The 57,671-nt window shown below is 30.5% G+C and carries 34 protein-coding genes, 1 tRNA gene and 1 pseudogene (2 of these 36 running past the window's edge); 8 read left to right on the top strand and 28 right to left on the bottom strand.

What is annotated here, in order from left to right; genetic code table 11:
• The 3 genes from Q0684_RS00515 to Q0684_RS00505 form a co-directional block, all read left to right on the top strand.
• A protein-coding gene (locus Q0684_RS00515; RefSeq protein WP_299012087.1) for a UDP-glucose--hexose-1-phosphate uridylyltransferase crosses the window boundary here: on the top strand, window positions 1-979 show its 3' portion. It extends 44 nt beyond the left edge of the window; only the last 979 of its 1,023 coding nucleotides appear in the window; its start codon lies beyond the left edge, outside the window; the stop codon is at window positions 977-979.
• Window positions 980-1,437: 458 nt separating this feature from the next.
• Window positions 1,438-4,533, top strand: coding sequence for a T9SS type A sorting domain-containing protein (locus tag Q0684_RS00510; protein WP_299012086.1), 3,096 nt, complete (start codon window positions 1,438-1,440; stop codon window positions 4,531-4,533).
• Between the two features lie 2 nt (window positions 4,534-4,535).
• The gene (locus Q0684_RS00505) at window positions 4,536-5,240 is read left to right on the top strand and encodes a hypothetical protein (RefSeq protein WP_299012085.1); all 705 of its coding nucleotides are present in this window, start codon (window positions 4,536-4,538) and stop codon (window positions 5,238-5,240) included.
• A gap of 86 nt (window positions 5,241-5,326) precedes the next feature.
• On the opposite strand, the gene Q0684_RS00500 is transcribed toward Q0684_RS00505, so the two are convergent.
• The 18 genes from Q0684_RS00500 to Q0684_RS00415 form a co-directional block, all read right to left on the bottom strand.
• Window positions 5,327-6,733 carry a sulfatase-like hydrolase/transferase gene (locus Q0684_RS00500; RefSeq protein ID WP_299012084.1) on the bottom strand — a complete coding sequence of 469 codons (1,407 nt, stop codon included), beginning with the start codon at window positions 6,731-6,733 and terminating at the stop codon, window positions 5,327-5,329.
• Window positions 6,734-6,749: 16 nt separating this feature from the next.
• Window positions 6,750-9,956 carry a glycoside hydrolase family 2 TIM barrel-domain containing protein gene (locus tag Q0684_RS00495; protein WP_299012083.1) on the bottom strand — a complete coding sequence of 1,069 codons (3,207 nt, stop codon included), beginning with the start codon at window positions 9,954-9,956 and terminating at the stop codon, window positions 6,750-6,752.
• A gap of 120 nt (window positions 9,957-10,076) precedes the next feature.
• Window positions 10,077-10,916: a T9SS type A sorting domain-containing protein gene (locus Q0684_RS00490; RefSeq protein ID WP_299012082.1), complete on the bottom strand. Its 840-nt coding sequence runs from the start codon at window positions 10,914-10,916 to the stop codon at window positions 10,077-10,079.
• Between the two features lie 102 nt (window positions 10,917-11,018).
• Entirely contained in the window at window positions 11,019-11,900 is an 882-nt protein-coding gene (locus tag Q0684_RS00485) for a glycoside hydrolase family 16 protein (protein WP_299012081.1), read from the bottom strand.
• A 31-nt stretch (window positions 11,901-11,931) separates the two neighbouring features.
• A complete protein-coding gene (locus tag Q0684_RS00480; RefSeq protein WP_299012080.1) occupies window positions 11,932-14,724 on the bottom strand; it encodes a sugar-binding domain-containing protein in 2,793 nt (930 codons plus the stop codon).
• A 15-nt stretch (window positions 14,725-14,739) separates the two neighbouring features.
• Window positions 14,740-16,632, bottom strand: coding sequence for a sulfatase (locus Q0684_RS00475; protein WP_299012079.1), 1,893 nt, complete (start codon window positions 16,630-16,632; stop codon window positions 14,740-14,742).
• 22 nt (window positions 16,633-16,654) lie between these two features.
• Window positions 16,655-18,121, bottom strand: coding sequence for a sulfatase-like hydrolase/transferase (locus Q0684_RS00470; RefSeq protein WP_299012078.1), 1,467 nt, complete (start codon window positions 18,119-18,121; stop codon window positions 16,655-16,657).
• Window positions 18,122-18,179: 58 nt separating this feature from the next.
• On the bottom strand, window positions 18,180-21,479 hold the full coding sequence (locus Q0684_RS00465) for a DUF5107 domain-containing protein (protein ID WP_299012077.1): 3,300 nt from the start codon (window positions 21,477-21,479) through the stop codon (window positions 18,180-18,182).
• Between the two features lie 37 nt (window positions 21,480-21,516).
• A complete protein-coding gene (locus Q0684_RS00460) occupies window positions 21,517-24,360 on the bottom strand; it encodes a sugar-binding domain-containing protein (protein ID WP_299012076.1) in 2,844 nt (947 codons plus the stop codon).
• A 24-nt stretch (window positions 24,361-24,384) separates the two neighbouring features.
• Window positions 24,385-25,128 (bottom strand): SGNH/GDSL hydrolase family protein, encoded by a 744-nt coding sequence (locus Q0684_RS00455; RefSeq protein ID WP_299012075.1) that lies wholly within the window; start codon window positions 25,126-25,128, stop codon window positions 24,385-24,387.
• A gap of 12 nt (window positions 25,129-25,140) precedes the next feature.
• Window positions 25,141-26,541 (bottom strand): sugar porter family MFS transporter, encoded by a 1,401-nt coding sequence (locus tag Q0684_RS00450; RefSeq protein ID WP_299012074.1) that lies wholly within the window; start codon window positions 26,539-26,541, stop codon window positions 25,141-25,143.
• A gap of 40 nt (window positions 26,542-26,581) precedes the next feature.
• A complete protein-coding gene (locus Q0684_RS00445; RefSeq protein ID WP_299012073.1) occupies window positions 26,582-28,177 on the bottom strand; it encodes a sulfatase in 1,596 nt (531 codons plus the stop codon).
• 13 nt (window positions 28,178-28,190) lie between these two features.
• On the bottom strand, window positions 28,191-29,684 hold the full coding sequence (locus Q0684_RS00440; RefSeq protein ID WP_299012072.1) for a glycoside hydrolase: 1,494 nt from the start codon (window positions 29,682-29,684) through the stop codon (window positions 28,191-28,193).
• A gap of 170 nt (window positions 29,685-29,854) precedes the next feature.
• Window positions 29,855-31,303 carry a hypothetical protein gene (locus Q0684_RS00435; RefSeq protein ID WP_299012071.1) on the bottom strand — a complete coding sequence of 483 codons (1,449 nt, stop codon included), beginning with the start codon at window positions 31,301-31,303 and terminating at the stop codon, window positions 29,855-29,857.
• A 43-nt stretch (window positions 31,304-31,346) separates the two neighbouring features.
• Window positions 31,347-32,924, bottom strand: coding sequence for a glycoside hydrolase (locus Q0684_RS00430; RefSeq protein WP_299012070.1), 1,578 nt, complete (start codon window positions 32,922-32,924; stop codon window positions 31,347-31,349).
• 75 nt (window positions 32,925-32,999) lie between these two features.
• On the bottom strand, window positions 33,000-34,583 hold the full coding sequence (locus tag Q0684_RS00425) for a RagB/SusD family nutrient uptake outer membrane protein (RefSeq protein WP_299012069.1): 1,584 nt from the start codon (window positions 34,581-34,583) through the stop codon (window positions 33,000-33,002).
• A gap of 4 nt (window positions 34,584-34,587) precedes the next feature.
• Entirely contained in the window at window positions 34,588-37,614 is a 3,027-nt protein-coding gene (locus tag Q0684_RS00420; protein WP_299012068.1) for a TonB-dependent receptor, read from the bottom strand.
• Window positions 37,615-37,662: 48 nt separating this feature from the next.
• Window positions 37,663-39,075 carry a hypothetical protein gene (locus Q0684_RS00415; RefSeq protein ID WP_299012067.1) on the bottom strand — a complete coding sequence of 471 codons (1,413 nt, stop codon included), beginning with the start codon at window positions 39,073-39,075 and terminating at the stop codon, window positions 37,663-37,665.
• A gap of 457 nt (window positions 39,076-39,532) precedes the next feature.
• Between Q0684_RS00415 and Q0684_RS00410 the strand changes: the two genes are divergently transcribed.
• From Q0684_RS00410 to Q0684_RS13490, 4 genes and pseudogenes are all read left to right on the top strand, one after another.
• Window positions 39,533-40,420 carry an AraC family transcriptional regulator gene (locus Q0684_RS00410; protein WP_299012066.1) on the top strand — a complete coding sequence of 296 codons (888 nt, stop codon included), beginning with the start codon at window positions 39,533-39,535 and terminating at the stop codon, window positions 40,418-40,420.
• Window positions 40,421-40,698: 278 nt separating this feature from the next.
• The gene (locus tag Q0684_RS00405; RefSeq protein WP_299012065.1) at window positions 40,699-42,807 is read left to right on the top strand and encodes a T9SS type A sorting domain-containing protein; all 2,109 of its coding nucleotides are present in this window, start codon (window positions 40,699-40,701) and stop codon (window positions 42,805-42,807) included.
• A 21-nt stretch (window positions 42,808-42,828) separates the two neighbouring features.
• Window positions 42,829-42,996, top strand: coding sequence for a hypothetical protein (locus Q0684_RS00400; RefSeq protein WP_299012064.1), 168 nt, complete (start codon window positions 42,829-42,831; stop codon window positions 42,994-42,996).
• A gap of 350 nt (window positions 42,997-43,346) precedes the next feature.
• A pseudogene (locus tag Q0684_RS13490) lies at window positions 43,347-43,592 on the top strand (DDE-type integrase/transposase/recombinase); the annotation flags it as partial.
• 689 nt (window positions 43,593-44,281) lie between these two features.
• On the opposite strand, the gene Q0684_RS00395 reads toward Q0684_RS13490, so the two are convergent.
• The 3 genes from Q0684_RS00395 to Q0684_RS00385 form a co-directional block, all read right to left on the bottom strand.
• Window positions 44,282-45,394: a toxin-antitoxin system YwqK family antitoxin gene (locus tag Q0684_RS00395; RefSeq protein ID WP_299012063.1), complete on the bottom strand. Its 1,113-nt coding sequence runs from the start codon at window positions 45,392-45,394 to the stop codon at window positions 44,282-44,284.
• Between the two features lie 166 nt (window positions 45,395-45,560).
• Window positions 45,561-46,217, bottom strand: coding sequence for a hypothetical protein (locus Q0684_RS00390; RefSeq protein ID WP_299012062.1), 657 nt, complete (start codon window positions 46,215-46,217; stop codon window positions 45,561-45,563).
• Window positions 46,218-46,226: 9 nt separating this feature from the next.
• Window positions 46,227-46,895 carry a hypothetical protein gene (locus Q0684_RS00385; RefSeq protein WP_299012061.1) on the bottom strand — a complete coding sequence of 223 codons (669 nt, stop codon included), beginning with the start codon at window positions 46,893-46,895 and terminating at the stop codon, window positions 46,227-46,229.
• A gap of 138 nt (window positions 46,896-47,033) precedes the next feature.
• Between Q0684_RS00385 and Q0684_RS00380 the strand changes: the two genes are divergently transcribed.
• Complete coding sequence (locus tag Q0684_RS00380) at window positions 47,034-47,933, top strand: WYL domain-containing protein (protein ID WP_299012060.1); 900 nt, start codon at window positions 47,034-47,036, stop codon at window positions 47,931-47,933.
• A 1,047-nt stretch (window positions 47,934-48,980) separates the two neighbouring features.
• Here Q0684_RS00380 and Q0684_RS00375 read toward each other — a convergent pair.
• The 7 genes from Q0684_RS00375 to Q0684_RS00345 all read right to left on the bottom strand — a co-directional run.
• Window positions 48,981-49,054, bottom strand: a tRNA-Asp gene (locus Q0684_RS00375).
• A gap of 63 nt (window positions 49,055-49,117) precedes the next feature.
• On the bottom strand, window positions 49,118-50,038 hold the full coding sequence (locus tag Q0684_RS00370) for a DUF58 domain-containing protein (protein WP_299012059.1): 921 nt from the start codon (window positions 50,036-50,038) through the stop codon (window positions 49,118-49,120).
• 1 nt (window position 50,039) lies between these two features.
• Complete coding sequence (locus Q0684_RS00365) at window positions 50,040-52,607, bottom strand: M1 family aminopeptidase (protein WP_299012058.1); 2,568 nt, start codon at window positions 52,605-52,607, stop codon at window positions 50,040-50,042.
• Window positions 52,608-52,934: 327 nt separating this feature from the next.
• Window positions 52,935-53,252 (bottom strand): thioredoxin, encoded by a 318-nt coding sequence (gene trxA, locus Q0684_RS00360; protein ID WP_299012057.1) that lies wholly within the window; start codon window positions 53,250-53,252, stop codon window positions 52,935-52,937.
• A 340-nt stretch (window positions 53,253-53,592) separates the two neighbouring features.
• The gene (gene metF, locus Q0684_RS00355) at window positions 53,593-54,546 is read right to left on the bottom strand and encodes a methylenetetrahydrofolate reductase [NAD(P)H] (RefSeq protein ID WP_299012056.1); all 954 of its coding nucleotides are present in this window, start codon (window positions 54,544-54,546) and stop codon (window positions 53,593-53,595) included.
• A 223-nt stretch (window positions 54,547-54,769) separates the two neighbouring features.
• On the bottom strand, window positions 54,770-57,508 hold the full coding sequence (metH, locus tag Q0684_RS00350; RefSeq protein WP_299012055.1) for a methionine synthase: 2,739 nt from the start codon (window positions 57,506-57,508) through the stop codon (window positions 54,770-54,772).
• 2 nt (window positions 57,509-57,510) lie between these two features.
• Window positions 57,511-57,671 carry the 3' end of a four helix bundle protein gene (locus tag Q0684_RS00345; RefSeq protein WP_299012054.1) on the bottom strand. The gene runs 193 nt beyond the window's last position, so the window shows 161 of its 354 coding nt (coding positions 194-354); its start codon lies beyond the right edge, outside the window; the stop codon is at window positions 57,511-57,513.

The raw sequence follows: 57,671 nt of genomic DNA, 5'->3' as shown, positions 1-57,671 counted from the left end.
TATTTTAACTGGTGAATGGGTTTTGGTTTCTCCTCATAGAGCAAAACGTCCTTGGCAAGGACAAAATGAAGAAATTTCTAAAGAAATAAGACCTGCTTACGATGAAAAATGCTATTTGTGCGCTACCAATACAAGAATTAATGGTGAAGTAAACCCAGATTATAAAGATGTTTTTGTTTTTACAAACGATTTTGCAGCACTACAAAATAATTCGCCAAAATTTAATGTAAATGATGGTTTGTTAAAAGCAGAAAGCGAAACAGGAATTTGTAAAGTAATCTGTTTTAGTCCAGATCATTCTAAAAGTTTGGCAGATATGGCTGTAAACGATATTGATAAAGTTGTAAAAACTTGGCAAAAAGAGTACACTATATTAGGCAGTAAAGAAAACATAAACAATGTACAAATTTTTGAAAATAAAGGTGCTGTAATGGGTTGTAGTAATCCACATCCTCATGGACAAATTTGGAGTCAGTCTACCTTACCAAATGAAGTTGCAAAAAAAGATACTCAACAGCGCAATTATTATGCAGAAAATAAATCGAGTCTTTTAGGCGATTATCTAAAACAAGAATTGTCATCAAAAGAAAGAATTATTTTTGAAAATGATGATTTTGTAGTTTTAATTCCATTTTGGGCAGTTTGGCCTTTTGAAGCTATGATTGCTCCAAAAAAACAATACAAAGATATTACTCAACTTTCAGATTCAGAAAGTTTAGCTTATGCAGAAGCTATTTCTGTGCTTACAAAAACATACGATGCTTTATTTGAATGTTCTTTTCCTTATTCTTCAGGTATTCATCAAGCACCAACAAATGGGCAAGAAAACAAACATTGGCATTTTCATATGAGTTTTTATCCACCTTTATTAAGAAGTGCAACTGTAAAGAAATTTATGGTAGGGTATGAAATGTTTGGTACACCTCAAAGAGATATTACAGCAGAACAAGCTGCTAAAAGATTGAGAGATTTGGTTTAATATTAAAAAATTATTTTTATTTATTTTACTTTGGTCTTGGCTTTATATTTTATTTATAAAGCCATTCTTTTCAAATGCTTTAAACTCTTTTGTGAATTTTAATAAAATATAATCTAGGATAGCTTTTTTATAATTTTTATAATTTTTATAATTTTTAAATATCCTACTACTTCTAGCTGCAATATTCTTTTAGTTATACTTCTTATATTTTTCAGCAAACTCATGTTGCTGTAAAATCAATTTTAATTAATTAAAATTAAAATTCATTTCAAATTCTGGCATTTTCATAACAATACCAAATTCATTAATATATGGCTTTCTAAAAATTTCTTAAACTAATAAATTAATTAGCTTAAGGAGTAGATGAGTAGTATAATACATATATAAAGTGGTATAATACATATTAAACTTCTAGTTATTAGGTAATTTTATACTTGTCTAAATAATCATTTTTCATTATGAAAAAAAATACTTTCAAATTTATAGGGTATACTTGTGTAATAAGTATATTTATAATAATTCTAATAAATAAAAACATTTTAAATATTAGTGAAACTTATATTGATGATTACCATCATGAAGAGTATGCTGAAGATTATGAGGAAAGCGAAGAAGAAATTGCCTATGAAATGGCAATGGAAAAAGAAGCTTTACCAAAAGCTTTTGATTTAACCAGTTTAAGTGACATAGAATTAGTAAAATACAATTCGTGGGTAGAAAAAGTAAAACAATCTAATTTTGAATTTAGTAGTTCTAAAGATTTCTCTGCTTATTTTGCAAGTGCAAAAAAAAACATGACCTCTACCCTATCTGAACAATATTCTTATGCTAATAATACGCTTACAGGGGTTTGGGATCAAAAATATTTACATATGTTTTCTTCAACTAACCCTGGTTATAGCGAAGGTGGCTTTAGAACAGACGGTTCTTTATATGACCCTGTAAATGAAGAAATGTTCATTGTATCTTTTGCAGGGCATATTTATAAAATTGATGAAGAAGCACCTATAAAATGGTCTCTTAGAAATCAAACTAAAAGTTTTGAAGGGGATAAATTTAATGGGGTTAATTTAGCCAATGGCAATTTTAGATTGCTGAACCAAAAAGGTACTGGAGCCATGGAATTTTCAGATGATGAAGGTAGAACATGGATAGATGCTAATGGCGCTTTTTTTGAAGGTAATGCAAATTACACAACTCTTGTAACTAAAAAAGGATCAAGTAAAAGAATTGTAGCTCATGGAGCTAGAAGAAACTCTTCAGACGCAAATGCTTGGTATGATTATGTGTATATTTCTACAGACTATGGGTTAAATTACACAACTTCTTCTTTAACATTTAAAAGTAATACATATGATGTAGAAATTCTTAAGCCACATTCTAGTAGAGCTGTATACCTTCTTGCAAGAAGAATTAGTGACTCAAAACTATTTGTATATAAAATGGGAGAAAATGATTCAGATTTTAATTTAATACATCAACCAACAACAACAGCAATTAAATCTTTAGATGCAGTTAGTGGAACTACTGTAAATGGTAATACACACTTTTATATTAGCTATGATAATATCAATATTTTTTATTCTGGTGATGAAGGTGCAACATGGACAAAAAAAGTAACAGATAGCAATACTGGTAGGAATATTATAGAAGTGCATCCAACAAAACCTAACATTGTTTTTAAAGGTTTTGTAGAATTATGGATATCTACAGATTATGGTGTTAATTGGACTAGAAATAAACATGTTTTAAGTAATAATGACATTTATGTTTGGGATGTACAACACTTTAAAACTTTTGACAAGGAAGATGGTGGTTTCTTTACTATCTCTGGATATGATTTTGGAACCTATTACTCAACAACATCAGAAGATTGGAATTCTTGGATTAGTGTAAGTAGAGGAAACCCAACAATAATGTGTTATGATGCTGATACTAGTGAAAAATATAATAGAGTTTATACAGCAAATCAAGACAGAGGTTCACAAAGTTTTATAGATAATCCAGATCACGACATCACTAAACCAATTCCTGCTGAAAGAGAAGCCAATACAGATGTTTTAAGAGTAACAATTGCAAACAATGGCGAATCTGCTTGGTACTGGTATTATTATGGAGCAATTGGAAGAAGCTCTGTAAGTGATGGTGGAAATTTTAGAACAGTTGTTTCAAGAAGAAACCTTTTCCCAAACTGGGCAGCTACAAGTATGGTTGCGTCCCCAAATTCATCTGAAGATGCAGTTTTTATTCCTTGGGGTAATCAATTACAAAAAATGACCTACAATGGTAGTTCAGTTGAACAAACACTACATTCTTTCGTCTTTCCAGAAGCTGCTCATAGTTTTGGTTATTCAAACGTAAATAAAGACAGATGGTATGTAGGTCTTCAATCTGGTAGATTTATGTATTCTACAGATGGTGGTAATTCGTTTTCTAATTCGTCTTATGCTGGGTCTTGGCCAACAGGTGAAAACTCTCATAGAAAACGTAGAGCAGTAATCGCTACAAGCCCTATAGATGAGGCTACTGTATACTATGCTGGTAGAGGTAATAACTTTTTAATATCATTAGATGGTGGAGCATCTTTTACAAATCATAATGATGGGTTAGACGTAGATAGAGTTGTAGACATAGAAGCATCTCCAAATGGTCAATTTATTTTTGCTGCTTGTGAATTTGATGGTTCATGGGTCTATTCTGTACAACAAGATAAGTGGTTTAAAATGGATGGTGCAGCAGTACCAGATGCTGTAGGATATACAGATGTGCAGTTTATAGAAGATACCAATGTTGTTCGTTTTGCAACTTATGGAAGTGGGATTATAGACTTTACTTTAAATGAAGATTTCTCAACAATTTTTGTTGCGGCTGATAACTTTGAAATTCAAGTTACAGATGAAACCTGTCAAGGTAAAAATGGACAGTTGAAAATTGATACTAAATACAACCATAATTACACTTTAACAGTTAATGGTGTAAATTACGCTTTTACAGATGCACTTAATATTCCTAATTTAGAACCTGGAGACTATAATATTTGTATTGGTATATTAAATACTAGCTATCAACATTGTGTAACTTTAGAAGTTGCAGCTTCTAGTCTTTTATCTGCTAAAACCTCTAAAAAACCAAATAGTAAGTTTTTAGATGTAGAAATAAATTCTGGTACAGCACCTTTTACTGTTTTTATAAATAATAACAAAGTTCTTGAGACATCTAATACTAATTTTAGCATAAGAGCAAATGATGGCGATTTTATAGAAATAAAGTCAAAAGCTGTTTGTGAAGGAAAAGTAACCAAAGTAATGGGATCTTTAGATTTAAAAGCTTTCCCAAACCCAGCTAAAGATTATGTAGAAATTAACCTGCCAGTAAACTCAGGTAAAAATATTAAAGTTGATTTGTTTTCTACATCATCAAAATTACTATCTAGCAAACAATATGCTATTACAAATAATAAAATAAGGATTAACCTAAAGGATATGCCTTCTGGTATGTATTTTTTAAGGTTACATCTAGAAAAAATTGAAACCATTAAAATTTTAAAACAATAAAGATGAAAAAAATATTATATACATTAGTTTTTATCATTATTTCGTCATCTTGTTCCTCTAAAGCTGATGATGAATCTTCAGAAACATTAAATGGTAGTACACCAACTACACCTTTATTAACGTTTCCTACTCAAAATCAACTATGTATTGACAATACATTAAATTTTACTTGGAACGCATCTACAAACGAAGACGGAAGCTCAATTATTTACGAATTTGAAATTGCTACTGATAATCAGTTTACCAATATTGTTGTGACTGAAATACAAACTTCCTTATCTAAAACTGTTACATTAGAAAAAGGATTTGCTTACTATTGGAGAGTTAGAGCTAAAAGTACCAAAGGTATTGTGGGTGAATACTCTATCATATCGCAATTTTATACAGAAGAAGTACCTAATAGCAATAATTTGCCTTTTTCAGCTAGTAACATAGCTCCATTCGTTGGTCAAAATTTTGATGGAGAAAATAATATTGATCTAAAATGGTCTGCATCAGATGTAGATAATGACCCTTTAAAATTTGATATATATTTTGGAAAAGATAAAGCTGCACTAGATTTAATAGAAGAGGACATGGAAGAAACCTCATTAACAGTAACAGCTGATACTCGACAAACTACTTACTACTGGCAAGTAATTGTTAAAGACGATAAAGGAGCTAAAACGAATAGCCCAATATGGAACTTTAAAGTAAACGATTTTTAAGTTTTGTAATGCTAGATTAAACATCCTTATCTAAAAATTTATAGAATTAGATAAGGATGTTTTTTTTGACCAAATAATGCTATTTTTTACTTTTTGTACTTATTTAAAAAATTAGGATTCCAGATATCTTTGTATTCAGGATTTTTATTGTTCATAAGCTGTTTATGAATATGCCATGTTACATCCATCCAAGGTTTTTCCTCTATCCATAAAGGATTTATTAGTTGATTTTCCCAGGTTTTATAAACAGACAAAATAGTGTCGAACTTTTTAGAATGCGTTTGAGAAAGATCTATAGTTTCTCCCAAATCTTTATTTAAGTTATACATCACAGAGCCAAAACCTTTAAGATTAATTATTTTATATTCTCTTACTCTTGCTGCAGACTCATCTAATTTTCTCCAAAAAAGTTTATGATGAGGATGTCCTTGTTTTTCACCTTTTAAATAAGGAATTAAGTTTACACCATCTAATTGAAGTCTTTTTTGGTTTTTAATCTTTGCTGCAGAAATAGAAGTAGAAAAAATATCTAATGAAGATGTTAATCCATCAAAAGAAACATTTGAACTAATTTCTATAGGCCAGGACAAAATAAATGGTACTCTATGCCCTCCTTCAAATTTATTCCCTTTCCAGCCTTTTAAAGGTCCTGTTAATGATTGATTATTATGAGCTCCTCCATTATCACTTAAAAAGTAGATTAAAGTGTTATTTCGTTTATTTAGATCATCTAACTTTTTTAATAATTTACCAACATTTTCGTCTAAACTCCAAGTCATAGCAGCTAACTTTTTTCTTGGATGGTTGTTAAACCTATCTAAATCTTCTTGTTTAGCTTGCATTGGTGTATGTACTGCATTGAATGATAAATACATAAAAAATGGTTTGTCTTTTGAAGTTTCAATAAACTTTACAGATTGATCTCCTAAGACGTCTGTCATATACCCATTAAAAACAATTCGTTTTCCATTATGCTGTAGCATTTTCTCTTTGGAAGGTTTTTCCAATGGAAAATAAGAACGACTACCAGATAAAAATCCATAAAACTCATCAAATCCTCTTTTATTTGGATGATCTGATTCATTTTCACCTAAATGCCATTTACCTAAGGCAAAAGTATTGTAACCATTATTTTTAAAAACATCTGCAATAGTTGTTACATCATCACTTAGGCCAATACCTCCTGTTCCATTAGCCTCAAAACCAAAACGTTGTTGGTATTTTCCTGTAATTAAGCCAGCTCTAGAAGGCGCACAAACTGTTGCACTAACATGTGCATCTGTAAATTTTACACCACTTTTTGCTAAAGCATCAATATGAGGTGTCTGTAAATCTTTACTTCCCATAAAACCAAAATCTATATAACCTGCATCATCAACCAAAATAACGATAACATTAGGTTTTTCAGTACTTTTTTCTTGATTACTTTTTTCTGATTTACAAGAAAATAAAATGCCAATTGACATTAAAAACACTAGAAAATATCTACTCATTTTTTAGCTTTTTAATTTACTGTACAGGTAGAATACTATAAGAAAATGATTGATTTTTAGCCTTTATTTGATATTTCTCTAAAGGTCTTGTCCACCAGCTTGTATCTCCCCCAACTCCCATTTGTTCTTTATCAATATTAATATTTACAAAATTTCTTTTCTTTATATCTATTGTATGACGTTGTTGTTTGGTTTTACCTGCATCAAAATCTGAGTTGTATTGATGGTGTGCACTAAAACTTAATAACTCAGGGCCTAAAATTTTTATCCCTTTACCTTGATTGTTCGTAAAAGTTACCCATCGTACATCTGTTTTATAACCATTTTCTTGAGGTCTTATATATGGAACGTATAAATCTTCTACTTTGGCTTTATAGCTACCAACAAACTGAGAAGTTTTTCTATCTTGATAATTTTCTAAAGGTCCTCTACCATACCAATTTACTTGATTTAACTCTTTATTGATAATAAAATTAGTTCCAAAACGAGGTAAACTTGGTAATTCATTTTTAACATTAATTAATGAATTAGTAATTGTAATTTGCCCAGAAGCATGAATTTTATAATTCATTTTTACTTTAGCTATAGATTTAGGTAAGTTATAAATTACTTGAAAATTAATTGAATTGCTATTAAAAATTGAAACTTCCGATTTATCTTCAAGATCTAATATATTTGTAGCATCTTTTAACTTTATAGAAACTAATTCTTGTTTTTCTGTAGCCTCTTTCCAAACTCCAAAATGTTTTGGCATGTTAAAGCCATAGTCGTTATCTGTTGTAGCTCTCCAAAAATTAGGAGTTATCCCTTTTTGAATTATATTTCCATTTCCGTAATCTAAATTGTTTAAAACACCAGAAACTCTATCAAAACTAACTGCAAAATTTTCAGATTTAAAAACAATATTTTTTTCAGTTTTTGAAACCTTTAAATTTTCTTTACTATTTTCTTTAAATTCTGGAGTGTAAATTCCTGTTATAAATTGTGCTTTGGCTAAAGAATAACCTTTGGGTATTAATGGTAATTCTTTATTTGTTTTTGCAAAAAAATTAAGTTGATATTCATTGTTATCATAATCAAGTTTTGGCAAACCTACTTGTACAATTTTTGATTTTTCAGGTGCTAAATCAATAACTCCTATATTACCTGATGTTACCTTTTGTCCTTCTTTAAGTAATTCCCAATCAATCTTAAAATTATTCAAATTGGTAAAAAAGTATTCATTTTTAATTTTCACTTTACCTGTTTTAAAGTCGATATCAGAAAAATGTATGTTTTGATATACTTTTTTAAGTTCTTCTAATCCAGGATGTGGAGTTCTATCTGGATTTACAATACCGTTTAAACAAAAATTGGCATCGTTTTGTAAATGATCTGCACCAAAATCTCCTCCATAACCCCAATATTTTTGTCCGTATTTAGTTTCCGTTAGAAGTCCTTGATCTACCCAATCCCAAATAAAGCCACCTTGTAAAACATCATACTTTCTAATAACATCCCAATAATCTTTAAAATTCCCCAAACTATTTCCCATAGCATGAGAATACTCGCATAAAATTAATGGACGTTTTGGATTGTTTTGTGCGTACTCAATTAATTGTGGAATACGATCGTACATAGGTGCTTGAATATCTGTATTCTCATATTTAGTTGCTCCTTCATACTGTGTAGGACGTGTTGCATCATTTTCTTTAAGCCATTTATAAGTGGCAAAAAAATTATCGCCATTTCCAGCTTCATTACCTAAAGACCAAGTAACAATTGAAGGATGATTTTTATCACGCTCAAACATACGAATTGTTCTATCTAAATGCGCTGCTTTCCAATCTTCTCTATACGCTGGATGATTTTTTTTTATTTCTGGTTTTCTATCCAAACCTTGGTTAGTTGTTCCCATTCCATGGGTTTCTATATTGGCTTCGTCAATTACATAAAAGCCATATTTATCACACAAATCATAAAAAAAAGGATTCTTAGGGTAATGACTACAACGTATGGCATTTACATTATTTTGTTTCATTAAAGTAAGATCTTTAATGGTTAAGTCTTCATTAACAACATGTCCTGTAACTTCATCATGATCATGAAGGTTAACTCCCTTAATTAAAACAGGTTTGCCATTCACTAAAAATTGATTATTCTCAATTTTTATATTTCTAAAACCTACTTTTACAGAAGTTGTTTGTAAAAGTTCTCCTTTAGTATTACTCAATGTTAAAATTGCTGTGTATAAGTTTGGGGTTTCTGCTGTCCAGGATTTTACATTTTTTATAATTTCTCTAAACGTTATATTTGACTTGGCTTCTGAAATAGTAACTATTTTAGTTTTGGAAAAAATTTGATTTTTTTCTTCGTCTAAAAGAGCAACTTCTAGTTTTCTCTTTTCAACAGATTGTCTTGTGTTTTTTAACTCTACATTTATACTAAATTTTCCATCCTTATAATTATTTACTAAATCACTACCTACCTTAAAATCGTTAATTGCAATTGAATCATCTGCTCTTAAATAAACATCTCTTTCAATACCACTTAATCTCCAAAAATCTTGATCTTCTATATAACTAGCATCAGACCAACGTAATACTTGTACTGCGATTTGGTTTTTCCCAGTTGTAATATATTTTGTTATGTTAAACTCTGCTGGGGTTTTGCTACCTTCTGAGTAACCAACTTTTTTCCCATTTACATACACATACATAGCTCCACTTACACCAGCAAAATGCAAATAAATATCTTTATTTTTCCAATTGGTGGGAATTTCAAAACTACGCTTGTAGCTTCCTACGTTATTTATTTTATGTGGAATAAATGGAGGGTTTTTAGGAAAAACGTACACTACATTTGTATAAATAGGCAACCCAAAACCTTTTAATTCCCAGTTAGAAGGCACAGAAATTGTATCCCAACCCTTTAAATTAAAATCGTTTTTATAAAAATTAGCAGGCCTTCCTTGAACGCTGTCTGAATAGTAAAAATGCCATTTACCATTTAACACTTTATAATTTGAAGATAATTTCCAATCCTTATTTAAAAGAGCATCATTAATACTATTATAATTATAAAAAGTTGCTTTAGGCTGTTCTCTATTAATTTGAAATATTTCTGGGTTTTCCCATTCTGGATTTTCCCATTTATCATTTGAATATAATGGTTTTGAAATCTTTTCTTTTTGACAAGAAATTATGAATACTAGAATGGTAATTATTTTTAAATAAACTTTCATTTAAACGTTTATTAATATGTTAATGATATAAAATTGATTGTAAAAAAAAAGAACAGATATATACATCCGTTCTTTTTAAAACTAAGTTTACATTCTAAACTTGCAAAATATTAATTAAAATTATTTCTTAAATAATTTTTTAGATGCTATGCCTCCATTACTATCAGTAACCTTAACTAAATATAAACCAGAAGCCAAATTACTTATATCATAATGATTTTTATCCAATTTTGATAAATTATTGATTTGCTTCCCTAATACAGTATAAACAGATACAGATTGAATTTCAACATTATTTCTAGACGTTACTTTAAAAGAAGACTGAGCTGGATTCGGGTATAAAGAGATACTATTTTGAAACTCAAATTTATCAGTACTTAAAGGATTTGCATCTAAAATTTGAATTTGGTCTATATAACCAAATGCGTCTGTATCGTTAAGGATTTGTCCAGCAGGGTCATTTTCAAATCCCATATCAGGATGAAATGAAATTCTGAATAAAGTTTCTAATGTAAATGAACTTGCATCAGGGCCATCTTTAACTTCAAAAATCATTTGCTGCCATTGGTTAAATTCTGTGTAAGCATTTAAAGGTCTTACAATTAATGTTCCATTACTATCATCATTAGGAGCATCTAGACGAATACCAATATCTGCCTGCATAGGAAAATGCACCATCATACTAATAAACTTTGTATCAGTGTCTGAGATAGCCATATCTACAACATCTATACCCTGAAAAATCCACCATTGTGCCCCAGTTCTTTTAATTTCTAGACAGTTAGCAGTAGTGTTTTCTCCTGTTGCATTAGGATTAGCAACAATAGCACTAGATATACCACCCCCAGTATTTAGTAATCCTGTTTCTTCAGATTCGAAGTCATTAACCATCGTTTGAGAGAAAACCAAACTAGATGAACTTAACAATAGTAAAAATAAAAAAGTAATTTTTTGTTTCATAATTTAAAATTTAGTTAAAATTGAATTATAAAACTAAATATTCTTAAAATAATATAAATGGATTAATAACTTCAAAACATAGATATTAATACTTTTTGAATGCTAATTCATCTTCCAAACTCTAATATAATCAACCTTGGCTTCTGTATATTCTCCAATTTCTCTTTCGGGAAAATTAGTATTTGAAGGCCCTCCAAAACTTGCTCCTGTAGACAACCAAAGAAATTCTTCTACCTTTGGAACCCAAATTCCTTGATACCTTGTTTTAAATTGTCCATCATAATAAATTTCTAATTTATCTTCGTTCCAAAGCAACCCGAAAGTATGGTAACCAGAATGTAGTCCAGGAGTTTCATAACGTCTTGTATTTGATTTTTGATGAGCACCATAACCATCTATGTGTACCACACTTTTGGTATAATCTCCAATCCAAGCAGATTCAAAAACATCTATTTCTGCACCATCATTTCCTGTACCATCAACATTACCCATATTATCTCCTTGCAACCAAAGTGCAGTATGTGTTCCCAGTAAAGTTTCTGCGATATCTATCTTTGCTTCTATATAACCATATTTAAATTCGAATAAATTATTGGTAAAGACACCTCCACAATGCATTACATCGTTACCAACTTTTTCACTTCTTAAAATTAGATTTCCATCTTTGTAACTTACATTTTCAGGTCTCCAAAACCATTGGTTAATACCAACTCCAGGTCTAGCAGCTCTACTCCTAGTTGAATTATTTATTGTCCATTTAGTGGGCTCAAACTTATCAAAATTATCTTCAAACATAAGTATCCAATCACTTGTATTTATAGAACTTAAAAGAGGTTTTGCTGGTGGAGCATTTGTATCTCCTAAATCATTAAATTGTTCATCATCGGCAGAAGTACTATTATCTTCAGTACATGAAAAAAGTAAAAAGGCTAGCAAAAAAAAACCAAAAAGGGTTTTGTAATTTTTATGATTGTTAGATTTCATATTAAAAAAATTTAAATTTGTAATTAATTTATTATTTGTAAATATCTTTTGCTGAAAAGTTAGACTGCTTTCCTTTTAAAACTAGTGATTTAATATCTTGAATTTTAATGTTGTTAACAGGATTAAAACTATTGCTATTCATATATTCTAAAACACTGTGTTTTAGTTGTCTTGCAACTGGCCTATCTTTTAAATTAGAGGTTAAATCTATCGAAGAAAAAACCAATTGTCCTTTACCTACTTTAGCTTCAAATAAATTAGTTAAATGATGATTTGTTACAAAATTATCGATTACTCGAACTAAAGGTTTTGTGTTTATAGAATCTACAATTACCGACTTTGAGTTGATGCATAAATCCCACCATTGCCAATCTGTATGAGAATCTGTTGGAAACTCATTAAATGCTGGGTGCTTATCATCTAACATAACTCCCATAGTAGCTGGCTGATTTGGAAAATGGACAGGACTCCAGAATACTGGAACAAAACGCCCTGTAATCCCTTTTAAAATTTTGTAATCTGGGTTTAAAAAAACTTTTTTACCATTTTTTAGTGCATTTTCAGCTTCAATAATTGATGTAGTAAAAAGTATATTGTTATTTGTAGTTATTGTTTTCTTTGGATATACCCAAATACTCCAACTATTTTTATATTTAGTATCTTGTAAACTTACTGTAATTGTTAGCTTTTTTGCTTTGTTTGCATTAATAGCATATTTAATAACACCTAAATCTGTATTATTTCCAATAGCTAAATTCATATTACTTAAATTTCCTTTTTTAACTTCATTTCCAGCTTCATCTGTTATTTGCCAATTAATCGTTTTATTACTAAAATCTTTATAGAAATTTGCAATTTCAATGGTAGCTTCAAAAGTTTCTCCAGTTTCATAAACTGCCTTTTTAAATCTTATTAGTGGAACAAGTTCGCTATTAAACTGACTAAATTCTTCTGCAGAAATAACACCTTTAGATTCCCAAAAAGCATTTAACAAACCAACCAAAGCAGTTCCTTGACCAGGAAAATCTTGCAATTGCAATAATTGAAAACCATCAAAGCTTGGTGTTTTTAATGCACGCTCAATTTCTTCCTTATATAAAAGTGCAGCTAATTTCCCTGAATTGTATGTGAAATCTGGAGCCAATTCTAACAATCCTTTTTTTTCTAAATCGTTTTTAACAGCTATAAAGTTTAACGGTTTTAAAACACCTGTGTACTTTTTAATTTCACTCATATCTGGATAGACAGAATACTGCCCTATTTCATGAGATACTAAAGGCATATTTATATGCTCGCTACCAGAAGTATAATCTGCATCAAAATGAGGTGGTTTTGCATTAAAAATTCCTTGGCCACGAATCCATCCTTTGTCTGTCCATTGTGCTATAAAAAATTCATCTTCTGCTTCAGGTCTTGTTCCTGTAGGTTGCTGAAAAGAAAATGCTGTTGTTGCATATAAATGTCTATTATCTTTTGGCTTTAAATCTGCTACCATATCATTTAACACACTTATATCTCCTTGTAATTCATTTCCTAAAGCCATAAAAATAAATGATGGATGATTTCCATAATCTTTAATCATTTTATCTGCTTCTTGCTTTAAAAAGGCTGTTGTTTTTTTATCCTCTCCTACTTTTAAACTCCAATGAGGTAACTCTACTTGAACATAAAATCCTGCTTCGTCTGCAGCTTCAAAAGCAGCTTTTGGTGGACACCAAGAATGAAAACGTAAATGATTTAATCCATAATCTTTGGCTTGTTTTATTAATTTAGCCCATTCTTCTTTTTTTGTTGGTGGGTGACCTGTTAAAGGAAAAATAACACACTCTAAATTACCTCTTAAAAAAATTCGTTTGTCATTTAAAAGAAGAGTTCCTTTTTCGCTACTAACAAACTTATATCCAAATCGTGCTTTTGCTTCACCTGTATTAGTCTTAACTATTACATCGTATAAATGAGGATTAAACTCGTCCCATAACTTTAAGTTTTCTGGTTTATCTATTTCTAAGGTATATTTACCATCTATTTTTTTTGAAGAGAGCACTTTGTTATTAAAAACTTCTTCACCATCTATAGTTTTCACAACCAATTTTACGGCTCCATCTAGATTATTAGATTGTTCAAAAGTAACTTTTAGTTTATCTAATTGAGAATTTGGATAAACCTGAACGTTTTTAGGAGTAGTACTTGTAGATGCTTTTAAAGAAATATCACCTAAAATACCGTTCCATTTTATTTGGGTATGATTGGTATATGCATGGGCCATATCTTGATTTACAACATCTGGATACATAGTTCCTGCTACATTTATAAGCGGAAATTTATTAGAATTATCAACACATATCGTTAGCAAGTGTTTACCTGGAGTTAGATGTTTGCTTAGGTTATAATTATGACTTCCAATCAAACTATTAGCATTGCCTATAAGTTTACCATCTACATAAACTGAAGATTCCCAAATAATACGTTCTAAACCTAACTCAATATTTTTACCTTTCCAATTATTAGGTATTTCTATTTCCTTTTGATACCAAGCTTTACCAATGTATTGATGCTTTCTTGTTAAGTTAGACATTACATAATTATTTAAGGCTGGTTTTAAAGTACTTGGTTTACCAATACCTGCGCCATCTAAAGTGTTAGGTAGCGTAATTCTTGTTCCTGTAAATAGTATATTTGCCCAATTATTGCTTATTCCTATATTAGTAGAATCTAGTTTAACAATCCATTCACCAGATAAATCTATTTTATTTACTGAGTTTATGGAACAAGAATTTATAACAAAAGTTATAATTAATAAGGTTGTTATTTTTAATAATTTCATAGAATTGTAAATATCTTAGTTAAACTTATTTTGTTTTACTACTTCCAAAAAATCTTTGCAAGCATTTTTAACGGTTCCGTTTAAATCTTTTTGTTGATTTAATTCCGCTATTGTATTTATAAAAGGTGTTTTATCATTAATGTATAGCATATAATTTACAGACATTAATGCTAAAAACTTATTTTTATTTACACTAAATCGTTTTAAACTCTCAGCAGCTTTTTTACTTTTAAATTTATCATACAATATTGCTGAAATTGAAACTGAAACAGGAGCATATTCATCTGTAAGGGCTTCATTTAATTCTTTTTGATACGATTGTAACAGCGTTTTATCTTGAGATATTAATCCAATACTAGCCCAATAACGTACAATATCATTTTTATGATTTAGATATGCAATTTGAGCTTTAGCAACCTCTTCTCCTTTTTTACCAGATAAAGATGCTACTTTATAAATCTCATCAAAATTATAATTGGTTTCATCTAAACGATATTCATAAACAGTTTGTGTTTTTGAAATTTTAGCCATTTCATATTCTGGCATAAACATAATATCTTTTACTTTTAAAAGTTCAGTATCCAAGAATTGTCTCATGTTTTCTTTTACAGACTTATATTTTGGATTTTCGGCTAGATTATTGGTTTCCCAAATGTCATTTTCAACATCAAATAACATTTCATAAGGACGCGTATCAAAAATACCAGACTGCAGTGCATTAAGTTTACCTTGCTTTAAATCACTACGCATATGCTTTGTGATATCTGCAATTTCTAAATAATTGATATAACGTACTTCTGGTATAAAAGGCATAAAGTTTCTTGAATATACATACTTTCCATCGGTTACACTTCTTACCAAATCCAAACCATTATCTACCCTATCTGTAGAAAGTAATAATAGCTCATTCTTAGCTTTTGAATTAACGTTGAAAAGTTTTTTACCTTTCATATATACTGGAACTTCTCCACCTAATAAATCAATCATACTTGGCCCTAAATCTTCAAAACTAATTAGTTTGTTACTAATAGTTCCTCCTGTTTTCCAGGGTGATAAATGTTTGAATTTTTCTGGAAACCATGCAATAAACGGAACACGATATCCTAAATTTATTCCATTTGTTTTTGCTCTTGGTATACCCTCACCATGGTCTGCAAAAAAGAAAATAATAGTATCATCTCTTAAGCCATCATCCTCTAATTTTTGTAATAAATCGCCAATTCTATTATCTGTTAACTTAATAGAATTATACACTCTAGCAAATTGTTTGCGCATTTGAGGTGTATCATTATAAAAAGGAGGCATATCAAATGCATCATCAGGAATTCTATCTTCTTCAGTAAGGTGATTCCAAACATGCTTTTTATATTGCTCAAATGTCCAAGACATAGTTCTTGATTGATGAGATTCTGCAAAATTAAAAACCGAAAAGAATGGTTGTCCTTCTGCTCTTCCCTTCCAGTTTGCCTTATTAGAACTTTCGTTCCAAGCTTGCTTTACAAAATCTTTTTCATTAGCAATGTTATAATCTGTTTTAGAATTATTAGTAGTGTAATATCCTAATTGTTTTATATAATAAGGAAACCCTTTAATAGAACTTGGAATTGAATACTGACTTCTTTGATGACCTGTACCTGTTTTAAAAGTTCTAGCACCTGTAATTATAGTAAATCTGCTAGCAGAACATACTGTACCTGTAGAAAACACATTCGTAAAACGAACCCCTTCATCTGCTAACTTATCTATTACAGGAGTACTTGCATTAGCGTCACCATAACAACCAATAAACTGTGGAGAAGTATCCTCTATAGTAATCCATAAAATATTTGGTTGTTTTTGATTTTTTGTTTTACAACCAAAACTCAAAACAATTAATATTGATATGATTAATAGATTATATAATTTCACCTTTTTTTAACTTGAAAAATTTTTATTGATTGAAGATTTCGTTCAACTTTTTCTCCATCTTTTTCACAATCTTAGGGTAATCTTTATAAACATTTTTAGATTCTGATGGATCTTTATCTAAATTGTACAATTGAACTTTTTTATTAAACCCTGGATCTACAAATTTTTGTACAATCCAATTTGGTACTGGTTTATTTTTAGGTTGTATGTATTTCCAATTTCCCATTCTTAAACCATACGTATAGGCTTCTTCCAACAAAAATTCTCTACCTTTATTTGATTTTCCTAGCCAAGATTTTAAAAAATCCTGACTATCTGGAGCTGCACCTTTTGCAATATCTTGCTTAACCAAACAAGCTAAAGATTTATACAAATCTACTTGAGATAACAAAGCCGAACTTTTACCTGGCTTTACTTCTTTTGGCCAATGAACTATTGTTGGCATTCTTGTTCCTGCTTCATAAACAGAATATTTACTTCCTCTATAAATACCACCTGGTTTATGATTGCCTACTAATTCTCTTGCATAATCTAAATATCCATCATCTAAAATTGGTCCGTTATCACTTGTAAAAATGATTAATGTATTTTCTAAAAGATTTTGTTTTTTCAAACTTTCTGTAATCTGACCTACACACCAATCCATTTGAGCAATAACGTCTCCACGAGGTCCCATAGTACTACTTTCTACAAACTTTATATTTGCAATTCTTGGTTGATGAATATCGTGAAGCGAAAAATATAAAAAGAACGGATTTTCTTTATTATCTTCTATAAAATTATTAGCAGTTTCAGAGAGTACAAAAGGTATTTTTTCATCAACCCAAAGCGCATCCTTTCCACCTTTCATGTAGCCAATTCTACTAATTCCATTAATTACTGCTCCTTGATGGTAAGGATCTGTATGTTGTTTTAACAATTCTGGATGTTTAAATCCCCAAGGATATCCTTCAATTCTTGTTCCATAGCTAACTGAAATTGGATCATTAGGATCTAAGTTTACTACTTCTTGATTTTCTAAAAAAACTGTAGGTACACGATCTCCTGTTGCAGGAATTAAAAAACTATAATCAAACCCAACCTCTTTTGGTCCTAATGGTATGCGTTTATTCCAATCAATTTTTCCTTTTCCAAGACCCAAGTGCCATTTACCAACTACACCAGTTTTGTAACCTGCTTTCTGTAACATTTTGGGCAATGTTTCTTTTTTAACATCTATGATTAAGGGCGCATCACCTTCTAAAATAGCAGCATTATTTCTAAATGCATAACTCCCTGTTAATAAAGAATAACGAGATGGTGTACATGTTGCTGCAGAACAATGAGCATCCGTAAAATTTAATCCATTTTTTGCTAATTTATCTATATTTGGTGTTTTTACTCCAATTGCTCCATTTACTCCAATATCACCAAAACCCAAATCATCTACATAAATGATAACAATATTTGGTTTTTCTTTTTGAGAAAAAATAGTATTATTTACTCCCAAAAAGAAGAAAATTACACAAAAATATATTGAAAATTTAGAGTTCATGAAATTTAAAATATTAAGAAACACCTATTAATTGAGCATGAATATTAGCTGGTATGTGAGATAAATTAGTATGTTTTACTTTATCAAAAGCTTCCATAGCTTCAGCATCATTTCCTTTTCCTAATTGACCAAGGCCTATTAAATAATTGCAATGTATTTTGTTTATAACATTTAAGTTTTCTTCCCATATTAATAAATCTGGCAGTGATATAGCAAAATAATCTAGCTTTACATCATCGTTCATATGGTCTCTACCATAGTTTAACAGATTATCAAACCTCTTTTTAGCTTTTTTAGATTTTCCTAATTTTTCTAATGCCAGTCCTTGATAAAATATTTTATCTGGCTGTTGATCGTTATAAAATATTGCAGGACTTGGATCGCTTAATCCTTCTGATGCTAATTCAAAAAACTCCTTAGCTTTATCGGTTTTACCTAAACCTTCGTAAGCACAACCTAACCAGTAATCAATGTCATTTTCAACTGTACCATGTAATTTACCTTCTCCTAAATTATGAGGGTATGTTTTTGCTGCAGTTAATAGTTCAATAGCATAATCAAAATTCCTTATGTTTATATTTTTCTTAGCTAGCTCTGTATAACAAGTTAAATATTGAAATGGCACTTTACCTTCTCCTCCTTCCCAAGGATGAAATTGTCTATTTTCTATTAGTTGTTTCGCCTTTTCAAAATCTCCTTTGAGGTTGTATAATGAAATACGCTCTAGATATAAATCGTCTCTTGAATTAGTTAAATCTATATACTGCTCTAAAATAGACAAACGTTTGTGTATAGAAACATTTATTTTTTTGTAAAGTTGATCAAGCTCCATTAACAATCTAGCATCTGTATTATCTAACTCAAAAGCACGTTCTAAATGTTTTACTGCTAATTCTTTTTGATTGGTTTTATTATAGTATAGTAGTGCTAAATTACGATGAATAATTGCAAAACTATCATCTAGATTTAATGAAGATTCCCAACATTCTTGCGCTTCTATATACTGTCTATTTGCATACCAAAAATTCCCTACATAATAAAATGCTTTAGCATCAAACGGGTTTGCTTTACAAGCAGCTTGTAACGCTAAAACCTCTTCTATTTTATTTGGGAAACAATATTTATCTGGCATTTGAGATCCTTGCTTGTAGGCTTTTAATGCACTTGTAGAATCTCCTTTTTGATCGTAAAACCATCCCATAAAATAATACACCATAGGATAAACCATAGTGTTTTCCTTTGTATGCACTTTTAATAAAGCAACAGCTTCATCAAACTGACCAGCAGAAGCATAGTCTAAAGCAAACTCAATATAATTATGTGCATTATTTCTTAGAATGTGTTTAAGAGCCTCTAAATCTTCTATTTTGTTAGATAAAATATAACGTTCGTATAAAATACCAAAGTTGAATTTATCAATGACTAATGATTCTTTTACTAGTTGATTAGCCGCTTCAATTTTACCTAGTTTTCTTAAAATAATCACTTTTAAATGTCTTGCCTTATGGTTGTGCCAGTTTTTAATCAATGCTCTATCTACAAGGTCTAAAGCTTTGTCTAAATCGCCTCTAAAACAATCTATTTGTGCTAGATTAAAATAGCCAGCATCTTGCCATTGGGCATTCCAACAGGCTTTAAAGAAACTTGCGTAAGCCTCGTCCTTTTTTCCTAAATAACTTAAGGCTAGACCTTTATTAAAATATGGTTCGCCGTCATAAGGATTTGGATTATGACTAGTTAAGGTTTCAATAGCGATGTCAAAATAACCAATAGATTTTTCTAACTGACCTTTACGCATGTGCCACAGTCCCATAGCATTATTACAACGTACATCTTTTGGCGAGCGTCTTAAAGCTTCCTCGTAATAATCAGTTGCATTAAAAGTTGCATGTCTGTATTGTTCTAAGTGTAAACCTCTTAAATACAAACCTTCTACAGTGTCAATATCTTTAGGGTCTTTTGCAGCCTTTGCTGGCTCAGGAATTTCTTCTGACAAATCTTTATCTGGTTCCCATGCCACCAACACTTTTCCCTGGCTATCGCTAACTGATATTTGTAAATCATTAAAAGTATTGCTTCCAATTTCTAAAGATTTTTCAAAACCTTCTTCTGGAGAAAGATTTAAAACCTCTTCGTGTAATACTGTTTCATTTGCTTTTAAAGTGATGATACTATTTGTGTACATTGCAGTAACATGTACTTTTACTAAAACTTTACCATCTACCATTTCTAAGTTTACTAAAGCTTCTTTGGTTGCATTTTTTACAACACCTACATTATAGTAGGGCATAAAATACTGTTTAAAGCTTTTTTCTTCATACGGATGCATCCATGAAAAATCGGGTTGATTATCAGTATATACACCACACATCAACTCAATATATGGACCATCTTTGTCTGTTAAATTTCTATCCCATGCTTTTCCAAATTCACCATTACCCCAAGTCCATTGTTTTTTTCCTGGCGATACATTATGATCTGCAACATGCAATAACCCTCCTTTTGAATCATTTTCGTACCCACCTACAAAATCGTATTTTGAGGTAATTGCCATATAACTAGTGGGTACAGGTATATTCTTATATCTAGAAATATCTGTTCCTGGAGAATAATCTACTTTGTAATATTCTCCTTTTGCTATTGGAAATTCAGAAACATCTCGTTTACCATGATCAAAAACCGCATTTACATCTGGTGGAAATACCGATTGATAATGATCGTTTACTGCAACTGCAGGATTTGCCCACCATAAAAAGGTTTGCGGATGTGGAGTTCTGTTATATAAATGTGCTTTAATTTCTATGTATGCTTTATCCGGATGTAAGGTAAAACCTGCCATTCCTTTTGTACGAAACATACGCTCTAATTCGCTTACCCAAACTGTTTTACTACCATCTTCATTTTCTTCAATATAGAAATCTGTTGGGTCGTAAGTACTTGGTCTATGATGTTGTGGCCAATTAAATTCTATACCACCAGAAATCCAAGGACCAGTTAAACCTACCAATGCCGGTTTTATTACATGATTATAGTAAACAAAATCACGTTTACGAACCTTATCATAGGCTCTTTGAATTCTTCCTCCTAAAGCAGGTAAAATCATTAATTTAATATAATCATTCTCTATAAAAATGGCATTCCATTCTTTATCTACTTTAGTGTCACTAATTTTTTCGATTACAGGATGTGGATAAACCGCTCCACTACTCGCTTGATATACGCGCTTTTCAAGAAAAACAGGATACTTTTCAGGAGCTCCAACTTCATAAGTAGGAATGATTACTTTTTCTTCCCAGGCTTTTACAGTTTTCATACTTTAATGTTTTACGCTACACTTTTTCAAATGCATATTAATACTTTAATATTTTGTTTAATTGTTGTTTTGTAATACTTTCTTTTGGATTGAAAGCATCACTAGCTATATATTTTTCAAGGCTATATAAAAGCTGTTGTGCTTCTAGTCGCTCACTTAAATTTGTGTGTAAATCAATTCCAGAAAACAGCAGCTTACCTTTACCCACTTTTACTTCAAAAATGAGTGCTGTTTTTCTGTTTTTAAACCAATCGTCTATCACTCTTACAATAGGATTTAACTTTGGCATCTCATCAAAAATAATAACATTTGAGGTGCTCATGGCATCCCACCATTGCCAATTGGAATGATATTCGGTTGGAAAATTCGCCAACGCTGGGTGTTCAGGATTACATAAAATACCTAGCGTATGCGGCTTTTGTTCTTTAGTCCAAGAGGTATTCCAAAAAATACTTGAAAAACCAATACCAATATCACCACCATATTTAGTAGTAATATCGCCTTTTGTAACATTTAATAATACATTTCCACCATTTTCTAAATATGATAGCGTTTTGTTATCTAACTTACTGACTATTCTGTAATCTGTTTTGGTATTAATCGGAGATTTTACTTCTGGATACACCCAAATATCCCAGCTGTTTTTAAAATCATTAACCATAACATTTAAAGTCAGTTTTTGAGCTGTATCAATTATATTTAAAGGTCTATTGATTTTTCCTAATTGAATTCCATTACCAATAGGAATATCTGTTTTATCTAAATTACCTTTATCAAAAATACTTCCATCAGGTTTGGTTAAGGTCCATTTTGGGACCACGTTTTCTAAGGCATTTTTATCAAAATGTGCAATTTCAATAGATGCTGATAAAGTATCTGTATTTTTAAAGGTACGCTGTTTTAATCGTGCTAAAGGCACAGTTTTACCACTAAACGCCCTAAATTCTTCTGGTGTTACATAACCTTTTTCATCCCAAAAGGCGTCTAAAACACCTACTAAAGCTGTTCCTTGTCCAGGAAAATCGTGTAAATCTAACAATTGATATCCTGCCATTCCTTTTGTTCTTAAAGCGGCTTCAATATCTGCTTTATAACAAAGTGTTTGTAATTTACCTGATGCTTTTAAGTAATCGTCAGCCAAATGCAACATCCCATTTTCTTCTAAAGTTTCTTTAAAAATCTCAAAATTTTTAGGTTTTAAAACACCTGTATACTTGGACATTTCTTTAAAGTTAGGATACACACACCATTGTCCCATTTCGTGACTTACATAAGGCATTGGTGTTTTATCTATAAATTTGCTCCAATCAAATTTTGTTTGGGGTGCTTTTGCGTTAATAACACTTTTTAAATTTTCATTCCAACCTTGAATTCTAGGCCCTCTATGATTGTAAAAATCCATATTTTCAAGATAGGGATACCCAGCACCACTTGTGTATAAACGACGGTTATCAAAATTCTGAAAATGATTTACGTATTTTGTTAAATAGTCTTTGTGATTCTTGCCACTTGGTTCGTTTCCATAAGTCATCATAACAAACGATGGATGATTACCATAAGCATTTATGATAGCTTCCCCTTCTTTGTATAACCATTTGTCAACAGGGTTACCATCTCCTAAATTTGCTAACCAAGCAGAGGCTTCAGCTTGAATATAAACACCCATTTCATCTGCAGCAACAAATGCCGCTTTTGGTGGACACCAGGAATGAAAACGCATATGATTTAAACCGTGTGCTTTTATAATTTTAAAAATTCGTTTCCAAGAATCTACATCCGTTGGTGGATAACCTGTTTTTGGGAAAATGGCACATTCTAAAGTACCTCTTAAATAAATGGGACGCTCATTGATTGTAAATACAGTCCCTTCAGCTTTAAAATCGCGCATTCCAAAATCGATATTTTTAGTATCAACTCCTGCTTCAGATTTTAAAGTAAGTTGCATTTTGTAAAGGTTTGGCTCAAATTCATCCCATAATTTCAGATTATCGCCCATAGGATATTCTAAAACAATTTCTTGATTTCCATTAATTTCAATATCTTTTTTTAGTGATTGAATAGAAGTACCATTAACAGACTTCTCTTTCGCTTTAATATTCAATTGTGCAGTTTTAAGTCCTTTTGATGCGTTTTCAATTTGAAGAACTACTTTTACGGTTTTAGTTGACACATTAGGATATAACTTCACATTCCCTAACGCCAATATAGGAGAGGTAGTTAACTTGATAGCTCCAACAATACCATTCCAATTGCTTTGTGTATTGTCTGATATACTATGTGCATCTTTGCCAACATCGATATCTTTTATTCTATTATCAACACGAATGGAAATGGTGTGCTCGCCAGGACTTAAAACATCTGCTAAATTATAATCATGCGAGGTGGCTAAGGTATTTTGCATACCCATTTTTTTATTATCTACCCAAACTGTAGATTCCCAATGCACGCGTTCTAAATGAAGATTGATGTTTTGAGTACCCCAATCTTCTGGAATAACAACGGTTTTTTGATACCAAGCAGCACCTTTATAATCTTTTACAGGTGTTAACCAAAAAGGTACTTTTACATTACCTTTTTGTCGGTATTTTTTCATCTTTGGATCTTTATACCAAAGACTATCATTCCACATATTACCCGTCCAATTTGTGTTTACGGTAATATCATTCCCTTTTCCATTTTCAGCCATAGAACCTGGTAGTTTTACGACATCATTTAAATCTTTAGCAAACCAATTTTCAGTTTCACCTACATCTAAAGAATCTATCTTAAAGCCCCATTCTCCAGACAAATCCATTTCTTTTTGCTGTTTATTTACACAAGCCGTCAAAGCAAGTATAGATAAGCAAACAGAGAAGATGTTTATGATTTTAAAAAACTTCATTTAGTTTATATTGTTGTTTATATATTAAAGTCTGAAATATTCAAAAATGGCATCAGCAACAAATTGATGTCCTTTTTGGTTGATATGATTATTTTGCGACATATATCCTTTTAAAGGCTGAATTTCTGCCAAAGCTTTAAATAGCGCGTAACTATCGACTAAACCAACGTTATACTTTTTAGCCAATGCTCTAATTTGTTCGCTATGTTTTGCTAAGGGCGTATCCTCTGAAGCTATATTCTCTTTTAAATCTGGTGTTGGAGTTAATAAAATCACTTTTGTCCCATAAGCTAAAGCATGTTGTATCATTTTTTCCCAAGCAACCTTTGCACGTTCTAGACCTATACTTCTATCATTTAATCCGTAATCTATAAAAAGAACATCTGGTTTATGATTTAGAACTTCTTCTTTAAAACGCTTTGCGCCTTGTTCTGCCTGTTCTCCACCAATTGATGTTGTAATAGTGTTAACAACAGAATACGGATAGAAATCGTTTACTTTTTTTAAGGTTCTGTATGGATAAGCATTTAATCTATCTAATACACCTCCTGTGGTATAACCTGTAGGGACAGAATGTCCATGAAACACTAAATTTATAGTGTGGTTTTTTGGCCATTTTACTTTCAACTTGCTTTTAAGCGAATCTAAATAATGAGGTGCTAGCGCTGCATTTGAATGCTTTTTACTGTTCTGTTGAGCACAAGCAACATTTAAAGTTAACAGCAAACCAAAACCTAGAATAGTATATTTTTTTAATGTTAAAAGCATCTGATGTTTCAATTATTTATCTTTGGTTAATTCCAATTCAATTTCCTCTAAACTCTTTCCTTTAGTTTCAGGTAACTTGCTTTTTATGAATAAAAAACCTGCGAAACAAATAAGGCCATACACCCAAAATGTTCCTGAAGCCCCTAATGCATCGTTTAAAATAGGAAAGGTAAATGTGAGTATAAAAGAAGCTACCCAAAGGGCAAATGTGGCAATAGACATAGCTACACCTCTAATTTTATTCGGGAAAATTTCTGATAAAACCACCCAAGTAATTGGTGCTAGGGACATTGAATAAATGGCGATGGCTGTAATTACTAAAAGTAATACTGGCCAACCCGTAAACTCCATATAATAGGCACCTCCTAAAATAAGATATACCACACCTAATCCAACAGAACCTAAAAGCATTAGCTTTCTACGTCCCCAACTATCTACAGTTCGCATGGCTATAAGTGTGAATATTAAATTTACACTACCTGTAATTACGATATTAAATAGCATATCGCCTACACTATAACCTGCTGCTGTAAAGATTTCTTCAGCATAATTAAAAATGATATTGATACCACACCATTGTTGAAAAATGGCTAATACGATACCAATAATTAGAATAGGTTTAATTTTAGAACTACTAAAATCTGAAAATTTAATTTTAGAAGCTCCACCTTCTTGAAGTGTTTGCTGTATACTGGCTAATTCTTGTTCTGCATAAGTATTACCACCAATTTTTGCTAACACATTTTTAGCAGCTTCCTTATTATCTATTTTTACTAAAAACCTTGGACTTTTAGGTACAATAAACATTAAAACAAAAAACAATATTGCTGGAATAAGTTCTACCCAAAACATCCAACGCCAACCTGTTTGGCCATTCCAAGATCCTAGTATCTCATTTGGTGAATAATTTTCTGGGATTGCTTCTGCTATAAAAAAGTTTGCGATTTGTGCTGCTAAAATACCAATTACTAGAGTTAGTTGGTTAATAGCAACAAACTGACCTCTATATTTTGCTGGTGCTATTTCTGCGATATACATTGGCGATAATGTAGATGCTAAACCAATTCCTAAGCCACCAATTAAACGATAAATTATAAAAGGAGTAAATTCATTTGCATAACCCGTTCCAAATGCAGAAAGTGTAAATAAGGCTGCTGCTAAAATTAAAGGTTGTTTTCTACCAAATTTATCAGCTACAAAACCAGAGATTACTGCTCCTAGTATACAACCTATTAAAGCACTACTCATTGCCCATCCTTGTAATGTTGGTTGAGAAGCAATATCAAAAAATAATTCATAAAAAGGTTTTGCTCCTCCTATTACTACCCAATCATATCCGAAAAGAAAGCCACCCATAGCTGATACTAGGGCTAAAAAAAGTAAGTAGGTAAAGTTAAATTTTGTGTTAGACATTATTTTGGTTGGATTGTGTTATTATTATTAATTCAGAAAGTTAATCTTTAGTATTTAAACTACTGTCATACCAGTTATTGTTAGGATCAAAATCTTTACTTAAGAAATTTTTACGCTGTTTTTCTAAACGTTCTAACATCCTGGTTTTACTTTCTTGATATTTTTTAGCTGCTTTAGTTGCATCATAATCAGCATATACCTCAGGTATTTTAGCATTTATGTTTTTTAAATACGTATCTAACTCTTTCCTTAATTTATTTACAACCGTTGGTTCTTCTTTGCTAATATTATTTTTCTCTCCTGGATCATTCTCTAAATTATACAACTCGTCACGTCCATCTTCCCAGTAGTGAATCAATTTATAATCTTCTTTTCTGATGATACTTACAGGGTCACCTCCTTGGTTACCATAGTGAGGATAATGCCAGAATAATGGTCTTTTATCTAAGGAATTTCCTTTTAATAATGGTACTAAACTTACTCCATCTATAATCTGATTAGGATCTTTCTTTGCTCCAACTAAATCTAAAAGTGTAGGATAAAAATCGATTCCTGAAACAGGATAATCAACAGATTTGGGTGTGTTGTGAAACATTGGTGCTTTTATTAGATAAGGCTCTCTTATACCACCTTCCCATTGATACCCTTTACCTCCTCTTAGAGGGAAATTTGTTGTAGAAAATGCGTCTCCACTTGCTACACCACCATTATCAGAAGTAAAAACTATTATTGTATTATCATCAATTCCTAATTCTTTTAATCTTTTTAAAACAACACCTACAGCATCATCCATAGATTCTACTAAACCTGCGTAAATAGGATTATCTTGTACATTTCTGATAGGCAATCTTGCCTCCATTTCAAAACCAGATTCAGGTATACCCTGAATTTCAGCTTTATTTCTATACTTACTCCATTTCTCTTGGGTCGTTTGAATAGGACCATGAACAGCGTAAAAGGACAAGAAAGCAAAAAAAGGTTCGTCTTTATTAGTTGAAATAAAATCAGCTGTTTCTAAAGCCAATCGTTTTGTTAAATTTTCTCCTTCGTATTTGTAATCTAACTTTGGATTTCTCCAAGGAGCATAATATCCTCCTTTTGGTCCTCCAACTTCCCATCCTCCAATATTAATATCAAATCCATTGTTTTCTGGAGAATAAGGTTCATCACCTATATGCCATTTTCCAGCAAAAAATGTTTTGTATCCGTTTTGTTTTAAAGCTTCCGCAATTGTAATAGTTTCTTCAGGTAAAGCATGAGCATACTCTGGAGGCATAACTTTCGTATTATAATAATCACCCCATTTCTTTCCAGTTGCAGCACCAATCCAATCTGTTACTCCATGACGAGCAGTGTACTGCCCTGTCATTAAACTTGCTCTAGATGGGCTACATACTTGAGCTGCAGCATATCCTTGAGTAAATTGTACTCCTTCATTAGCAATAGCATCAATATTTGGAGTTTCATAATACTTACTACCAGCATAACTTAAATCATGAGCTCCTAAATCATCTGCAAGAATAAAGACAATATTTGGTTTTTTCTTTACTGGGTCTTTGCCTTTGCAGCCACTTAGACATATGACTGCAAAACAAAGACTAAAAACTAATTCAAAATAGTTATTATTAAATTTCATATATTTTTTTTATTTATTTAGATATACTTCCAATAAGGGTATTAACTGTTCGTCCACTTAATGTTATTATTTGATTTGATACTTTCTGATACTCTAAATTTTTATCTTTTGATGTTTCGTATATCGCTTTTATTTTATAACCAGAAAAATCAATAGTTTTATTTGTTTTACCATAATTAATGGCTACTAAAACCAACTTTGATTTTTCTTGATCTACATACGCAGAAATCATTAAATCTTTATATTGTTCACCAAGTGTTTTATAGTCATCTAACTCAATTTTTATTCTTTTCATTTTTGGTCTTACAAACCTAGAAAAGTTTCCAAAAGCCCATAATAATTTTGAATCATGAAATTCTCCATCGAATTTCATCTTATTTAAATTAAACAAATCTCTACTATCTCCTGTATCTAGATAAATTAAGCCGTCTTTATAATCTGCATTTGTTAAAGCTGTCCACCATTGCCATGAGCTTGCGTTTGCAATTGTTAAATCTGCATGAATTACACGAGCAACATATAGTGCAGTATTAATTCCTAAATCTCTTTTAGAACCACCACCAATATCATCTGTATTTTCTAGAATACAAAATTCACTTTGCCAATAATCTAAATTATAATTTTGTAATTTATGATTTAGTTTCTTTCTTATAGATATTAAACTGTCTACGGGCCATGTTGTAAAATAACTGTGACCAGATATTGTTTTTTTTAAAGTTTCAATTTTATTTTTTGTATTAAAAAAATAATTTATTTGATTTCCTCTTTCTGGTTTACCATAATCTGAATATAACCATCGCAAGTCTGCTGCTTCCCCTAATACAATTTTAGTTGGCAAATTATTTTCTTTTATTTTATCATTTAATAATTTCGATAATTTTACAATATTCTGATTTGTAGCTGGAGTACCTTCTTGTGACTTCTTCTCCCAATCCCATTGTGGTTCATTTACAGGGCTTAGATAATCAAAAGAAATTCCTTCTGACTTAAAATGATCTAAAAACTTCACCATAAACTGAGCATACTCGTCGAAATATTCTGGTTTTAAATTCATCTCTCCATCTTTATTATCTCCATTATAACCCTTCCCATTTTTTGTCCATTGAACTGGTGACGAAATAGAAAATGCTAAAAATTGGTCTACACCATATTTTTTTGCTTTATTTAAAAACCATTGTTGTCCTTTTTGTTTTGTCCAGTTATAATTTCCATTAACATCTATGAAAGATTCACTTCTTCTCCACTCATTTGTTATGTTTGAATTTTCACCTTGTTCTGTTGTTCCTGCACCAATGTAAAACCGCCAAATTGAAAGTCCAATACCCTTAGGATTCCCATTACTATCTTTGTTTTTACTAAATAATAATTGGGCTATTTTTTCTCTTTTTATTAAAGGCCAGTTACTACCAACAAATTGACACCTCCAAGCATCGGATGCTCCAAAACCTTCTATTGTTTGGTATACTTTACTTTGATCTATTTTTACTTTTAAAAATTGACTAGACAAGGTAAATATTGAAAATAGAACAAGGATTGGTGTGATAAAAAAATATTTATTAGTTTTTAACATCCCCTAAATTGTATAGAGCAAAATTGCTTATTTGTATCAAAATTAGAACTAAATTCTTAAAAAAAAATAGACAGCAAAACCAGAAATATGGACAATAATACTCTATTTTAATTGTTACCTTTTACAATAATCTTATAAATTTGATATAATCCTTCTTTGTTAATATCAAAAACAACTTCGTTATTAGAAGATAACTTAGCAGTTGCAGTCTGTTCAATATAAGCCTCTGCTTTATTGGACTCATTGTAATCAAAAGGAACAAAACGTTCTACACTTTCTATAGAAGATATAATAAAACCATCTACTTTTACACCTACTTTTTTACCAGTTTCTTTAGCTCCAGTTATGTATAAAACCATAGTATTTTCATCTTGTAATGCTGCAGCAATATGAAAACGGTTTGAAGTTGTTTTTAAAGCTTTTCCTCTATAAGATTTTCCCATATCTCCCATAATCTGTCCTGCTGGGAAAATTTTTGAAAAATTCCAATTTGTTAATCCTAAACCAGGAACAGGTGTATTTACTGGTGGCCAATAGGCTGCTGCTTCAGAACCTGTTCTTGCATATATATGAATAATATCTGGAATGATATTTGCTGCTTCCATATATAATGCTCTTTCATTGTAATCTCTAGAAGGCATCCACTCAGATAAATATTTAAAATTTTTGTTAGGATTGAAATTATTCGCACAATCTATAATTCGCTTTTCTAAATCTGCAATATTGTGTGTATCAGTAGTATATCCTGTGTAAGTATGTAGTGCAACTCCATCTATTACATCATAGGCTTTTGTAAACCTTTGTTTCATGGTAGTAAACTCTTCAGGCACAGTATAATCTCCATTTATTAGTAATTTAAATTTGTGATTTGGGAATTTCTCATCAATATGTTCTGCCAATTCCATAGCAATACTTACATATTTGTTTAGTTTCTGAGACCTGGAGGATCCTCCAGCAAACTGCAGCCACCACTCATTACCAATCTCTACAATACCATTTGAAACATTTGCAATACCAGATGCTGTAATTGCATTTTCTGCTGTTACCTTTAATTTTGAAATTGCTGAATTCCATTGAGAAGAACCAACTGTTCTATTCATTGCATCTACAGTAGGAATAACGATACTATAATTTGTAAACTCCTCTTTTAAGGATGATACAGAAGCTCCTGGTACTGATGGAGCACTTGGCCAATTTGGAGTAGTATTAGAAGTCCAAGCATAAAATTCTGACTCCCAACCACCAGGATAACGAAATACCTTTGCACTTAAACCCATATCATCTAGTGTATTAGCAAAAGTAGAAAATGTATTGTCTGGTACTCTTCTCCAATCATTATTAACACCAAAAATATCTGGATTTATATCTACCCCATCAGAGGCATCAACAGATAATTCTACGTCAAATTCAAGCTCTCCTCCAACAATCACTTCGTCATCTATATCATCAAAAATTGGATCGTTAGGATCTGTTGCATCATTAGGACTACACCCCAACAAAAGTACACCAAACACTGTAAAGAAAATTATTGATTTTAAAAGTTTACTATTATTCATATGCTTTGTTATTTTTATTTTTATAAAAATTATATGTTTTTTACTATTTTAATTTTGCTTTTAAAGTTACTATAGATTTTCTTGAGATAGATAAAGACTCAACTGAAAAAGTAGACTTTCTTAAGTTTGTTGTATTAGAAGTTTCATATACATCGAAAGAATTATTAACAACCTCGAAATCTTGTCCATAGTTTTCAAAAGAAATCTTTCTATTTTCATCTGTATTATTTACACATACCAACACAATCTCTTTTGTACTTGTATTTTTATATCCTGAAATCATAAAATTTTCAACCGAGGTTTCATCATTATAATCAGGATCTATCACTTGAAAACGAACCATATTGGGCTTTATAAATCTACTATAGTTCCCTAATGCCCAAAGCAACTTATTAGCTTTATAAGTACCATCTGTATGTGATGGTGAATTTGTGTTTGGTTCATATAAAATAAGATTAAAACGAAATGGATGGTCTCCGAATGTAGATTGATTTAGTGCAGTCCAAAAACTCCATCCTGTAGCATTTCCAAAAACCAAATCTGTATGAATAATTCTACTTAACCAAAGCGCATAATCTATCTCTCTAAATGTAGAAACATCTAAACCTTGCTGATAACCAACACCTAACAAACTATATTCGGTCTGCCAATAATCTAATCCAAAATTAGATAAAGTTGTATTTAGAGATTTACGTTGCCTGAGTGATTCACTTGTTGAGCCATTACTAAAATAACTATGACCAGCAATATGTTTAGATAAATTTGATAAATCACCAATATAATTAACACTTGATGGGTTGAAAAAATCGTTTACTTGATTGGTTGTATTTTGAGAACCTTCAAACAAATATTTTAACTGTGCTGCTTCAGGAATCATAATTTTTGCTTTAACTCCCTGATTTGTGAATTCCTTATCCATTATTTTTGTTACTACTGCAACTTCTGAATTAAATGCTTTTGTTCCTGATTGAGTAGAATTACCAACAACAGCATTCCACTCGTATTGAGTTTCATTAAAAGCACAGACATTTTCAAAATTAAAACCTTCATCCTCATAGTGCTTCAAAACACTTGCTAAAAACTTTGAGTAAGCTAAATAATTTGATTCAGGACAATTAAAACTACTTACATCGCTAGTACTAAAAGTGTATCCATTTTTGGTCATAAAATAAGGTGGAGTTGTTGCCCAAGCTGTAAATTTAGAGACCCCATACGCTCTTGCTTTATCTAAAAACCAACGCTCTCCAGCTTGTTTTGACCAATCATAATTACCAGCTTCGTCTAAAAAACATTCAGTTTCTCTAAACCAAGAAGACGCTCTAAACCCACTATTATCCTGATCTGCAGCTCCATCACCTATTACAGTTCGCCAAAGTGACAAACCAATTCCCTGAGGATTCCCTTGAGCATCGTTTTCGTTACTAAAAAGTAACTTTGCAATAGGTTCTTTAGATGCTTCAGGCCATTTTCCAACCCATTGGTCTTGAAAACCACCTGAAGCCCCAAAATGATTTATTTCTTGAAATGTTGTATTCAAATTAAGTGTTATCCCTTCTTTTGGAACATCAAACTTTGGATCGTTAGGATCTGTAGCTACATCTGAACTACACCCAACAAACACTATTACTATGGTACAATAAAAAAAAAACTTGAAACACTTTATGAACATTATCTTTTATTTTACTTAACACTAAAATTAATATCCAGGATTTTGCACAATGTTACCTCTTGAAAGTTGAATTTCTTCTGGAGGTATTGGCCATAATAAGTGAATATTTGGATCAAATAATGTTCCACTATTTTGAGGCTCTAATAAATTAGTAGTCTCAAAAGGATCTATACTTACTTCTGTATTATATTTAACGAAGGAACCTTGTGGTCCTAAAATTAAAGCAATTCTTGGCACACCATTTATTTTCTGTCTTCTAATATCATACAATCTATGCTGTTCTAATGCTAATTCTAATCGTCTTTCTTTCCATATAGCATCTCTTAAATTTTCTCCAGTTAAATTATTTTTTTCAGGTAATTGAACACGATCTCTAACCAATTGTAAAGAAGTTTTAGCTGATGTTTCATCTCCATTAAAATAAGCAGCTTCTGCATGAATAAGAATAACATCTGCCAACCTTAAATGAATATAATGTAATGGTAATTGTCCTCTTTGATACGGATCTGGTCTTTCACCTGTAGGGATGTAATATTTTCGATTAGTACGTCCTGATTTATTTTCTGAAGGCTTACCATCAAAAGAAGTAACAGCAGGGTCTCCAAAAACCGGTTCTCCATGTTTAATAATTGTAGACCTTAATCTAATATTATCTCCTTCACTTAAAAATGCATTTTCTAAGTCACTAGAAGGTGATGTCCATCCCCAACCACGATCTCCACGACTACCATTAGTTACTGAAAATTGACCACCTACATTATTAAAGGTCTGATTATTAATATACTGAATTTCAAAAATAGTTTCCACACTATTTAAATTTCCAACTTTATAGATATTTGCAAAATCTGATTCTAAACTATATTCACCAGAGTCCATAACTGTTTTAGCCATAGCTTGTGCCTCTCCCCATTTTTCCTGAAACAAAAATACTTTTGCCAACAAAGACTGTACAGCACCTCTAGTAATTCTTCCAGATTCTCCAGAAGATTGTTGACTTCTTAAAGGTACTCCAGCCATTGCATCATTTAAATCTGATTCAATAAATCTATATACTTCTTCAACACTAGATCTTACCTTGTCATTAATAGAAGGTTCTAGTATCTCATTGTAAGTAGTAACAATTGGAACCCCTCCAAAATTTCTTAATAAATCAAAATAGAAAAAGGCTCTTAAAAATTTAACCTCGCCAATTAACTGTGCTCTTTTAGCATCATCAATTTCTTCAATCCCAGGAATTCTATCTAAAGCAATATTAGCCCTAGTAATACCAATGTAGTGGTTTTCCCAAAATAAATTAAAATATGTAGATCCAGGAAAGACATTATATTGTGCTATACCAGTAATATCTGGCCTAGGTTGCCTTGTATTTCCTGCCCAATTATCATCAGATGCCATTTCATTAATTTGACGCTGAAAATTTACCTGATTCCAATTAGTTCCGTTCACTAACTGATATACGCTATTTACAAATGATTCTGCGTTCTCTTCTGATGAGAAAAAATCATCTAACTGCTGCCTACCTTGCAAAGGTTGATCTAATAATTTATCTGCATCACAACCTACACTTAAAAAAGCCATGCAAAATGTTAAAAATAAAATAAGTTTTTTCATAATTTTATAGTGTTAAATTTAATCCTAATAAAAATGTTTTTGCTACTGGGTTTCCTGAAGAATCTACTCCTAAACCATTAATAATACCACCACTACTTACCTCTGGATCAAACCCAGAATAATTTGTAAATGTTAATAAATTCTGTCCTGCTAAGTATACACGACAATTATTTATTCCTTTAATCTTAAAATTATACCCTAACTGTACATTACGAAGTCTCAAATAAGAACCATCTTCTATAAATAAATCAGAAGGATTTTGATAATTTCCATTTCTATCCAACTCTGTTAGTCTTGGATATGGAGCTCCAGTATTTGTTGGCGACCATACAAGATCTTCTAAACCTGCTAAAACATTTAAGTTTTGTGTACCTGCAAGTATATATTCTGTATTAATATTGAAGACATCATTTCCATAAGTTCCATACCATTGCATAGAAAAATCAAAATTTTTGTAATTCATATTGATGTTTAAACCACCATAAAAGTCAGGAAAAGGGTTTCCTATTGTTGTCAAATCATCATCATTTAAAAGTCCATCTCCATTTTGATCAATAAACCTAAGATCTCCAACTTGAGCATTTGGCTGTATTAAAGTTCCGTCTTCTGAAGTATGTGAGTTTAACTCTGTTTGATTCTGGAAAATACCACCAGTTTGATATCCTTGAAACAAACCAACAGTTTCATTTAATTCAGTAATTTTCACAAATCTATTTCCTAAACGTGGTCTTCTTTGTCCTAAAATTACCTCATTACCAGGAGCTAAATCAATTGCTCTACTTTCATTTGTTGATAGCGTTAAATTTGCACCAAAAGTAAGATCATCCCATTTTTTATTATATCCAATAGTAAGATCTAAACCCCTAGATTGAAAACTACCAACGTTTTGAGCCACAGTTCCTGGAATACCAGTGTAATTAGGTGTTTCTACACTAAAAAGTAAGTTATCTGAAGTTTTTTCATAATATTCTGCTTCTATTGTAATCTCATTGTTAAACAATCCCATTAACACACCAAAGTTTTTATCTCTTACAGTTTCCCATCTTAAATTAGGATTACCAAATTGTGATAAAAAATTAGCTACAACACGATCTCCACCAAAAACAAAATTACCAGATCCTACAGAAAAGAATTGACCATTTCTACTAATATTTTGATTACCAACTTCACCAGCTGCAACCTTTACTCTTAAATTATTAATTGTCTCACTATTAAACCAATCTTCTGAATCTATATCCCATGCAAAAGAAACACTAGAAAAAACACCTGTTCTACCATTTTCTGGAAATCTTGAAGATTGATCTACTCTTACAGAACCGTTGAATGTATATTTATTATCAAAACTATAAATTGTTCTAAAAACTCCAGATAAAATATTATCAGTAGCCTGATTAGCATTTGCTCTTATTGTCTCTCCTTCTGCTGCATCGAGTTGTCTTAAATTTACATTTGTATTACTTGGTAAACCATCTCTAAATCCCTGTAAATAATCAAAATTTTCTGAATCAAATACAATACCTCCAGTTAAGTTTAAATAATGCTTATCATTAAAAGTATTATCATAGGTAATTGTATTATTTATTACGTAATCAAAATTATTCGTAACTCTTTTAGTTAAATTATTAATTTCTAACTGACGGTTAGGGCCAATAAAATACTCTGGATTAAATGTTTGAGAGGTTTGTCTTGAAATGTTAAACCCAAATTGAGATTTGAACGTTAAATTAGGCGTTATTTTATAATCTAATTGTGTATTAGAGAAAAAACCAAAAAAATCATTTTCATTAAATTGTCTTGCCAATTGACCAACTGGGTTTGGTACCAAATTTTGAGATAATCCATAGATACTGAACTCATTTCTTCCAACTCTTTCACTTTGTGGAATAAATACAGGAGTCAAAGGATCTATTCTTAGAGAATTGAATAATAAATTTGGTGTATTCTCCCACCTTTCAATTCTAGGGCTAATATCTTGCTTAAGTGTAAGCTTATCAGACACCTTATAATCAACATTAAATCTACCTGTTATTCTTTGATAAAAACCTTTAGAATAATTTGCTTGTTGATCAAAAATCCCTAAGCTACCAGAGTATTTTATTTTCTCAGAACCTCCAGAAAGCCTTATATTTGCATTTAAAATTGGTGAAAAATTCTGAACTACTTCATTCCACCAATCAGTTCCTTCTCCTTGAAAGTCATCTGGATTAAACAAAGGAGCATTGCCATCATTAGTTCTTCTAGTGTTCATTATTCTTATATACTCTTGAGCATCTGCACTTTCTATCTTATCCCAATACTGAACCCCATAATTTAAATCTACACTAACTACAGATTTACCTTCTTTACCTCTTTTAGTTGTAATTAAGACAACACCATTAGATGCTCTTGAACCGTAAATAGCAGATGCTGATGCATCTTTTAAAATTTGTAAGCTCTCTATATCTTGTGCATTTACCGAATTTAGAGAAGTCCCATCTGGTTGTAAAATTCCGTCAATAACAATTAAGGGATTAGTACTACCATTAGCAGTTGTAATACCTCGAATTACAATTCTAGGTGATGCACCTGGAGAACCCCCTGAAGACAAAACCTGAACACCTGCAGCTTTACCTTGTAAAGCTTCTGCAGGATTGCTTGCTACTTGTTTTGCAATTTCAGCTCCATCAACAGTAACTAAAGAACTTGCAATTTTATCTCTTTTTACAGACCCGTAACCAATTACCACAATTTCTTCTAACTGAGTATTGTCTGCTAACATTTTAATAGTTAATTGATTTTTACCTGAAACCGATATTTCTTGGGTTTTAAAACCTAAATAACTAAATATTAGGGTAGCTTTTTCTCCAGCAGACAATGTAAATTTACCATCGAAATCAGAGAAAGTACCATTTTGGGTGTTTTTTTCTAAAATATTTACACCAGGTATTGGTGAACCTTTCCCGTCTGTAACTATTCCTTTTACAGTTTTCTGAGCTTGTGCAGAGAGACTAAAGGAAAGTACACTTATTAAAATTATAATTAATTGCTTCATTTATTTATGTTTTGATTGATATTAATATATATTTAGAAAATTAATTTATTATCTATTTTTAATTATTACTCTATTTAAATGAGTATCAAATATGAAAGTATAATCCTTATCCAAAGCACTATCTTCAAACACATAATTACCTCCACCTCCAGGAACTGCTATAGAACGATCCTCTGTGTTAGTTCTCCAAAAAGGCGCCCATCCAGTAGGATTTGCATTTAGTATAAATCCATTTGCACCATTATCATCTGGTTGGTCTTTGATAGTAACATCTAAGGTCCATAAAAACTGATTGTTTGAATCTTGCACAAGTGGTTTTCCTGAATTAAAATGCCAGCATTGCGTAGCACCATCTGAATTTTTTGTACATGTAGAAGTTGTTCCATCTACGAATATCCCTCTCCCTAAAACATAAACCTGATCAAAGGCTGAATCTGTTGGCGTATATGGTGTAACTGAATAAGATAAATCTCTAACATCCATTGTTATTTCATAATAACCTACACCAGGAATTATTATTGGATTTACAGTAGCATCACTTCCTAAATTCAATTTATTAGAACTATTAGTATTTGCACCAAAAGCAAACGGAGAAAAAGATCCTTGTTGAGGAATAAATCTCACCTCTGAATTTGCATTTTTAGAGTAATAAAAAGCAGTAAAAACATACCCATTCTCACCTGATGCTTGACTAGCTGTTGTACTAAAAGGTATACCAAATATATCCTGACTTAAAGCAGCATCATTTGTTTCATCAGTTAGGTACATTGCAGTAAATTGTAAATCTGTAACAACACTAACTGTAACAGAAGAAGTAGACTCGTTACCAGTTATATCTTTAGCTGTAAAATTAAAAGTATAACTACCTGGACTAGCCACATCTAGTGATTTACTATAATTATAGGTTGAAACCCCATTTAAAGGAATAATTTCATTAAGAATGTCGCTTTCCACCTTAAACTCAGCCAACTCTCTATCAGTTAAATCTATATTAAAATTTATTTCATCACCTGCACCAACTAAAACAGTAGCATTATTTTCTGGACTATTAATAGATATTAAAGGAGCGTCAATATCTTTATCTAAGGTAATTACAACTTCTTTTTTAGTGGAGACATCACCAGCATTAGTTATTGTTACAGGGATCGTATGAACACTAAACTCTTCTTCATCATTTGGCACTGTAAAACGATAAGACATCTTATAGACATCTGGTAACGAATCTTTAAATATTGTCTTATCTAAAAACCAATTATCATATTTTATATTAACAGATTTAACACCTGCAGGATCAGAAATTACTGCTTCAAAAGTAACAATCTCGCCAGGTAGAGAAGATATACTTTCTACAAAGGAATTAAACTCAGGTGTAGAATCAACCTCTACAGTATCATCATTACAACTTATCATAATCACTAACAAATAGAACATGTAAATTAATTTTTTTTTGATTGCTTTCATTTTTTTGTTTTTTTTTTATTCTTAATACTCGGAAATTAATAGACACCTAAAATCTGAAGGTTGTCTATCAATTACTTTTTAATTTTATTAAAATGATAATTTTTATGTTGATAAATTATCAATAATAAAACAAATATAAAAATTATAAGTCTTCAACTAATAGACAAAAAAAGGATAAATATGGATAATATTACTTAATCGACAAAAAAACTTGAAAATTGATTTCTGTAATTTGTAATTTTATGTCAACACCAATATATAAAAATCTAAAAACACAAATACAAACACATGTTTATCAATTATTTAAAACATTTAAACAGAGTAATAAAACCTAATAATTATTATAAACTGGGTAACGAAAAAATTATATAAACAAATAAATTAATATATTTTATTATCTTTATTCTATAGAATTTTAACATTTAAATAGCTTAAACAACTCAAATTTTCTCACTAAATGGATGAAAACACTTTAAAAGATGGGTTTCTTGGACAAAAAATGATTGCTTTTCCCAAATCATTTTTAAACGATATTAAAAACAATCCTATTGCAAAAAACTTTTACATAAGTGATTTAGGATATTACCCGTTAGCGAACCATCATTTTAGGTCGAGAAAAAAAGGTTCTAAACAATATATTTTTATTTACTGCACTAAAGGAAAAGGCGAAATAATACTTGAAAATAAAAGCACAATTATAAATCCAAATCATTTTTTTATTATCCCCAAAAATAAGAGTCATACATATAAAGCTGATGATGCTGACCCTTGGAGTATTTATTGGGTTCATTTTAATGGATCTTTTGCAGATAAAATCTACGATAGATATAAAAAGACTAATAAAGACAATTATAAAAACATCCCCTTTTCTAAGGGGATTACAGATCAATTTAATAAGATATTTAACTATTTTAACAATAATTATATTCTAAAAGATATTGAGTACGCTAATCTTTTAAGTTTAGATTTTGTTAGCTCTTTTGTATATCATGATTTTCAATCTAAGGCAAATCCCCACCAAAGTGACAATCTTGTAGAATCTGTTAAAAATTATTTATTAAACAATCTAGAAAAAACTCTCACTCTTAATGAATTGGCAGAAAAATTTAATTATTCTAAATCTTATCTTCATACTAAATTTAAAGTAAAAACAGGTTATTCTGTACTTGCATTTTTCACATTAAAAAAAATACAAAAATCATGTGAATTATTAAGCTACACAGATTTAAGCATTAAAGAGATAAGTTACAAAGTTGGCTTTGAAGATCCTTTATATTTTTCAAGAACTTTTAAAAAATTTATGGGAAAATCTCCTAGAAATTATAAAAATGGTCAAAGAAAATAACCGTTAATTCTTAAATTTCAAGAAATATTACTTATTTATTTTATACCCTTCAAATAAATTTGAAATTTTAAAAAGGTAAAAAAAAATTATTTTGTGAGTAGTAAAAAATCTTAAATGAATAATAAACTGATTAATTAATTCTTATTTAACAAATTTTAAACATATAAATTAAGTATTATTTAACAAAAAAATAAAATTGTCCATATATTCTAAATTTTTGTCTATTTTTTAAGAGTTATGTTACAGTAATTTTAACAAAATATTTAAATTTAATTATTATGTTAAAAAAAATCACCTTAATGTTGTTGTTTTGTACATCCGCATTTATTTATGGACAAACAATGGTACTTCACGATTTTGAAATTGGTTCTCCTACTGTTAGGGTGGCAGGAGGAGCTGATTATTCTTTGATAGCAAATCCTGATATGACTGATAATGCATCAGCAAATGTTGGTAGAATTGGCAGGGTAGCTGGAACAACAAATTGGTGGTTATTGATTAATTTTGATTTAGGCACACCTTATGTGATACCAGCAAATGAAACAAGATATATTCATATATTAGTAAAGGCACCAGAACAAACAGATTTAGGAGTAAGAGTTGATGGTACTGCTGAAAATAAAAATGCAGGTGGTGTTACAAGAGGCACAAATGATTATACAGACATTGGTCAGTGGCAAGATATTGTGTTTACAATTCCTGGTGGTACTGGTGGAAAAACTGTATCTTATCTTTCTTTCCATGCAGACATGGGAGTTGAAAACGTACCATCTGGTACAATTTTAAATGATACTAATACTTTTCTTTATGTTGACAATATTAAATTCACAAACAGTGCTCCATCAGAACTACAAAATACATGGTTAGGGACAACAACAGATTGGTCTACGCCAACCAACTGGTCTAGAGGTCTACCTTCTTCTAGTTTAGGTGCGATAATACCAACTGGAGTTGCTGAACCTATTGTAGCTGATAATACGGCTATATCAACCAACTATATAAATATTGCAAGTGGCACAGCAATAAACATTAGCAATGGTTCTTCGTTACTTGTAGACAAAGAAGCGATTTCTCCGAATAACTCAATAAAATACAAAAGAACACTAACAGCAAATGCAGATGCAACAAAAGCATGGCACTTAGCAACTTCTCCTATTGCTGGTGTTAGTATTGTTAATTTTATTGCTGGCAATAATTTAGCTTCAGGTACTACAAATCCAATCTTTAAAGGTATCGCAAATTACACAAATGATGGAAATGGCTTTAATTATTATGATGCTAGTTATGCTGGTGGAGATGCTTTTACAGTAGGTAAAGGTTTTGCTATAAAAAATGCAACTGCTGGTGATGTTGAATTTTCTGGTTTTTTCAGAAAATCTGATAGACAGATAGCTATTTCTCAAGGCACAAATAATTTTAATTTAGTAGGGAACCCTTATTTATCCTTTATAAATTTAGGTGCTTTTTTCACAAATAATAATGCTCCTGATAGATTAACAGAGGAAACAATTTGGTTATGGGATCCAAATGCAAATTCCGGAAATGGTGGTTATATTACTAAAATGTCTGGCACAGACCCAACTTTTGAGATTGCTCCTGGACAAGCGTTTTTTGTAAGTGCAGGCCCTGCTGCTGATAATGAGGTTTCTTTTGCTGAAGAGAATCAAAGTCACAAAACAGATACTTTCTTAAAGAGCTCTGTTAGTAGAACAGAAATAACATTAAGTATAAAACAAGATAACATCACTAATAGTACGAAATTATATTATTTAGAAGGTACTTCAAAAGGTTTTGATAATGGTTTTGATGGATCTATGTTTGATGGTTTAGATTATGAACTATCTATATACACTATTATACCAAATGATGATAAAAAACTAAGTGTACAATCTTTACCAAATTCTGATTTAGAAACAATGATTGTTCCTTTAGGAGTAATTGCTGGAGAAGGAAAAGAAATTATTTTTTCTACATATACAAAAAATTTGCCAGCAGGAATAGATGTTTATTTAGAAGATAGAGAACAAAACACCTATAATAAAATTAGTGGCTCCAACTCACACTCTGTATATATATCTAATGCCTTAAATGGAACAGGAAGATTCTATATTCACACAAATACATCTAAATCATTAAGTTTAGATTCAGATTTACTAAATAGTGTAAGTATTTATAATATTGGTAGCGAAGGTTTAAAAATAACCGGTTTAAACAAAGGAAAAACAAATATATCTTTGTTCAACTTATTAGGCAAAAAAGTAATGTCAACAACATTTGATGGTGAAAATGTAAATAATATTTCATTACCAAATTTAGCAACTGGAATTTATTTAGTAAAACTTCAGACGAACAAAGGTGAATTAAACAAAAAAATAATCTTAGAATAATTAACGAGAAAAGATAAAAAAATGAAACAACTAAAAAATAACAAACAGGAAATTTCTCGTAAAGACGCTATTAAAAAAATAGGAAATTTCGGTAAATACGCAGCACTTACGGCTTTAGGTACTTATATGATTTTAAATCCTCGAAAAGCTCAGGCGCAAAGTCCAGAAGCACCTGGAACTGGGTTTTAAAAATTTAACATCCGTTTATAAGGTTCTGTCGCATCTAATTTAAGAAATAATCATTTTTTTTATATTTACAACAAAAAAGATGTTCAAAGGTCACTGTTTTCCTAAAGAAATCATATTACAAACTGTTTACTTCAAATTAAGGTTTAGTCTAAGCTTATAGAGATGTAGAAAAACTTTTATCTATCAGAGGGGTCAAAGTGAATCATGCTACTATTCAACACTGGGTATTCAAATTAACAACCCTTTTAGAACAACAATTCAGAAAGAGAAAAAAATTAGTTGGGAAAAGGTGGAGACTAGATGAAACCTATATTAAGGTAAAGGGTGAGTGAAGATGTTTATACAGAGCAGTTGATAAAGAAGGGAATACTGTAGACTTTTTGTTAACTAAAAGAAGACAACGCATATCTGAACAGAAATTTTTAATCAAAGCCATAGAGAATAATGTTAATCCAGAACTTATAAACATCGATAAGAGTGGGGCGAATAAAGCTGCGGTAAAACTATACAATCGAAGAAACTATTCAAACATAAAAATAAGGCAATGCAAATACCTTAATAATATTGTAGAACAAGACCATCGAATGATAAAGTAGCGTATTATTCTAGGTCTAGGTTTTAAAGAATTTAAATCAGCAAAGAGAACCATAACAGTAATAGAAGTAGTTAGAATGATAAATAAAAATCAACTGGTGAACCCTGAAAGTTCAACATACAAATCATTTATATTATTAGCTTCTTAAAAAATTAAATTAGTTTAAAACTTGAGGCTTAATTTTAACAGATGCGTCAGAACCTAAAGTCATTTATTAGCAATTTACCTTAATTACGTATATCCCTTATTAAGTGTTCCATTCATTCTTCAAAAGTACATCTGCATGATGTGTTTTTATGCTCATTACGAGAAGCTTTAGATCACATATTAAAATTGACTAAAAAATAAGTCTTGGTATAATTCATTACTCTTCACGGTTAAAGACCTGTCCTCCTTTTTTTAATAGATCATCACCAATAGCTAAATCTAATACAAGTTGTCTGTTTATTATTCTTGCATATCCAATTTTCTTACCCAGGATATGCTCGTTATTAAACCCTCTATAGTTGCATTCTGAACTTACATGAATTAATGTGTGTTTATTTTTTATGAATCTACCAAAGATAGTACCTTGGCATGGACCTGCATGGTAATAGATATTTAGATTTTCGTTAGATTCTTCTATATTAAGCCAACAATTATCACCATCATACCATCTCCCTACAAATTGGTTAATTTCAATTGATTGTTTTATTTGATTTTTTTTTGTTTTATGGTATCTACAATTTTAATTTTTTCTACTTTTTTATTGTTCAATATATGAGAATCAATGGCAAAAATTTTGTAATTGGAGTTATTAGTAAAATCTTGGTAATTTATTTTTTTCGAACCCTTGTAAGAACCCCATTCATGCCAAGACGTTTCAAATCCATTGAAATCATGTCCATATTCGAAATCAACTTCTAATTTAATTTTTCCATTACCATAATATTCTTTATATGGCCATATTATATCACCATTATATTCATAATTCACAATAAATCTATCTTGATTATCTATAACCTGTTTCATGCTCTTTAATCTCCCATTTTCATAAAAAATCCTTATAATTCCATCTGCAGCCTTTCCTTTTATCCAACTACTTTTGCACAATAGTGTTCCATTATCGTAATACTGCTCCAAAATTCCATCATCATTATCAAACCAATAAGAACCCTTACTTTCTAGTTGTCCATTTTCGTAATATTCTTCAAATAATCCGTTCTTTTTTCCTCCTTTATAATTTATTTTTGATTTTAGTTGTCCATTTTCATAATATTCTTCAAATAATCCGTTCTTTTTTCCTCCTTTATAATTTATTTTTAATTTTAATTGTCCGTTTACATAATATTCCACTACTGTTCCTACTCTAAGATTATCCTTGTTAAAGTTTGATTTCCCTAATAATTGACCATTTTCAAAATATTCTTCCGTTAAACCAGTAAACCTATCACCATTAAGTGTGGTTGTTATTTTTAATTGTCCATTTTCGTAATATTCTTCAAATAATCCGTTCCTTTTCCCTCCTTTATAATTTGTTTTTCTTTCCAGTTGTCCATTTTCGTAATATCTTTCATAAATTCCATCTAATCTACCCTCTTTAAATTGTACATTATGAATATAAATATCATTACGACTTTTACCAATCAAATTACCATTAAAAGGAGTTCCTTTGTAATATAGAATACTACTTCCTTCAGGTTTAGGAAAACCATAGAATATTTTATTTTTTCCGTTCTCTCTTATTTCAAAATAGTCTTGCTCGGTTTCATAGTTTACCTCTTTTTTGCAGCTAGCTACTGCCAGCATTAATATTAGAAACATTAATATGTTATTTAAAAAAAAAGACTATTGTGATCATGCTAATAAGTACAATAACTTTCCCATTAGTCTTTCTGTTAAATGATTCTAGAAAGTCTGGTTTTCTTTATCAGTATAACTGTATTTATAGGTAACATTAAACCATTTATTTTAGTAAAAAATAAATATATTACTTTCTAATTGGGCTGCCATCTTCATTAAATTTATTTATAATTGTATAGAAACCATTACCTTGTTCAATTAACTCTTCTTTTATCACCCCAGTTTTATAATAACGGTTCACTTTAACTTCATTCTTATAATTGTATTGTTTTTCCTCTTTTACAACACCGTTCTTATAATACGTCTGTTGTTTTTCCCATTCATTTTTATTTGATTTATAAGTAATAATATGAAGGATGTTACCATTAGAGTAATAGCGTTTAAAACTTTTCCAATAACCTAAAACATAATCCATCTCTGAAAAGAGTATCTCTAACTGTTTAGATTTTTTTATTATCGTTTTCTGTTTTCCATTAATTTTTCCTTCTGTGTATGGTGTCCTTTCAATAAAAGTTTCTAATACAATATTAGGTTCTATATACGCTTCTTCATTTACATCCTCAGCTTCTTCACTCCAATCATAATTAGATTTGTAGGTTTTAACTAGAATACCATTAAAAGGTTTTCCTTTATAATAAGTAATGTTTTTTCTTATTTCAAAATAGTCTTGCTCGGTTTCATAGTCTATCTCTTTTTTACAGCTAACTCCTGTAAGCATTAGTATTAATAATACAAATGTGTTTAATTTTAAAATATTACTTTTTAATAGATTTTGTTCTTTCATAAGTTTTTATTATTCATTACATTTCGCGTGAGCACCAGCGAATCCACCATATTTTCTTACGCATTCATCATACTTCCATTTATCAGTACTTTTCATCATACTTTTAGGTGTAGCCAACCACCTTTCTGAACATTCACAGGCATTAATTGATGATGATGGAGAAGATGATGATTTTGATAATTGAGTTATCATTAAAAATAAAATTAGTATACCTCCAAAAATTAGTAATTTATTTTTTTTCTTTTTGTTGTTTTTATCTAAATATGTGTTAACATTTTCTGAATCGTTTCTATTGTTTAAGGTGTTAGCTCTTTTATTTTCAGCAACTTTTCTTTCATTTTCAATTGATTCACTATTAGTTTCATTTTCAGTATCATTAAATGGTTGATTATCTTTTATCGTAGTTTCGTTTAACAGCTCTACCAAGCCAATTATTTCTTTGTAAAATTTTTCAGCTAGTTTTTGTTTTCCAAATTTTGGAAATCTGATTTGTTTTATAATCTCAAACGATGCATTAGTGTAACCTTCTTTCTCTTTAAATTCAACTAAAATAACAGCATTTGTTCCCCATTGTAAACCTTTACCAATTGCTTTATAGGTTACACTCTCTTTAACAGGATTGTTTATTACATCTTTGTAACCTAATTTTTCACAGGCAACTATAAAATTATTTATCAAATCTTTTTTTTGTATCCTATAAACTTTATCCCTGTTTTAATTTGTTTTGTAAGTTAAAAACGAAGTTAATTAAATATTGATGTAATATTTCCAAAAAAACCACTAAAACGTCTTATATTGTCGTAAAATTTATGAAAAATGAAACAAACTCAGCGCATTAAATTTATTTACAATCTTTTAAAAGAAACAAAACAAACCTACAACACTTTACTAAGTGCGTTTAAAAAAAAGAAAACTATCCTTGGCTTAAGACAATTACAAAGAGATATTAATGAGTTAAAACAGTTTCTTAACAAAAACGAGGAGTTGGTAAAAAGTAGAGGTATAAATAATGTTTTAGAGCTGCAAATAACCAACAAGAAAAAAACTAATGATTTTTCGCAAATAGTAGATTCTGTTTTTAAAATCCCTACCAATGATGACCACATAAAGGCACAAATATCTTTATTTTCTAATGCTATTGTAAAAAAAGCACCTCTAAGAGTAAGTAGCGTAATAAATGATGTAACATCATTTAATTCAGAATTTAAAGATACTCCTCTTACGCTATTACCGTTTAAAATAATTCAACATAGATTAGATTTTTATTTAGGATGCTATATAACCAAAACTAATGATTATGCTATTTTCGACATTAGCCAACTCATTGGAGCTAGAATCTTACGCAGTAAAAAAAAGTATAATTATAAGGTTTTACAAGAAGGGTACCTAACTTTTGAAAAGGGACTCTTTGGCGTTACTAAAAACGTTGACGACAATATTTATAATATAAAATTAGAATTCTCTTCAATAACCGGAGCTTATGTAAAAAAGTTTATTTGGCACCATTCACAGAAAGTTGTAAATGAAGATAATACCACTACAATAACATTTAAATGTGGGATAAATAGAGAATTAGTAGGGTGGATATTTTTGTGGATGTACAATGTTAGAATAATAGAACCACCTGAACTAATAGCATATTATGATAGATGCTTAACAGAAATTGAAAAAATTAAAGACGACAATACCTTATTTTACAGAAATATTTTTGGTTGATAACGTATAACATGTTTTTTTGTACCAGATTTAATTAGTCAAGAATTGAATAATAAAATACGATTTAAATCGTCTAAAAAGTATAGAAATTCAACTGCAGGACTCACTATTTATTCCCAAGAATAATTTTTTATTCTTGATAATAAATTATAGATAATTAAACAAAAATGACTTTTTCTCATCAAAATTTAAGAGAGTTTTAATCTAATTTAATAACTTAATTAACGTGAAATACTTCAAAAATTACAATTTATCATTTTCCTAGTAAAATCAATATGCCACTTGATGATAAGATGCAAAATTTTCTATTAAACCAATGCTTAAAATTTATTGACTTTAATCGATTTTAGGGATGCTAAAATTCATAAAGGAAAAATAATTATTTTCATTGTATAAAAGGAATAAAAAAGGTATTAAAAACTCAAATATTATCTCCTAGAATAATTATAAAAAATTCAATTCTTTTTTTACAATGATTTTTATTGTTTTTCATTGAAATTTTAATGAATTTTATTCTTTAATTTAATTAAAAATCATCAAAAAAAATAAAACATATAAAAACAAGGAAAATTTATAGTAAAATCAATTGTGGAGCAGTTGTTAAAAAAAACTAAAAAACAATAAAAAGTCAATGCATATTTACTTTGGAATGCATTCATTACTATAAGTTATTTTTATAGCAGTTTTAAAAACCGAGGTATTTATTGATTTTTTTTAGAGTAAAAAACAAAACGCGTCTTAAATACCGTTTACATCGCTTTATTTTAAATAAATAAAAATTGTTTTATAAAATAACAAACAGCACTCTTTTACGTATATTTATAGACCAACTTAATTTTGCTAAAAGCATTTTAATGATGCTAGTTGCTTTATTTTGAAAATAAAAATTATTTTGGCTTACAAGAAAAAAAAAGTCCCCGGTTTAGTCCCCGAACCTTTTTTGAAATTGATAAAAAAAGTAGTAATTTTATCCTATAAGACCTTTATTTACAGTAAGTTAAATTGAAATAAAACTAAAAAAGCACTTCATAAATGAAGTGCTTTCTGCGGTCTGGACGGGACTCGAACCCGCGACCCCCTGCGTGACAGGCAGGTATTCTAACCAGCTGAACTACCAGACCGTTGCTTTTAGCGGTTGCAAATATATAATAGATTTTAATATCTGCAAACAAAAAAACACTTTTTTATTTTATTTTTTTTCTACTGATTAAATACGCCGTTAAAACATCTGTATAACCTGCATTAATATCTACAGGAACGTAATCTATTTGATATTGTAAACACTTGTCTTTTAATTCTTTAAAATAACTACTTACAAATTCTGTGTATTTTTCCTGTATATTTTCTGCATATACATTAATTTCTTCCCCAGTTTCTACATCTACAAATTTTTTGGGTACATTATCAAAATTAAAGTTTAATTCTGTTTTGCTATCATAAGTATGAAACAAAACTACCTCGTGTTTGTTGTATTTTAAATGACGTAAAGCTTCAAACAAGGCCTCATCTTCTTTATTAGTTTGAAACATGTCTGTAAATAAGAAAATTAAAGAACGCCTGTGTATTTTCTCTGCAATTTCATGCAAAAATTTATAAGTTTCTGTGGTTGCTTTTGTTTCTGAAACTAACAATTGCTCTAGTTGATGCAAAAGCATGTTTCTATGGCGATCACTACCCTTTTCTGGTGCATAGTACTCATAAGTATCTGAATATACACTTAAACCCACTGCGTCTCTTTGTCTTTTTAAAATTTCCATTAAAGAAGCAGCAGCTATTGCAGAAAAACCTACTTTATTTAAATTGTTTACCGTTTGTTTTTTTACAACAGGATAATGCATAGATGCAGAATTGTCTATAATAATATGGCATCTTAAATTGGTTTCCTCTTCATATTTTTTGGTGTATAATTTTTCTGTTTTTGCAAACAACTTCCAATCTATATGACGTGTACTTTCGCCTTTGTTATACAATTTATGCTCAGAAAACTCTACAGAAAAGCCATGAAACGGACTTTTGTGCATTCCTGTAATAAAACCTTCTACCACGCTTTTGGCTAAAATATCTAAGTTTTTTATTTCAGACGATTTTACTTCTGCTAAATTCATGCTACTTTTTAATTTTTTGAGCTCTTGTTAAATTGTCTGTGGTTTGTAATAATTTCTTTAACAAAATAGGATTATAATTTGAATTATCATCTAAAAAACCTTGTAAAATCTTGTGTGCTTCAGCAGAAGAATAATTACCAATAGAACTTGACAACCAGCCTTTAGGGAAAAAGATATCTCCTGTTAATTGCACTTCTTCTAATTTTTCTAAAATAGATTTTAAATGTTTAGTAGATGATTTTTGCCTTAGTGGATGATGCAGATTATTTAATGCTGTTTGCACCCAAGATTCATTCCCTCTATTTTCTTTTTGCAACAAAGATTTCATAAAGTTGTCTCTCACATTTGCATCATCAGATAAAGAAGGCAACAACCACATAAAACGTTTTAAGCTATCTGGATTGGTAATTCTTTTTTGTTGTTCTACTAAAATTTCTTTGGCATTTGTATGTTTAAAAATTGCCAATTGCATTGCTAAAGCTGTATAATCATTTTCATTTAAAAATAAATCATTAATTACTTTGGTCTTATTCCAAATGGCATATAAATTGGCTTTACCTTGTGTTGAAGTCGCTATAGCTTTATACAAATTAAACAATGTTTTTTTTATGTTGGCTGGCAAATCACTTTCTATTAACTTAAAAATAGTTCCTTCGGTTTTAGCCTGTACTTCTTCTTGTACCTCAATTGGTAAAAAAGTCCAGAAAATGGTTTGCAATCTCCCTGACAAATAATTTGTAATTAGTTCATTATTCTCGCTAGCAATTGCATTTAAAAAGACAGAATAGGTTTCTTTTGGCGAAATTGCTCCAAGTAACATATTCTCATACAAATTAATATATTGATATCCTCTAGCCACATCATCTTTAAGAGATTTATAAGCAAAAACTTCTTTTTTGTAGATAGGAAAAACGCCATAACCAAATCCGTTAACGTTATATAAAACTTGCCCTGGTTTAAAATCTTTTGTGGCAGAAGTAATGTCAAAAGATTTACCCATGTTTCTTATGTTTATGTTTTTTACATAACCTCTGGCATCTTTCAATTGCATTTTAAAAGACTGTGTCCATACTTTATTAGAGCCGTCTTCTGCTTTTTGATGGATTATAAATTTAGTAACATTGCCTTTTGCATTCAATTCTATTTCTTCATAAAAAATGGGTCTGCTGGAAGAATTTACCCAAACATCTGACCAGTTTTTAATTTCACCTTTAGTTTTTGTGTCTAAAATAGTAACCAAATCATTCCAATCTGCATTTATGTTAGCGTACTTTTTTAAATACTCTTGCACACCTTCTTGAAACGCATAATCTCCCAATAAATATTCCAATTGGCGCATCATAATAGGTGCTTTATTGTAAATAATTCTTCCATATAAAGAACCTGCATCTTTTAAATTGTCTAAATTTTGGCGAATTGCATTAGTGCCTTTTGTTCTATCTTCTGAATATGCTGCAGGATAATGAGACATCATAAAACTTAGGTTATGATTAATTTCTGGATACACAGGATTTACAATTTTATCTGCCATAAAATTGGCAAAAACTTCTTTCATCCAAACATCATTAAACCATTTCATGGTTACCAAATCTCCAAACCACATATGTGAGGTTTCATGCGCAATTAATTTGGCTCTTCTTAATTTTTGAGTTTGTGTTGCATTTTTATCTAAAAATAAAGAAGATTCTCTATACTGAATTGCACCCACATGCTCCATTCCACCATATTGAAAAGGAGGAATTGCCGCAAAATCCATTTTTTGAAACGGGAATTTTATTAACGTATAATCTTCTAAGAAATTAAGTGCGTTTTGATGAATTTCAAAAACCTGATTTACACTTTCTGCTATCTTCTCTTTATTGTTTTCTCTGTATAAAAAACGCATATCAAAAGCACCCGGATTTTTAGTTTCTTCTGTAAATTTACCGGCTACAAAAGAAAATAAATAAGTACTCATTAAATCAGTTGTTTTAAAAGTATGTTCTTTAAAACCATCTATTGCCAAGCTACTTTCTTTAAAGCTAGCCGCCAAAACTTTCCAATCTTCTGGTGCTGTAATTCTTAAATTGTATTTGGCTTTTATATCTGGCTGATCAAAACAAGGAAACAACGTGCTTGCTCTGTCTGGCACTAATAAGGTGTATAAAAAATCATCGTTTCTATTTAATGATTTTTCGCCTGCATTAAAAAGAACGTCTACCGTATTCTTACCTAAAATTAGTTTGGCTTTATCTATTATTAAGTGTTCTTTTTGATGCTTAATTTCTGCAACTTCACCATTAATATGTAAAGTTTTAAGGTTGGTTTTATTGACATTAAAATCTAAAAAAACATCATTTTTTAAATCATTTACCGTAAAATCTAGTGTCAATTTTGATGGTATTGGTGCTGTTTTTTCTTTAGGAATTTTAAAATGAAGGTTATAAACAACGGCTGTAATTTGTTGTTTTCTATACTTTGCTAACTCGTAAGAAATGCCGTTTTCTAATTTTAATTCCCCTTCTTTAAGGTTACAAGAAATTAGTAAAACAAGTAATAAAACAGCTATTATTTTTGTTATTAAGCGCATAAGCATGTATTTAAAATGTTTTTAAGAAACTTATACCTATTAAACAGTAAAATAACCCATATAAATAGTTTCTTTTTACCTTTATCTGTGTTAAAATTTTAAACCATAACTAAGGCTATGATTAAAAATTTTGCCTTGATAAAGAAAAAAATAATTCAATTTATTTATGTATCATTTTAAAATTTAATTGGTATTATAAAATTGAAACATAAATTTACAAATTTTAAAGACATATTTGGTTATAAAAAAAACGATTTAACAGTAAACTATTAAAACAAAAAACCACGCTAAAAAGCGTGGTTTGTATTTATATTGTTGTGGTACTATTTAAATAGCAGCATCTATTTTACCAGTATAAACGTTTTTTGGTGCAACACCAACTTGTTTATCTACAACTTCTCCGTTTTTAAAAATTAAAACTGTAGGTATGTTTCTAACACCATATTTAGCCGCAAATTCTTGATTTGCATCTACATCTATTTTACCTACAACAGCTTTACCATCATATTCAGTAGAAATTTCATCTACAATTGGGCCAACCATTCTACATGGTCCACACCAAGCAGCCCAAAAGTCTACTAATACTGGTTTGTCTGATTTTAATACTACCTCATCAAATGTTGCGTCTGTTATTTCTAATGCCATTATATATTTTTTTAAATTAATTTCAATTTATTACTAAAACAAAAATAACTTTTTAATTTGCTTCTTTAATTTTAAAAAATTGCTTTTTACTATATATCTATCAATAGATTTTATGTAATACCAATAAAACTGTAAAATAACCCATATAAATAGTTTCTTTTTACCTTTATCTGCGTTAAAATTTACTTGGTATAAACTAAGTAAAAAATATTTTTTTTAGCGTTTTTTTATTTACACAACCGTAAGCGCGTTAGGGATTGCAATGGAAATCCTTTTGTGCTTTTTTGCACAAAAGATTGCAATGGAAAGCCCGACCTTTTTAGGGAACGCCCAAAAAAAATTAAAACAATTCTTTGGCAATGGCATGTATATTATCACTCTTTCCCATAGAATAATAGTGTAAAAAGGGTACGCCAGCTGCTAACAATTCTTTAGATTGATTAATTGCAAACTCAACACCCACTTGCCTTACCTCTTTATTTGTTTTGCAATTTTCTACTTCGTTAATTAAATCTTCTGGAATATCTATTCTAAAAACTTGCGGCAACAATTGCAAATGGCGCTTTACTGCCAAGGGCTTAATACCTGGTATAATTGGTACGTTAATGCCTATTTCTTTTGCTGCTTTTACAAACTCAAAATACTTTTTATTATCAAAAAACATTTGGGTTACCACATAATCTGCGCCAGCATCTACCTTTTGTTTCAAACGCTTTAAATCGGTTTGTAAAGAAGGCGATTCTAAGTGCTTTTCTGGATAACCTGCAACACCAATACAAAAATCTGTACAATTATCTGCCTCTATAACGTCATGCAGATATTTACCACAGTTTAAATTATTAATCTGTGCAACCAAATCGCCCGCGTATTGATGCCCATTTTTACTTGGCTCAAAATACTTTTGATGACTCATAGCATCTCCTCTTAAAGCCATCACATTATCTATGCCCAAATAATGGCAATCTACCAACAAATACTCGGTTTCCTCTTTTGTAAAACCTCCACAAAGCACGTGTGGCACAGTATCTACGTCATATTTATGCTTAATTGCAGCACAAATACCTAACGTTCCTGGGCGCATTCTGGTAACTTTTCTATCTAATAATCCAGATTTTTCTACATAAACATACTCTTCTCTAGACGTGGTAACATCTATAAAAGGTGGATTAAATTCCATTAAAGGATCTATGTTATTGTATAATTCTTGAATATTATTTCCTTTTTTTGGCGGAATAATTTCAAAGGAAAACAACGTTTTTCCGTCTGCTTTTTTGATGTGATCTGTAATTTTCATTTATGCTGAACTTGTTTCAGTATCTATTAATATTCTATATTTTTTTTGGGCGTTACCTAAAAAGGTCGCGCTTTACACTATATCTTTTTTCTGAAAAAGAAAAAAGGATGCCGTTTCAATCGCTAACGCAACTTGTTTGCCAACTTTATTCATCTTTCAAACTTCTTTGTATACTAATTTACACAAAGTTGTTTCTTCCCTTTGGGAAGATTAAGATGAGATTTTATTCTTCTGCCAAATTAGGATGCAACCACTTTCTGGCCTTGTCTTTTGCAATGCCTTTTCTGGTTGAATAATCTGTAACTTGATCGTCTGTAATTTTACCCAAACCAAAATACTTAGCTTCTTTATTTGCAAAATAATACCCAGAAACTGCTGCTGCTGGCCACATTGCCAAACTTTCTGTTAAACTAACACCAATTTGTTTTTCTACATCTAGCAATTCCCAAATGGTTTCTTTTTCTAAATGATCTGGGCAAGCAGGATAACCAGGTGCAGGACGAATTCCTTTATAGTTTTCTTTAATTAAATCGTTATTTGTTAACGTTTCATCTGCAGCATAGCCCCAATGTTTTGTTCTAATTTGCTTGTGTAAATACTCTGCAAAAGCTTCTGCAAAACGGTCTGCAATGGCTTGTGCCATAATTCCGTTATAATCGTCTTCTTTTGCTCTATAACCATCTGCCAATTCTTGTGCACCAAAAATACCTACGCAAAAAGCACCCATATAATCTGTTTTTCCAGTTTCTTTTGGCGCAATAAAATCTGCTAAAGCTATGTTTGGTATGCCTTCTCTTTTCTTTAATTGTTGTCTTAAGGTTCTAAAAATAAATTTATTACCAGATTTCTCGGCTGTGCTCGAAACGACATTCCTATTTGGCTTTTTAGAAACTTCAATATCATCTTCATGAATTGTATTGGCTTCAAACAGACCAAAAATTGCTTTTGGTTTTAACAGCTGTTTTGCAATAATTTCATCAATCATTTCTTGTGCTTCTTTATACATTATAGAAGCTTGTTCGCCCACAACCTCGTCTGTTAAAATATCTGGGAATTTCCCATGCAAATCCCAACTTCTAAAAAATGGACTCCAATCTATAAAAGGCACCAATTCTTTTAAACTCAATTGTTCTAAAGTTTGTATTCCTAATTCCTTAGGTTTTACAATTTCCGAAGTTTTCCAATCTATTTTATATTTGCGTTTACGTGCTTCAGTTATAGAAATGTATGATTTTTCTTTACCACGTTTTAAAAACTTGGTTCTAAATTCATCATAATCTTTTTTCAGTTTGGCAACATATTCATTTTTGGTATTCTTGTTTAATAAATCGCCTACAACTGTTACTGCTCTAGAGGCATCATTTACATGAACAACCGCGTTTTTATATTGTGTATCTATTTTTACAGCGGTATGTGCTTTAGAAGTTGTTGCACCACCAATAAGCAAAGGCAACTCAAAATTCTGACGTTCCATTTCCTTAGCCAAATACACCATTTCATCTAAAGAAGGTGTAATTAAACCACTTAAACCAATAGCATCTACATTTTCTCTTTTGGCAGCCTCAATAATTTTTTCTGGAGGCACCATTACTCCTAAATCTACAATTTCGTAATTGTTACAACCTAAAACCACAGACACAATATTTTTACCAATATCATGCACATCTCCTTTTACAGTTGCCATTAAAATTTTACCAAGAGCTTGTTGTTCTTCACCTTTTTCTGCTTCAATAAACGGATTTAAATAACCAACAGCCTTTTTCATTACACGTGCAGATTTTACTACCTGTGGCAAAAACATTTTTCCTGCACCAAATAAATCTCCAACTACATTCATACCAATCATTAAATTACCTTCAATAACTTCAATTGGTTTTGCAGCTTGTTGCCTTGCTTCTTCTACATCTTCAATAATAAAAGCATCAATTCCTTTTACCAAAGCGTGGGTAATTCTGTCTTGTAAAGGTTTTTCTCTCCAAGATAAATCTACTGTTTTTTCTTTTTTAGAACCTTTTACAGTTTCTGCAAAATCTAATAAACGCTCAGTAGCATCTTCTCTTCTATCTAAAATTACATCTTCTACATGTTCTAATAAATCTTTAGGAATATCATCATAAACCTCCAATAACGCAGGATTTACAATTCCCATATTCATTCCATTTTGAATGGCGTAATACAAGAAAACAGAGTGCATTGCCTCTCTTACTCCATTATTTCCTCTAAAAGAAAAAGACACATTACTTACACCACCACTTACAGAAACATTGGGTAAATTTTCTCTTACCCATTTTGTAGCTTCAATAAAATCGATTGCATTTCTTCTATGCTCATCCATTCCTGTTGCTACAGGAAAAATATTTAAATCGAAAATAATATCTTCAGATGGAAAACCTACTTTATTTACCAATACGTCATAAGAACGTTTTGCAATTTCTATTCTGCGTTCGTAGTTATCTGCTTGCCCAACTTCATCAAAAGCCATAACAATTACAGCAGCTCCATAACGTTTTATTTGTGTTGCTTCCCAAATAAATTTTTCTTCGCCTTCTTTTAAAGAAATAGAGTTTACTACACATTTACCTTGTACAACTTGTAAACCTGCTTCAATAATTTCCCATTTAGAGCTGTCTATCATTAAAGGAACCCTACAAATATCTGGTTCTGCAGCAATTAAATTCAAAAAACGAACCATGGCTTCTTTTCCGTCAATTAGACCATCGTCCATATTAACGTCTACAATTTGTGCACCACCATCTACTTGATGTCTTGCAATATCTAGGGCTTCATCAAATTTTTCTTCTTTAATTAAGCGCAAAAACTTTTTAGAACCGGCTACATTTGTACGTTCACCAACGTTTATAAAATTAGTATTTTCGTTTAAAACCAAAGGCTCTAAACCAGATAACTTCATATAACGCCTTTGGTTATTTGTTGTTGGTTGTTGGTTGTTGGTTTCACTCATGCTTATAGTTTCTTGTAATAGTTAATAAAACCATTTAATAACTTTTTAGTTGAAATTACTTTTTCTAAAGTAGTTTTTAGTTCTTGTTCTGAAATATATTCTAAGTCAAAAGATAAATACAACTGTGTTTCTACTTCTTGCAAAGAACCCTTAGCTATATATA

The sequence above is a fragment of the uncultured Polaribacter sp. genome (assembly GCF_947503875.1).
Classification (GTDB): Bacteria; Bacteroidota; Bacteroidia; order Flavobacteriales; family Flavobacteriaceae; genus Polaribacter.
The sequence above is the reverse complement of the archived record's forward strand: the minus strand, read 5'-3'. Positions and strand labels throughout refer to the sequence as shown.

Bases quoted from the DNA above. Each gene is read 5' to 3' on its own strand.
- Q0684_RS00410 (WP_299012066.1), top strand. From the start codon at position 39,533: ATGGATGAAAACACTTTAAAAGATGGGTTTCTTGGACAAAAAATGATT.
- Q0684_RS00400 (WP_299012064.1), top strand. From the start codon at position 42,829: ATGAAACAACTAAAAAATAACAAACAGGAAATTTCTCGTAAAGACGCT.
- metF (WP_299012056.1), bottom strand. From the start codon at position 54,546: ATGAAAATTACAGATCACATCAAAAAAGCAGACGGAAAAACGTTGTTT.
- Q0684_RS00445 (WP_299012073.1), bottom strand. From the start codon at position 28,177: ATGAAATTTAATAATAACTATTTTGAATTAGTTTTTAGTCTTTGTTTT.
- Q0684_RS00505 (WP_299012085.1), top strand. From the start codon at position 4,536: ATGAAAAAAATATTATATACATTAGTTTTTATCATTATTTCGTCATCT.
- trxA (WP_299012057.1), bottom strand. From the start codon at position 53,252: ATGGCATTAGAAATAACAGACGCAACATTTGATGAGGTAGTATTAAAA.
- Q0684_RS00390 (WP_299012062.1), bottom strand. From the start codon at position 46,217: ATGAAAGAACAAAATCTATTAAAAAGTAATATTTTAAAATTAAACACA.
- metH (WP_299012055.1), bottom strand. From the start codon at position 57,508: ATGAGTGAAACCAACAACCAACAACCAACAACAAATAACCAAAGGCGT.
- Q0684_RS00435 (WP_299012071.1), bottom strand. From the start codon at position 31,303: ATGAATAATAGTAAACTTTTAAAATCAATAATTTTCTTTACAGTGTTT.
- Q0684_RS00380 (WP_299012060.1), top strand. From the start codon at position 47,034: ATGAAACAAACTCAGCGCATTAAATTTATTTACAATCTTTTAAAAGAA.
- Q0684_RS00450 (WP_299012074.1), bottom strand. From the start codon at position 26,541: ATGTCTAACACAAAATTTAACTTTACCTACTTACTTTTTTTAGCCCTA.
- Q0684_RS00480 (WP_299012080.1), bottom strand. From the start codon at position 14,724: ATGAAATTATTAAAAATAACAACCTTATTAATTATAACTTTTGTTATA.
- Q0684_RS00490 (WP_299012082.1), bottom strand. From the start codon at position 10,916: ATGAAACAAAAAATTACTTTTTTATTTTTACTATTGTTAAGTTCATCT.
- Q0684_RS00425 (WP_299012069.1), bottom strand. From the start codon at position 34,583: ATGAAAAAACTTATTTTATTTTTAACATTTTGCATGGCTTTTTTAAGT.
- Q0684_RS00395 (WP_299012063.1), bottom strand. From the start codon at position 45,394: ATGTTTCTAATATTAATGCTGGCAGTAGCTAGCTGCAAAAAAGAGGTA.
- Q0684_RS00510 (WP_299012086.1), top strand. From the start codon at position 1,438: ATGAAAAAAAATACTTTCAAATTTATAGGGTATACTTGTGTAATAAGT.
- Q0684_RS00500 (WP_299012084.1), bottom strand. From the start codon at position 6,733: ATGAGTAGATATTTTCTAGTGTTTTTAATGTCAATTGGCATTTTATTT.
- Q0684_RS00495 (WP_299012083.1), bottom strand. From the start codon at position 9,956: ATGAAAGTTTATTTAAAAATAATTACCATTCTAGTATTCATAATTTCT.
- Q0684_RS00460 (WP_299012076.1), bottom strand. From the start codon at position 24,360: ATGAAGTTTTTTAAAATCATAAACATCTTCTCTGTTTGCTTATCTATA.
- Q0684_RS00405 (WP_299012065.1), top strand. From the start codon at position 40,699: ATGTTAAAAAAAATCACCTTAATGTTGTTGTTTTGTACATCCGCATTT.
- Q0684_RS00415 (WP_299012067.1), bottom strand. From the start codon at position 39,075: ATGAAAGCAATCAAAAAAAAATTAATTTACATGTTCTATTTGTTAGTG.
- Q0684_RS00420 (WP_299012068.1), bottom strand. From the start codon at position 37,614: ATGAAGCAATTAATTATAATTTTAATAAGTGTACTTTCCTTTAGTCTC.
- Q0684_RS00455 (WP_299012075.1), bottom strand. From the start codon at position 25,128: ATGCTTTTAACATTAAAAAAATATACTATTCTAGGTTTTGGTTTGCTG.
- Q0684_RS00465 (WP_299012077.1), bottom strand. From the start codon at position 21,479: ATGAAAACTGTAAAAGCCTGGGAAGAAAAAGTAATCATTCCTACTTAT.
- Q0684_RS00370 (WP_299012059.1), bottom strand. From the start codon at position 50,038: ATGAATTTAGCAGAAGTAAAATCGTCTGAAATAAAAAACTTAGATATT.
- Q0684_RS00485 (WP_299012081.1), bottom strand. From the start codon at position 11,900: ATGAAATCTAACAATCATAAAAATTACAAAACCCTTTTTGGTTTTTTT.
- Q0684_RS00365 (WP_299012058.1), bottom strand. From the start codon at position 52,607: ATGCGCTTAATAACAAAAATAATAGCTGTTTTATTACTTGTTTTACTA.